The sequence below is a fragment of the Pseudomonas sp. UBA1879 genome (genome assembly GCF_002338065.1).
GTDB lineage: Bacteria > Pseudomonadota > Gammaproteobacteria > Pseudomonadales > Pseudomonadaceae > Aquipseudomonas.
This window is the reverse complement of sequence record NZ_DDHJ01000010.1, coordinates 72,615-129,878: the sequence shown is the minus strand read 5'-3', so window position 1 is coordinate 129,878 and position 57,264 is coordinate 72,615. Positions and strand designations below refer to the sequence as shown.

At 61.1% G+C, this 57,264-nt stretch carries 55 protein-coding genes and 1 pseudogene (1 of these 56 cut by a window edge); 15 read left to right on the top strand and 41 right to left on the bottom strand.

The window, feature by feature from the left end; all coding sequences use genetic code 11:
* Together B3N48_RS09870 and uraH are read right to left on the bottom strand one after the other, a co-directional pair.
* A protein-coding gene (locus tag B3N48_RS09870; protein WP_296182724.1) for a dermonecrotic toxin domain-containing protein crosses the window boundary here: on the bottom strand, positions 1-157 show its 5' end (the start). The gene continues 2,972 nt to the left of window position 1, outside the view; 157 of the gene's 3,129 nt are visible here — the first part of the coding sequence; it begins with the start codon at positions 155-157; its stop codon lies beyond the left edge, outside the window.
* A 149-nt stretch (positions 158-306) separates the two neighbouring features.
* Positions 307-660: a hydroxyisourate hydrolase gene (gene uraH, locus B3N48_RS09865; protein ID WP_296182720.1), complete on the bottom strand. Its 354-nt coding sequence runs from the start codon at positions 658-660 to the stop codon at positions 307-309.
* Between the two features lie 409 nt (positions 661-1,069).
* Between uraH and puuE the strand changes: the two genes are divergently transcribed.
* The 7 genes from puuE (at position 1,070) to B3N48_RS09830 (ending at position 8,341) form a co-directional block, all read left to right on the top strand.
* On the top strand, positions 1,070-2,011 hold the full coding sequence (gene puuE / locus B3N48_RS09860; protein ID WP_296182717.1) for an allantoinase PuuE: 942 nt from the start codon (positions 1,070-1,072) through the stop codon (positions 2,009-2,011).
* The gene (uraD, locus tag B3N48_RS09855; RefSeq protein WP_296182715.1) at positions 2,008-2,523 is read left to right on the top strand and encodes a 2-oxo-4-hydroxy-4-carboxy-5-ureidoimidazoline decarboxylase; all 516 of its coding nucleotides are present in this window, start codon (positions 2,008-2,010) and stop codon (positions 2,521-2,523) included. Before puuE ends, uraD begins: the two co-directional genes overlap by 4 nt.
* A 43-nt stretch (positions 2,524-2,566) precedes the next feature.
* Positions 2,567-3,562, top strand: a complete 996-nt coding sequence (alc, locus tag B3N48_RS09850; protein ID WP_296182713.1) for an allantoicase — start codon at positions 2,567-2,569, stop codon at positions 3,560-3,562.
* Positions 3,563-3,732: 170 nt separating this feature from the next.
* A complete protein-coding gene (locus B3N48_RS09845) occupies positions 3,733-4,236 on the top strand; it encodes an ureidoglycolate lyase (RefSeq protein ID WP_296182712.1) in 504 nt (167 codons plus the stop codon).
* A 48-nt stretch (positions 4,237-4,284) separates the two neighbouring features.
* Positions 4,285-5,586 carry a urate hydroxylase PuuD gene (locus B3N48_RS09840; RefSeq protein WP_296182710.1) on the top strand — a complete coding sequence of 434 codons (1,302 nt, stop codon included), beginning with the start codon at positions 4,285-4,287 and terminating at the stop codon, positions 5,584-5,586.
* Positions 5,587-5,839: 253 nt separating this feature from the next.
* On the top strand, positions 5,840-7,195 hold the full coding sequence (locus B3N48_RS09835) for a nucleobase:cation symporter-2 family protein (RefSeq protein WP_296182707.1): 1,356 nt from the start codon (positions 5,840-5,842) through the stop codon (positions 7,193-7,195).
* A 357-nt stretch (positions 7,196-7,552) separates the two neighbouring features.
* Complete coding sequence (locus B3N48_RS09830; protein WP_166597893.1) at positions 7,553-8,341, top strand: outer membrane protein OmpK; 789 nt, start codon at positions 7,553-7,555, stop codon at positions 8,339-8,341.
* Between the two features lie 51 nt (positions 8,342-8,392).
* Here B3N48_RS09830 and B3N48_RS09825 read toward each other — a convergent pair whose 3' ends face one another.
* Complete coding sequence (locus B3N48_RS09825; RefSeq protein ID WP_296182702.1) at positions 8,393-11,143, bottom strand: RHS repeat domain-containing protein; 2,751 nt, start codon at positions 11,141-11,143, stop codon at positions 8,393-8,395.
* Between the two features lie 232 nt (positions 11,144-11,375).
* The gene (locus B3N48_RS09820) at positions 11,376-11,597 is read right to left on the bottom strand and encodes a hypothetical protein (RefSeq protein ID WP_108240037.1); all 222 of its coding nucleotides are present in this window, start codon (positions 11,595-11,597) and stop codon (positions 11,376-11,378) included.
* 210 nt (positions 11,598-11,807) lie between these two features.
* Here B3N48_RS09820 and B3N48_RS09815 point away from each other — a divergent pair, with 210 nt between their 5' ends.
* Positions 11,808-12,416 (top strand): TetR/AcrR family transcriptional regulator, encoded by a 609-nt coding sequence (locus B3N48_RS09815; RefSeq protein WP_296182693.1) that lies wholly within the window; start codon positions 11,808-11,810, stop codon positions 12,414-12,416.
* A gap of 6 nt (positions 12,417-12,422) precedes the next feature.
* Here the strand turns inward: B3N48_RS09815 and B3N48_RS09810 are convergent, their stop codons facing one another.
* Positions 12,423-12,815 (bottom strand): response regulator, encoded by a 393-nt coding sequence (locus tag B3N48_RS09810; RefSeq protein ID WP_296182691.1) that lies wholly within the window; start codon positions 12,813-12,815, stop codon positions 12,423-12,425.
* 640 nt (positions 12,816-13,455) lie between these two features.
* Between B3N48_RS09810 and B3N48_RS09805 the strand changes: the two genes are divergently transcribed.
* The 4 genes from B3N48_RS09805 (at position 13,456) to B3N48_RS09790 (ending at position 18,427) form a co-directional block, all read left to right on the top strand.
* Entirely contained in the window at positions 13,456-15,087 is a 1,632-nt protein-coding gene (locus tag B3N48_RS09805) for a methyl-accepting chemotaxis protein (protein ID WP_296182687.1), read from the top strand.
* Positions 15,088-15,529: 442 nt separating this feature from the next.
* Positions 15,530-16,414: an urea transporter gene (locus tag B3N48_RS09800; protein ID WP_296182684.1), complete on the top strand. Its 885-nt coding sequence runs from the start codon at positions 15,530-15,532 to the stop codon at positions 16,412-16,414.
* A 45-nt stretch (positions 16,415-16,459) separates the two neighbouring features.
* Positions 16,460-17,317, top strand: coding sequence for an ion transporter (locus B3N48_RS09795; RefSeq protein WP_296182681.1), 858 nt, complete (start codon positions 16,460-16,462; stop codon positions 17,315-17,317).
* A gap of 111 nt (positions 17,318-17,428) precedes the next feature.
* Positions 17,429-18,427 carry a sulfate ABC transporter substrate-binding protein gene (locus tag B3N48_RS09790; protein WP_296182678.1) on the top strand — a complete coding sequence of 333 codons (999 nt, stop codon included), beginning with the start codon at positions 17,429-17,431 and terminating at the stop codon, positions 18,425-18,427.
* A gap of 231 nt (positions 18,428-18,658) precedes the next feature.
* On the opposite strand, the gene B3N48_RS09785 is transcribed toward B3N48_RS09790, so the two are convergent.
* From B3N48_RS09785 to ccmA, 10 genes are all read right to left on the bottom strand, one after another.
* On the bottom strand, positions 18,659-19,084 hold the full coding sequence (locus B3N48_RS09785; protein ID WP_296182676.1) for a hypothetical protein: 426 nt from the start codon (positions 19,082-19,084) through the stop codon (positions 18,659-18,661).
* Positions 19,085-19,131: 47 nt separating this feature from the next.
* Positions 19,132-20,337 (bottom strand): c-type cytochrome biogenesis protein CcmI, encoded by a 1,206-nt coding sequence (ccmI, locus tag B3N48_RS09780; RefSeq protein WP_296182675.1) that lies wholly within the window; start codon positions 20,335-20,337, stop codon positions 19,132-19,134.
* Entirely contained in the window at positions 20,334-20,777 is a 444-nt protein-coding gene (locus B3N48_RS09775; RefSeq protein WP_296182673.1) for a cytochrome c-type biogenesis protein, read from the bottom strand. The genes ccmI and B3N48_RS09775 overlap by 4 nt, the downstream gene beginning before the upstream one ends.
* Before the next feature lie 149 nt (positions 20,778-20,926).
* Positions 20,927-21,463: a DsbE family thiol:disulfide interchange protein gene (locus B3N48_RS09770; protein WP_296182669.1), complete on the bottom strand. Its 537-nt coding sequence runs from the start codon at positions 21,461-21,463 to the stop codon at positions 20,927-20,929.
* Positions 21,460-23,433 carry a heme lyase CcmF/NrfE family subunit gene (locus B3N48_RS09765; protein ID WP_296182665.1) on the bottom strand — a complete coding sequence of 658 codons (1,974 nt, stop codon included), beginning with the start codon at positions 23,431-23,433 and terminating at the stop codon, positions 21,460-21,462. Before B3N48_RS09765 ends, B3N48_RS09770 begins: the two co-directional genes overlap by 4 nt.
* A 3-nt stretch (positions 23,434-23,436) precedes the next feature.
* Positions 23,437-23,916, bottom strand: coding sequence for a cytochrome c maturation protein CcmE (gene ccmE / locus B3N48_RS09760; protein WP_296182662.1), 480 nt, complete (start codon positions 23,914-23,916; stop codon positions 23,437-23,439).
* Positions 23,913-24,089: a heme exporter protein CcmD gene (ccmD, locus tag B3N48_RS09755; RefSeq protein ID WP_296182659.1), complete on the bottom strand. Its 177-nt coding sequence runs from the start codon at positions 24,087-24,089 to the stop codon at positions 23,913-23,915. The genes ccmE and ccmD overlap by 4 nt, the downstream gene beginning before the upstream one ends.
* Positions 24,086-24,889, bottom strand: coding sequence for a heme ABC transporter permease (locus B3N48_RS09750; RefSeq protein ID WP_296182657.1), 804 nt, complete (start codon positions 24,887-24,889; stop codon positions 24,086-24,088). The genes ccmD and B3N48_RS09750 overlap by 4 nt, the downstream gene beginning before the upstream one ends.
* 168 nt (positions 24,890-25,057) lie before the next feature.
* Positions 25,058-25,729: a heme exporter protein CcmB gene (gene ccmB / locus B3N48_RS09745; RefSeq protein ID WP_296182655.1), complete on the bottom strand. Its 672-nt coding sequence runs from the start codon at positions 25,727-25,729 to the stop codon at positions 25,058-25,060.
* Positions 25,726-26,361 carry a cytochrome c biogenesis heme-transporting ATPase CcmA gene (gene ccmA, locus B3N48_RS09740; RefSeq protein WP_296182651.1) on the bottom strand — a complete coding sequence of 212 codons (636 nt, stop codon included), beginning with the start codon at positions 26,359-26,361 and terminating at the stop codon, positions 25,726-25,728. Before ccmA ends, ccmB begins: the two co-directional genes overlap by 4 nt.
* A gap of 150 nt (positions 26,362-26,511) precedes the next feature.
* Here ccmA and B3N48_RS09735 point away from each other — a divergent pair, with 150 nt between their 5' ends.
* Both B3N48_RS09735 and B3N48_RS09730 read left to right on the top strand, forming a co-directional pair.
* Entirely contained in the window at positions 26,512-28,140 is a 1,629-nt protein-coding gene (locus B3N48_RS09735; protein ID WP_296182649.1) for a flagellar hook-length control protein FliK, read from the top strand.
* Positions 28,140-28,460, top strand: a complete 321-nt coding sequence (locus B3N48_RS09730) for an EscU/YscU/HrcU family type III secretion system export apparatus switch protein (RefSeq protein ID WP_296182646.1) — start codon at positions 28,140-28,142, stop codon at positions 28,458-28,460. Before B3N48_RS09735 ends, B3N48_RS09730 begins: the two co-directional genes overlap by 1 nt.
* 724 nt (positions 28,461-29,184) lie before the next feature.
* On the opposite strand, the gene B3N48_RS09725 is transcribed toward B3N48_RS09730, so the two are convergent.
* The 14 genes from B3N48_RS09725 to flhA form a co-directional block, all read right to left on the bottom strand.
* On the bottom strand, positions 29,185-29,580 hold the full coding sequence (locus B3N48_RS09725; protein ID WP_296182643.1) for a DUF2802 domain-containing protein: 396 nt from the start codon (positions 29,578-29,580) through the stop codon (positions 29,185-29,187).
* On the bottom strand, positions 29,581-30,060 hold the full coding sequence (locus tag B3N48_RS09720; protein ID WP_062385949.1) for a chemotaxis protein CheW: 480 nt from the start codon (positions 30,058-30,060) through the stop codon (positions 29,581-29,583).
* An 82-nt stretch (positions 30,061-30,142) separates the two neighbouring features.
* On the bottom strand, positions 30,143-31,099 hold the full coding sequence (locus B3N48_RS09715) for a CheW domain-containing protein (RefSeq protein ID WP_296182637.1): 957 nt from the start codon (positions 31,097-31,099) through the stop codon (positions 30,143-30,145).
* Between the two features lie 114 nt (positions 31,100-31,213).
* Positions 31,214-32,002 carry a ParA family protein gene (locus tag B3N48_RS09710; RefSeq protein ID WP_296182635.1) on the bottom strand — a complete coding sequence of 263 codons (789 nt, stop codon included), beginning with the start codon at positions 32,000-32,002 and terminating at the stop codon, positions 31,214-31,216.
* A gap of 45 nt (positions 32,003-32,047) precedes the next feature.
* A complete protein-coding gene (gene motD, locus B3N48_RS09705) occupies positions 32,048-32,932 on the bottom strand; it encodes a flagellar motor protein MotD (protein ID WP_296182633.1) in 885 nt (294 codons plus the stop codon).
* A 7-nt stretch (positions 32,933-32,939) separates the two neighbouring features.
* The gene (locus tag B3N48_RS09700) at positions 32,940-33,680 is read right to left on the bottom strand and encodes a flagellar motor protein (RefSeq protein WP_296182630.1); all 741 of its coding nucleotides are present in this window, start codon (positions 33,678-33,680) and stop codon (positions 32,940-32,942) included.
* Positions 33,680-34,825, bottom strand: a complete 1,146-nt coding sequence (locus tag B3N48_RS09695; protein ID WP_296182628.1) for a protein-glutamate methylesterase/protein-glutamine glutaminase — start codon at positions 34,823-34,825, stop codon at positions 33,680-33,682. The genes B3N48_RS09700 and B3N48_RS09695 overlap by 1 nt, the downstream gene beginning before the upstream one ends.
* A 253-nt stretch (positions 34,826-35,078) precedes the next feature.
* A complete protein-coding gene (locus tag B3N48_RS09690; RefSeq protein ID WP_296182626.1) occupies positions 35,079-37,400 on the bottom strand; it encodes a chemotaxis protein CheA in 2,322 nt (773 codons plus the stop codon).
* A 129-nt stretch (positions 37,401-37,529) separates the two neighbouring features.
* Positions 37,530-38,318, bottom strand: a complete 789-nt coding sequence (locus B3N48_RS09685; protein WP_296182625.1) for a protein phosphatase CheZ — start codon at positions 38,316-38,318, stop codon at positions 37,530-37,532.
* 19 nt (positions 38,319-38,337) lie between these two features.
* The gene (locus B3N48_RS09680) at positions 38,338-38,712 is read right to left on the bottom strand and encodes a chemotaxis response regulator CheY (RefSeq protein ID WP_175500148.1); all 375 of its coding nucleotides are present in this window, start codon (positions 38,710-38,712) and stop codon (positions 38,338-38,340) included.
* A gap of 267 nt (positions 38,713-38,979) precedes the next feature.
* Positions 38,980-39,720, bottom strand: a complete 741-nt coding sequence (gene fliA, locus B3N48_RS09675; protein ID WP_081568863.1) for an RNA polymerase sigma factor FliA — start codon at positions 39,718-39,720, stop codon at positions 38,980-38,982.
* Entirely contained in the window at positions 39,717-40,550 is an 834-nt protein-coding gene (gene fleN, locus B3N48_RS09670) for a flagellar synthesis regulator FleN (protein ID WP_166598675.1), read from the bottom strand. Before fleN ends, fliA begins: the two co-directional genes overlap by 4 nt.
* 118 nt (positions 40,551-40,668) lie before the next feature.
* Positions 40,669-42,024 (bottom strand): flagellar biosynthesis protein FlhF, encoded by a 1,356-nt coding sequence (gene flhF / locus B3N48_RS09665; RefSeq protein ID WP_296182603.1) that lies wholly within the window; start codon positions 42,022-42,024, stop codon positions 40,669-40,671.
* 11 nt (positions 42,025-42,035) lie between these two features.
* Entirely contained in the window at positions 42,036-44,165 is a 2,130-nt protein-coding gene (gene flhA / locus B3N48_RS09660) for a flagellar biosynthesis protein FlhA (RefSeq protein ID WP_296182601.1), read from the bottom strand.
* A 472-nt stretch (positions 44,166-44,637) separates the two neighbouring features.
* Here flhA and B3N48_RS09655 point away from each other — a divergent pair, with 472 nt between their 5' ends.
* The gene (locus B3N48_RS09655; protein ID WP_296182599.1) at positions 44,638-46,245 is read left to right on the top strand and encodes a hypothetical protein; all 1,608 of its coding nucleotides are present in this window, start codon (positions 44,638-44,640) and stop codon (positions 46,243-46,245) included.
* A gap of 44 nt (positions 46,246-46,289) precedes the next feature.
* On the opposite strand, the gene flhB is transcribed toward B3N48_RS09655, so the two are convergent.
* The 12 genes and pseudogenes from flhB to B3N48_RS09595 all read right to left on the bottom strand — a co-directional run bounded on the left by flhB (position 46,290) and on the right by B3N48_RS09595 (position 56,138).
* Positions 46,290-47,429, bottom strand: a complete 1,140-nt coding sequence (flhB, locus tag B3N48_RS09650; protein ID WP_296182598.1) for a flagellar biosynthesis protein FlhB — start codon at positions 47,427-47,429, stop codon at positions 46,290-46,292.
* A 1-nt stretch (position 47,430) separates the two neighbouring features.
* Positions 47,431-48,216 (bottom strand): flagellar biosynthetic protein FliR, encoded by a 786-nt coding sequence (gene fliR / locus B3N48_RS09645; RefSeq protein WP_296182596.1) that lies wholly within the window; start codon positions 48,214-48,216, stop codon positions 47,431-47,433.
* 7 nt (positions 48,217-48,223) lie between these two features.
* Positions 48,224-48,493, bottom strand: coding sequence for a flagellar biosynthesis protein FliQ (gene fliQ, locus B3N48_RS09640; protein WP_296182592.1), 270 nt, complete (start codon positions 48,491-48,493; stop codon positions 48,224-48,226).
* Between the two features lie 25 nt (positions 48,494-48,518).
* Entirely contained in the window at positions 48,519-49,262 is a 744-nt protein-coding gene (gene fliP / locus B3N48_RS09635) for a flagellar type III secretion system pore protein FliP (protein ID WP_296182589.1), read from the bottom strand.
* 86 nt (positions 49,263-49,348) lie between these two features.
* Positions 49,349-49,780 (bottom strand): annotated as a pseudogene (fliO, locus tag B3N48_RS09630) (flagellar biosynthetic protein FliO); the annotation flags it as partial.
* Positions 49,781-49,853: 73 nt separating this feature from the next.
* Entirely contained in the window at positions 49,854-50,315 is a 462-nt protein-coding gene (fliN, locus tag B3N48_RS09625) for a flagellar motor switch protein FliN (protein WP_296182586.1), read from the bottom strand.
* 82 nt (positions 50,316-50,397) lie between these two features.
* Positions 50,398-51,366, bottom strand: coding sequence for a flagellar motor switch protein FliM (fliM, locus tag B3N48_RS09620; RefSeq protein WP_296182585.1), 969 nt, complete (start codon positions 51,364-51,366; stop codon positions 50,398-50,400).
* A gap of 9 nt (positions 51,367-51,375) precedes the next feature.
* A complete protein-coding gene (gene fliL, locus B3N48_RS09615; protein WP_296182583.1) occupies positions 51,376-51,879 on the bottom strand; it encodes a flagellar basal body-associated protein FliL in 504 nt (167 codons plus the stop codon).
* Between the two features lie 269 nt (positions 51,880-52,148).
* On the bottom strand, positions 52,149-53,576 hold the full coding sequence (locus B3N48_RS09610; protein ID WP_296182581.1) for a flagellar hook-length control protein FliK: 1,428 nt from the start codon (positions 53,574-53,576) through the stop codon (positions 52,149-52,151).
* Positions 53,577-53,700: 124 nt separating this feature from the next.
* Entirely contained in the window at positions 53,701-54,090 is a 390-nt protein-coding gene (locus B3N48_RS09605; protein WP_296182579.1) for an Hpt domain-containing protein, read from the bottom strand.
* A 33-nt stretch (positions 54,091-54,123) separates the two neighbouring features.
* The gene (locus B3N48_RS09600) at positions 54,124-55,836 is read right to left on the bottom strand and encodes an ATP-binding SpoIIE family protein phosphatase (protein ID WP_296182577.1); all 1,713 of its coding nucleotides are present in this window, start codon (positions 55,834-55,836) and stop codon (positions 54,124-54,126) included.
* Positions 55,836-56,138 (bottom strand): STAS domain-containing protein, encoded by a 303-nt coding sequence (locus tag B3N48_RS09595; protein ID WP_296182575.1) that lies wholly within the window; start codon positions 56,136-56,138, stop codon positions 55,836-55,838. The genes B3N48_RS09600 and B3N48_RS09595 overlap by 1 nt, the downstream gene beginning before the upstream one ends.
* Positions 56,139-57,264: the final 1,126 nt, after the last annotated feature.

Here is a 57,264-nt window from a genome sequence, read left to right as displayed (position 1 = left end):
CGTGGTATTCGGTGAGCCGCTGGACGTATTCATCACGAACCGTCTGCTCGGCGGCGCTCAGCCAGGCGGGCATCACGATGCGCAGTGACTGCAAGGATTGATCGTGGGGTTCGTCTGCGGTCAGCAGATCAGAGGGTTGTAAAGCGGTGCCGGTCATGGCGGACTCCAAGTGCGTGAGATGCACGGAAGTGTTCACAGACCGAAACCGGACGCGCGGTACATAGGTATCGCGCAAAAAAAAAGCCCGCAGTGTGGGCGGGCAAGAGGTACAGGGGCAAAGCGATGTCACAGGTGGCTCGGGTTGGCCTAGCTGCCGCGATACGTGGAGTAGCTGTAAGGCGAGATCAGCAGCGGCACGTGGTAATGATCCTGCGCGGCGTCGATGCCAAACCGCAGCACCACGACGTCGAGAAAGGGCTGATCGCCCAACTTCAGGCCTTTGGCACGGTAGTAAGCGCCGGCGCTGAATTGCAGCTGGTAGACACCCGAACGGTAATCCTCGCCCTGTAACAGAGGCGCGTCGCAGCGGCCGTCGCTGTTGGTCACGGCTTCAGCAAGCTTTTCCAGCTGCTCGCCTTCGACGCGGTACAGAGCAATGCGGATGTCGCTGCCGGGGCAGCCGTGTGTGGCGTCCAGCACGTGTGTGGTCAATCGTCCCATGGCCTGTCGGTGCCTCGCTTGAGAGTGGGTGGTCCGCACCTTTTCAGTGCTGCTATCAACGCTGTGATGCATTCGAAAAGTGCGAGCGATGACGAATTAAGACATTTTCAACAGAAATTGTACACAATAAAAATTACTTTTTTGGACGTGACTTTAGCAGCGTGGCCCAAACGCCCGGAGCGCCGGTAACGACGGACTGCACTGGCTTTATTTTGGGGTTTCTGACCACTCAGGCAAGTTTCTTGCTACAACCTTCGGACCAAGAAAAGCAAAAAAACAGGCTTACAAACTGCGAATAAACTTGTATACAATCTCTCCATCGCCGCGACGGCATCCGGGTCACGATTGCGCTCAGAGGCAAATTGATGCCCATGCCGTCACAGACAACACGTAGATAAGGAAGATTGCAGTGAGCGCCGACTATCCACGCGACCTGATCGGTTACGGCCGTAACCCGCCCCATCCCCGCTGGCCGGGCAATGCCCGTATCGCGTTGTCGTTCGTACTGAATTACGAAGAAGGCGGCGAGCGCAATGTGTTGCATGGCGACAAGGAATCCGAAGCGTTCCTGTCGGAAATGGTCGCCGCCCAGCCGTTGCAAGGTCAGCGCAACATGAGCATGGAGTCGCTGTACGAATACGGCAGCCGTGCCGGGGTGTGGCGCATCCTCAAGCTGTTCAAGCAATTCGATATTCCGCTGACCATCTTCGCGGTGGCCATGGCCGCCCAGCGCCATCCGGACGTGATTCGGGCAATGGTCGAAGCCGGCCACGAGATCTGCAGCCACGGCTACCGCTGGATCGACTACCAAAACATGGATGAGGCCGAGGAACGCGAGCACATGCTCGAAGCGATCCGCATCCTCACCGAACTCACCGGCCAACGCCCGCTGGGCTGGTACACCGGTCGCACCGGCCCCAACACCCGGCGTCTGGTGATGGAAGAAGGCGGCTTTCTCTACGACTGCGACACCTACGACGACGACCTGCCCTACTGGGAGCCAAACACGCCGACCGGCAAGCCACACCTCGTTATTCCGTACACCCTGGACACCAACGACATGCGCTTTACCCAAGTGCAGGGTTTCAACAAGGGCGACGACTTTTTCGAGTACCTCAAAGACGCGTTCGACGTGTTGTACGCCGAAGGGGACGAGGCGCCGAAAATGCTCTCCATCGGCCTGCATTGTCGGCTGATCGGCCGCCCTGCTCGATTGGCCGCGCTGCAACGTTTCCTTGAGTACGTCAAAGGTCACGATCAGGTGTGGTTTGCCCGCCGCGTCGAGATCGCCCGCCACTGGCACGAGGTTCATCCCTGCCCTTCCCATTCGAAGCAAGGAGCCGCCCAGTGAGCCGCTTTCAAACCCTGACGCCCTCTTCCCTGAGCCGCGAAGCGTTCGTCGAAGCCTTCGCCGACATCTACGAGCACTCGCCCTGGGTCGCTGAAAAAGCCTATGACCTCGGCGATCTGCACAGCCTCGACGAGATCGAGACCCTGCACGCCCGTATGAGCGACATCCTGTTGAGCGCCGACCACGCCACGCAACTGGCGCTGATCAACGCTCACCCGGATCTTGCCGGCAAAGCCGCCGTGCAAGGCCAACTGACCGAAGCCAGCACGAATGAACAGGCCGGCGCCGGTATCCACCAATGCACGGCTGAAGAGTTTGCACGCTTCACCGCGCTGAACGACGCCTACAAAGCCAAGTTCGCTTTTCCCTTCATCATGGCGGTGAAAGGCAGCAACCGGCATCAGATCCTCGCGGCCTTCGAGACGCGCATTCACAACCCGGCCCAAACCGAGTTCGCCTGCGCCCTGGCCGAGATTAACAAGATCGCGATGTTCCGCTTGCAGACGCTTTAACCCTGACCATCCCCACGCCCCTTATCAAAGGCAGACAAAAAGAATGAAAGCTTACGCCGTACCCTTCGAAAAATTCGTCAACCTGGCCGACGCGCGTCTGGGCACGAAAATCCTTTCCGTGACCGACGACTGGTTCGCCGATGCCAACCGCCTGTTCCAGCCCACCCCGGCGGTGTGGAAGGAAGGCGTGTTCGACGACAACGGCAAGTGGATGGACGGCTGGGAATCGCGCCGCAAGCGTTTCGAAGGTTATGACAGCGCCGTGATTCGCCTCGGCGTGGCCGGTTCGATCAAGGGCGTGGACATCGACACCTCGTATTTCACCGGCAACTACCCGCCGTCGGCCTCGCTGGAAGCCTGCTTCCTGGCCTCGGGCGAGCCGGATGAGAACACCGTGTGGACCGAAGTGTTGCCCGCCGTCGAGCTGAAAGGCGACAGCCATCACTACCACGAGATCAGCGACGCTCAGGCGTACAGCCACCTGCGTTTCAACATTTACCCGGACGGCGGCGTGGCCCGTCTGCGCGTGTACGGCGTGCCGCACCGCGACTGGTCGGCGGTGGGCGACAACGAGCAAGTGGACCTGGCCGCCGCCCTGAACGGCGGTCGCGCCCTGGCCTGCTCCGACGAGCACTTCGGCCGCATGAGCAACATCCTCAACCCGGGCCGTGGCGTGAACATGGGCGACGGCTGGGAAACCGCGCGTCGTCGCACGCCGGGCAACGATTGGGTCATCGTTGCGCTGGGGCATGCGGGCGAGGTTGAGCAAATCGTCGTCGACACCCTGCACTTCAAGGGCAATTACCCGGACAGTTGCTCGATCCAGGGCGCGTTCGTCAAAGGCGGCACCGACAGCCAGATCGAAACCCAGAGCCTGTTCTGGCGCGAACTGCTGCCGAGCCAGAAGCTGGAAATGCACGCCGAACACACCTTCGTCGAACAGATCAAGGCGCTGGGCCCGATCACCCACATCCGCTTGAACGTGTTCCCGGATGGCGGCGTGAGCCGGCTGCGGGTGTTGGGTAAGGTGGCGAGATAACACCGCGCTGTTTCCTCCCTTCTATTTGGGGGACAACGCACAGACCTGTAGGAGTGAGCTTGCTCGCGATAGCGTGGCATCAGCTAACACGTGTTGCGCAGACACTCTGCAATCGCGAGCAAGCTCACTCCTACAAATCACACGTCAATCAATAGAACAGAAGACCCCGCATGCGCACACTGATTATCGAGCCGTTGACCAAAGAAGCCTTCGCCCCTTTCGGTGATGTCATCGAAACCGATGGCAGCGATCATTTCATGATCAATAACGGCTCGACCATGCGCTTCCATCGGCTGGCGACCGTTGAAACGGCAACGCCGGACGATCACGCGATCATCAGCATTTTCCACGCCGAGGCGCTGCAGATGCCGTTGACCGTGAGCATGCTGGAGCGGCATCCGCTGGGCAGTCAGGCCTTCATACCGCTGCTCGGCAACCCTTTTCTGGTCGTGGTCGCGCCACTTGGCGATGCACCTGAACCGGAGCTGACCCGCGCCTTCCTCACCAACGGCAGGCAGGGTGTCAATTACCATCGCGGCGTCTGGCACCACCCGGTGCTGACGATCGAAAAGCGGGATGACTTCCTGGTGGTTGATCGCAGTGGCCCTGGCAGCAACTGCGATGAGCATTTCTTCGAAGAGAATCAGAAGATGATTCTCGATCCCCACTTATAAGAAAGGGCCTGAGCGTCCGTAAGTGACGACAGGCAAACGGTAAAGACTGTGGCTGCACATCTGATGGAATGGCTGAATCTGGGCGTGCGCTGGATTCACATGATCGTCGGGATCGCCTGGATCGGCGCATCCTTTTACTTCGTCTGGCTGGAAAACAACCTCAACCGCGCCAACCCCCGCGACGGTCTGTCCGGTGACCTGTGGGCGATCCACGGCGGCGGGATCTACCACCTGGAAAAATACAAGCTGGCCCCACCGACCATGCCGGACAACCTGCACTGGTTCAAATGGGAAGCCTACTGGACCTGGATGTCGGGCATCGTGCTGCTGTGCATCGTGTTCTATTCCAACCCGACCCTTTACCTGCTGGCTCCCGGCAGCACGTTGAGCGGCGGAGAAGGCATCGCCATCGGCGTCGGCGCGCTGATCGCCAGCTGGTTCATCTACGACCTGCTCTGCGACTCGGCCCTGGGCAAGCGCCCTGGCCTGTTGGGTCTGGTGCTGTTCGTGCTGATCATCGGCGCCTGCTACGGGTTCACCCAAGTGTTCAGCGGCCGCGGCGCCTACCTGCACACCGGCGCGATCATGGGCACCATCATGGTCGGCAACGTGTTCCGCATCATCATGCCCGCCCAGCGCGCGCTGGTGGCGGCCATCGCCGAGAACCGCACGCCGGACCCGACTCTGCCCGCCAAAGGCCTGCTGCGTTCGCGCCACAACAACTACTTCACCCTGCCGGTGCTGTTCATCATGATCAGCAACCATTTTCCGAGCACTTACGGCAGTCAGTACAACTGGTTGATCCTGGCAGCGATCGCGGTGTGTGCGGTGCTGGTGCGTCATTACTTCAATACCCGCCACGACAGCAACCGGTTCGCCTGGGCCTTGCCCGTGGGTGCGCTGGGCATGATTTGCCTCGCCTACGTCACAGGGCCTGCGCAACTGCCGCGCGGTCCGGAAGTGGCCAAGATCCAATACCAGCCGCTGCCGGGTACGGCGGTGGGCGGGCACCGTGCGGACGAGCCGAAACCTGAAGTCGCGCCAGCGCCTGCCCCGGCTGCACCCGCTCAAGCGAGCAACACGGGCGGCGTGGATTTCGACAAAGTCCATAGCGTCATTCAGGAGCGTTGCGCGGTCTGCCATTCGGCCAGACCGACCAGCCCGCTGTTCAGCAGCGCCCCGGCCGGGATCATGTTCGACACCCCGGAGCAGATCCGGCAACTGGCCCCGCGCATCCAGGCCCAGGCCGTGACCGCACAGATCATGCCGCTGGGCAACATCACCCAGATGACCCAGCAAGAGCGTGATTTGCTGGGGCAGTGGATTGATAAGGGGGCGCAGACGAATTGACGCAGCCACGCTATTCCAACGGGCCAACGCTAATACTGTAGGAGCGTGGCTTGTCCCGCGACCGACGACGCAGTCGTCGTAACGTCAGCATCCCGGCTCTGTCTGGCACACCGCATTTGCCGAATTTGCGACTGCTGCGCAGCCGATCGCGGGACAAGCCACGCTCCTACAGGAATGTGCTCAACAAACTAAGTTCCGCCGCCCAGCCACACCGGGCGTACTCAAAAAACAAGAACAAAATCCGAGGTGTTGCATGTCCGAGTCAACTCACGCGCGCATCCCTGCTGCGCCACCACGACAGCCCCTGCCACTGATGCAGCTGATTCTGGTGGGCCTGCAACACGTCTTATTGATGTACGGAGGTGCCGTCGCGGTGCCGCTGATCATTGGTCAGGCGGCTGGCCTATCCCGTGAAGAGATCGCCTTTTTGATCAACGCCGACCTGCTCGTCGCAGGGATCGCTACGGTTGTGCAGTCCTTCGGCATCGGTCCGCTGGGCATTCGCATGCCGATCATGATGGGCGCCAGCTTCGCGGCGGTCGGCAGCATGGTGGCGATGGCGGGTATGCCCGGCGTAGGGCTGCCGGGGATCTTCGGGGCAACCATCGCCGCGGGTTTCTTCGGCATGCTGATCGCACCGTTCATGTCGAAAATCGTGCGCTTCTTCCCGCCTTTGGTGACCGGCACGGTGATCACCTCCATCGGCCTGTCGCTGTTCCCCGTCGCCGTGAACTGGGCGGGGGGTGGCAGCAAAGCCGTGAGCTTCGGCGACCCGCTGTACCTCGGCGTCGCCGCCTTGGTGCTGCTGACGATTCTGCTGATCAACCGCTTCATGCGTGGTTTCTGGGTCAACATTTCGGTGCTGATCGGCATGGGCCTGGGCTACATCCTCTCGGGCTTCATCGGCATGGTCGACCTCAGCGGTCTGGCCCAGGCGCAGTGGGTCAAGGTGGTCACGCCCCTGCACTTCGGCATGCCGACATTCAGCCTCGCGCCCATCCTGTCGATGTGCCTGGTGGTGGTGATCATCTTCGTCGAGTCCACCGGGATGTTCCTGGCGCTGGGCAAGATCACCGATCGCGAAGTCACCCCCGGCATGCTCCGTCGCGGCTTGCTGTGTGACGCAGCGGCCTCGTTCCTCGCCGGTTTCCTCAACACCTTCACCCATTCCTCGTTCGCCCAGAACATCGGCCTGGTGCAGATGACCGGGGTGCGTTGCCGTTCGGTGACGATGGTCGCCGGAGGCTTTCTGGTGCTCTTGAGCCTGCTGCCGAAAGCTGCGTATCTGGTGGCGTCGATTCCTCCTGCAGTATTGGGCGGCGCGGCGATTGCGATGTTCGGCATGGTCGCAGCGACGGGCATCAAGATCCTCCAGGAGGCCGACATCTCGGACCGCCGCAATCAACTGCTGGTGGCGGTGAGCATCGGCATGGGCCTGATCCCGGTCGTGCGGCCGGAGTTCTTCAGCCAATTGCCGAACTGGATGGGGCCGATCACCCACAGCGGCATTGCCATGGCGACCCTGAGTGCTGTGCTGCTGAACCTGCTGTTCAACGTGCTCGGCGGTGCCGAACGCGCCGCGATGGCCGGGCCGTTGCACGCGCACTGAGTGCCGGTGCCCTGTTTTAGACACACCGCTCACTTGCAGCGCACTTGAGCGGCGGGACACGCGTCAGTATTCTCCGCCGCCGCTCGGCTGCGCCTCGAAAAACAGGGCCTGACGACTCCACTCAATAATCTGACTGAACGGCCAAGTTGCCGCTCAGCCGCGCCTCGCCCGAAAAATCACCGAATCGACTGTTTCCATCCACAGCCGACGAGACTTTTTTGCGTTTTTTCAGAGGGTTGGCGCAGGTATTGCTACCTGTAAAAAGTTGATCAATCAGACAACTAAAGCAGCAAAAAAGGCGCCACGACAGAGCGCCCTATCACCGCAACGACGACTTGAACCCAAGGGAGTTACCGCATGAACCGTTCGCTTTCCAGCCTGTTGGCCGCCAGTAGTCTGCTGGCCGCCACCCCTGCAATGTCTGGCGATTTGTTGCAATGGCAGAGCAACAGCCTGACGTATCTGTACGGCCAGAATTTCGAGGTCAACCCGGATACCCAGCAGACATTCACCTTCGAACACGCAGACGGCTGGAAATACGGCGACAACTTCCTGTTCGTCGACAACATCTTCTATAACGGCAAGAAAGATCCGGGCGTGGGCAATAACACGCTGTACGGCGAGTTCTCCCCTCGCCTGTCGCTGGGCAAAATCTTTGATCAGAAATTCGAGCTGGGCCCGATCAAGGACGTGCTGTTGGCCGGGACCTATGAGTTTGGTGAAGGCGACGTCGAGTCTTACCTGATCGGTCCCGGCTTCGACCTGAACATCCCCGGTTTCGACTACTTCCAACTCAACTTCTACAAGCGCTACAACGACGGCCACCGTGCGGGCTATGGCGCCTGGCAGATCACGCCGGTCTGGTCGTACACCATTCCCGTGGGCAAGTCGGACATTTTGATCGATGGTTTCATGGACTGGGTTGTGGACAACAAACAGTCCAACACCAAAGGCGATTACCACTCCAACCTGCACTTCAACCCGCAGATCAAGTATGACTTGGGCAAAGCGATGAACTTGCCGGAAAGGCAGTTGTACGTGGGGATCGAATATGACTACTGGACCAACAAGTACGGGATTAATGACACCCGGTATTTTGATACCGATCAGAATACGGCGAGTTTGTTGGTGAAGGTGTTTTTCTAAGTCGAAAAGGCGCTGTCCCTGACGAGCAGCGCCTCATTACAAACCACAGGATTAGTGAATCGTCACTGCGCTGTGGACTGAAGGTCGCCGCAATTGCTGATACCGCCGCTGCAGGCTGTAAGCCGACCAAGCCAAACTGTCAGCGTTATCGGCAGCCATCTGCGCCCTGATGTCAGGCCGAGCATTGAATGCACTTATCACAATGCCCATGTTGCCCCCTCGAGTCGAAGGGTCTCGAGAGCGAACCATAGGCATAAAATTCTGATAGAAAATGGCCTGCTGTTTATAAAGAAAGCCGATGCTGGCGCGACCGTTCATGAGCACTTCCGAGACACTCTCCATTGCCACCTCATGACGGCTTTCAGTCCGGCCTGTCATCGTTTTCAGCCCGCTTTCCCACAAATAGAAATAGTCCATGGTTGAGGGCCCAACCGTTTTTATTCGATTGACCCGTTTAAGATGCGAAAGCTCATGCGCCAACGTCATGTTGAATTCAGGATTGTTTATATCGTCTCTGTTGATGATGATTCGACCGTGAAAATCGTCTCTATATGACTTTGCGATTTGACCAGCATCCCCGCCTATCACGCCTACGAATTTATCCTGCCCCCAACCTTGGCTGTATTCCGCAGCAAGCTCACGCGTTTTGACCCAAGCAGACTTCACACCCTCCATGACGGTAGGGTGCGCTGACCCGAAATAGCTTTGTAAGATGGGCGCGGCTTCTGCTGGATGAGCCTCAACCATACGGACCGCATCCGTGTACATCTGGTTAACCTCGCACAAAGCACGCCTTACTCTGGCGGCTGATGAGGGCTCGAACTGTGACAACCCTCTCCAGAGAATCTGATCGCCCATAGCAACCATTCTTCTTTCGATAGCATCATTGATGCCTTCATATACTTGACCGTCGACCTCCTTCTTCGAGACAGGCGAATTACCAACAAACCGATACCGATTCACCCCCTGCACATCCCCCGCCGGATCCGGATTCACCCACCGCTGCAACCAGGGCGCGTAATACCTGTACCCATAGTAATAAAGTCCCGTCGCGTCACGCTCTTTGCCGGAATACCGCACGGTCTTGTACTTGGCCTCAACCGTACTTCGCCCTGCCCACCACGCCGTGCCGCCAAACGGGTAATAACCCTCGTGGCTGATCAACTTCGCGTTTTGATCAAGCTCAAGTGTGCTTGAGCCCAGGTGATCACTGAGGCTGTAGCGCAGCTGATCATTCTCGATGCCGTCGGGTTTGCCGGATTCCCAGTGCAATAGCCTCACGCTGCTGCGCCCTGCCTGGACGGTCAGCACATGCCGCACTTCACCGGTGACCTCGTTGCGATGAATGTCCAGCCCCGGCAGGTAACGCACCTCGGCAGTCAGTGTGCGACTGCGCGCCTGATTCACCCGCACCTTGCGCACCCGCTGCCCCTCGCCGTCATAGCGATAAAGCTCGCAGTCATCTGGCTCCTGATCGCGCTTCACCGAAGTGACTTCGCTCAACTGGTTACGCGCATCCCATGTCATTGCCTGACCCGGTTGCAGCGCTTTGAGGTTGCCGTTGCCGTCGAACGCTTCGGCGATCTGATCGTCATCGGGCAATGAGCCATCCGCCCTTTGCGGCAAACTCCGGTTGCTTGTCGACGACACCGCCATGCGCCGGGTGTCGGCCCCGGAATGGTGCCGAGCAAGCAGGTTGCCCCCGGCGTCATATTCAAAGCGCTGGGTGTAATGGCTGAGTTTGCCGGGATCGAGCGGCAGGGGTTGAAGGTCAGGCATTCCGGGCAGATGGAAGGCCGACGCGACTTCACGCCCTGTGGCCTCGATCAGTTGGTAAAGGCTGTCGTAGACATAACGGTTGACCGGCTCGACCCGTTGATTGCTGAAGAACGAAACGGGCAGGGTCACGTCTTCGAGACTGACCACGTTGCCTACCGGATCGTAGGTGTAGTTCAGATCTTGCAGCCCGTGCCCGTCAGGCGACAACGCCAGCATGCGGGTCAGCCGCCCATCTTGTGGGTCGTAGAAAAACCGGCTGACAACGCCATTGCCGCAGGTTTCGCTTTCGACCGCCGCCGATGCGTTGTAGCGGATATCGCTGACCAGCGTCTGGACCTGCTTGCGCTCTCCAGACTGAAGGGTCACCCGTTCGAGTTGACCGGCGCTGGTGTGTCCCCTCGCCTGTCGATTGCCCTGCGCGTCTCGTTGCCCGATTGTCTCCGCCAGCGCATTGAATGCCGTCGTGGTCAGGTATGCCTCGCCTCCGAGCAATCGATCCCGCTGCACAGGCTCTTCAGGCCAATCGGGGATGTCGAGCGCCGCCAGGAAACGCCGCTGCTGACGCAGCACCGTGTCGGACACACCATAATCGGCAATGTCCAGCGATCCACTGCCGTCGTCCCGTCGCACCAGTCGACCACACTGATTGTGATCAGCAGCTTCCTGAGTGGCGTCGCCATAGGTGAAACGTTCGCTCACTGTTTGCGCTTGCCCGGGCAGTTGCTCAGCGAGCTGCGTGGGGCGCAGCGACCCGTCATAGCGCCGCGAGAACCGGCTGCCGCGCTCATCCCAGCTGATGAGGGGCTGACCTGCTTCGCCAGGCAAATCGATACGCCAACCCGCATCAGCGCTTTGCATCAGAAGGCGCAGGCCGGTCAGGCTGTAAACGGTCGACGTGTGGGACTCGGCATGTCGAGGGTCGGTTATCGAGGCCATCCGTCTCGCCTGATCGAACCGTTGCCGTGTGATTCGTGGTTCGATGGCGGCCTGCACGTCCGCGTGAAAGAGGGCGATCTGACGCACCGGCAATGCACGTGCGTCGAGAGCGATCAATGAAGGGGTGTGGGAATGGAGATGCATGTGCCGACGTCCGTGTCTTGCCTGTCCTTCAAGCCTAGACGCATACGCGGCAACGGGTGCTCAGGAAAGACGTGCGGTCATCACGCAGCCCTGGTTTGCAGCAATCGCGCACCCGCCACCGGAACGGGTATCAGCGCACGGTTTAACGGCGGCAGCCGATCGCCAGGTCGGCGAATCAATTCGACTCCCACGGCAACGGCTTGCCCGCTCGCACCTTGGCATTGAGCGCACGCAATAGATCCAGGGGATCACGGTCTTTCATTGCATGACTCTGCTCGTCCACCCAGGTCATGACCTGCTGCCGATCGAGGGTGGGTCGGCGGTGCAGGATTTCCACCAGCTGCCGCTCGCAGTGCTGGGCATAGGCGACCACGCTGGAAAACAAAGGGCTGTTCATTAGCCGACACCTCGTTACCGAATACCCGTTCAGGCCCTTTGAAGGCGCCCCTTTTTTCGCTCCCCGCATCACCCGCACACCATACCACCGGCATTGCCCATGCCACAGGGGTAAGCAGCGCGAAAAAGGTGGGATTGCAGCAATCTTGAGCCCGTCGCGAGGCCGGTGCTAACATTCGCCACCGCCGAACAGGCAAGGACATTCCGCTTTATGAGCAGCATCCGAGAGCGCAACAAAGAACTGATCCTGCGCGCAGCCAGTGAAGAATTCGCCGACAAAGGATTCGCCGCCAGCAAGACCAGCGACATCGCCGCCAAGGCCGGTGTGCCCAAGCCCAACGTCTACTACTACTTCAAATCCAAGGACAATCTGTACCGCGAGGTACTGGAAAGCATCATCGAGCCGATCATGCAGGCCTCGACCCCGTTCAATCGCGAAGGGGTGCCGTCTGAAGTCCTGAGCGGCTACATCCGCTCCAAGATCCGCATCTCACGGGATCTGCCGTTCGCCTCCAAGGTGTTCGCCAGCGAGATCATGCACGGCGCGCCGCACCTGACGCCCGAGCAAGTCGAACAGCTCAACGGTCAGGCCCGGCACAACATCGAGTGTATTCAAGGCTGGATCGACGACGGGTTGATTGCGCCCGTTGATCCTCATCATCTGATGTTCAGCATCTGGGCCGCGACCCAGACCTACGCTGATTTTGACTGGCAGATTTCCACGGTCACTGGCAAAAGCAAGCTGGACGACGCCGACTACGAGGCTGCCGCCCAAACCATCATCCGTCTGGTACTCAAAGGCTGTGAGCCAGACCGCTAGCCCGCGTTACGCCGGGTTGCGGCTCTGCAACGCCTTATCGACACCATCGAGCAACTGACCAAAACTCCACGGCTTGCGGATGAACGTCACGGCATGCTGCACACCGGAGCTTTCCGGCGTCTCATGGCCGGACATGATCAGGATCGGAATCTCGGGCCATTTGTTGCCGGACAGGTTCGCAAGGTCTGCGCCATTCAACGTGCCGGGCATGAGAATGTCGGTCAGCAGCAACGACACCCTGCCCGCGTGGTCGTCCAGAAATTTCACGGCGTCATCGGCGCTCTCCAGCGCGTGGGTCGTAAATCCCTCGTCGCCCAGGATCTCGCAGACGAAATCGCGAATGATCGACTCATCCTCAACCACCAGGATCAGTCCTTTTTGTTGCCCGTTTGCTGCCATTTGCGCTGCATCCACAATAATTTTTCCCATTGCATGCCCGGCCGGCCCTGTCCTGGACTCGGGTGTTGTCGGTACTGTGAACGGCGCCAGCGCTGGAAATTCCATCCGGCGATAAGATTTGATGCAAACGGGTGTTTTAGGTGCAACGGCGGGCGGAGGTTGCGTAGCCGTCGGCGGCGCCAGTGAGGATGCATACGCATGCTGGCGGGACTTTTAAAGAGACATAAAAAAACCCGCCGAAGCGGGTTTGTGCAATACCGTCCAACGTCCTGTTGGCCGCCAGTACCTTGGCAACGGTCGATCGTCCCTGATCCTGCAGCCTTCCATTGCTGCAGTTGATGGATCCAATGTACCGCCTGGACGGGATCCAACCTAGAGCGAAACACTCCATTTCGTGTAAGCCTTTCGCTATACATGCGGGTATTCTGGCGTCAGTTTTTGGGCACATCGCTAACCACGACCGGAGACGCAGTCCAAGACCCTAAAAAAATGCATATTCATCTCAGGTTTGGCCTCGCAGCGCCGAGATGCTTTATGACGGGAGTGATTGGCCGAGCCTTCGGTGCGCGCGCTCATCGTCTCGTGGGCGGGTAACGCAACCGTCCGCGTCAAAACAAGAACAATGAACGGAGTGACGGTCATGAATATGCGCAACTTCTCGATCAGCCGCCGACTGTGGCTGATCCTCATCGTCGCTGTGTTGATGCTGTTCACGCTGGCCGTGGCCATGCTCAAGCAAATTCACGATGACTTGTACGAGGCCAAGGCGCAGAAAACCATGCACGTGGTACAGACCGCCGCTGGCCTGCTCGACTATTACCAGGGACTGGAAACCACCGGCAAGCTGACCCGCGAACAGGCGCAGCAGCAGGCGATGGATGCCATTCGCGGCCTGCGCTACAACCAGACCGACTATTTCTGGATCAACGACCTGCGCCCGGTGATGATCATGCACCCGGCCAACCCCAAGCTGGTGGGGCAGGATTTGTCGGGCATCAAAGACCCGGACGGCTTCCAGGTCTTCAACGAAATCGTCGCCGTGGCCAAAGCCAAAGGCGCCGGAACGGTCAATTATCGCTGGCCGAAACCGGGCGCCAGCGATGCCGTGCAAAAAACCTCCTACGTCTCGCTGTTCACGCCCTGGGGCTGGGTGATTGGCTCCGGCGTGTACGTCGACGACGTGCAGGCCGAGTTCCGGCAACAGGTGATCAAGGCCGTGTCCATCAGCGTGGGCATCATCCTGGTGATGGCCATTGTGCTGATCATTATTGGCCGCAGCATCGCCGGGCCGCTGAAGACCACGGTTGAGGCCATGGCCAACATCGCCAGCGGCGAAAGCGACCTGACCCGCACCCTGGAAACCCACGGGCGCGATGAAATCACGCAGTTGGCCACGCATTTCAACGCGTTCACCGCCAAGCTGCGTCGGGTCGTCGGTGAGTTGCAGGCGTCGGCCGTCGGTCTGGGGCAGGCGTCCAGCGATCTGGGCAACAACGCCGTGCAGGCACAGGAGCGCAGCCAGCAGCAGTCGTTGCAGATGGAACAGGTGGCGACGGCGGTCAACGAGGTGACCTATGGCGTGCAGGACGTGGCAAAGAACGCTGAGCACGCTGCCAGCGAAATGCGCAACGCCGAATCCCAGGCCCAGCAAGGTCAGGCCAACATCGACAGCAGCCTGAAACAGATCGGTCACTTGTCCGGCACCATCGATCAAGCGGTCGAGGTGATCCGCACCTTGTCCAGCGAAAGCACGCAGATCGGCGGGGTGTTGGAGGTGATCAGCTCCATCGCCGAGCAGACCAACCTGCTGGCGTTGAACGCGGCGATCGAAGCAGCCCGCGCCGGGGATCAGGGGCGCGGCTTTGCCGTGGTGGCAGACGAAGTGCGTTTGTTGGCCCAACGCACGCAAAAGTCCACGGCGGAAATTCAGGCGATGATCGAACGCCTGCAAAGTCACTCCGACGCGGCCGTGAAAGTCATCGCTGACAGCAGCCGCTCGTCGCAGCTGACCATCGAACAGGCCCACCTCGCGGGCCAGAGCCTGACGTCTATCAGCCAGGCCCTGCGTAACCTGAACGGCCTCAACGCTTCCATCGCCAGCGCCACCTTGCAGCAATCCCATGTGGTGGAAGACATCAACCAGAACGTCACGCAGGCGGCACAGCTGTCGCAAAGCACAGCCGTAGCGGCGGAGCAATCCAGCGCAGCGAGTGCGCAATTGAAAGGGTTGAGCGAGCAGTTGAACGGGTTGTTGCGGCAGTTCAGGGTTTGACCTGACACACCGCATTCGCCAGCGAGCCGGCTCCCACGAGGGTCATGCAGAGGTCGTAAAAATCTGCGACCGATGTCGGATCCGTAGGAGCCGCCTTGGTGCTGGCCGCGATCGGACCAGAGTGTGTAAAAACGTCACGAGCGATGATGGGGCAAGGCAAAAACAGACGAAAAACGGCCGGGGTCGCGACCGACTCTAAGTGTTCTAAATGAGCATTTTTTGCCTGTCTTTAACGCAGCATCATGTGCGTAACGCCGAAGGCGCACAGCCTGCAGTAGTTTTTACACAGTCTGGGACGAATGCGTCAGGTCAGTCGCCTCCCGACTGAATGACACACCACTTTCGCCAGCAACCCGGCTCCTACACCAGACAGCGTACGGCTTGATGGCCGCGACGATCGAGAGCAATATGTATACAATAAATACAATTATTGAATACATACATGAACGTCCTTACCCCTGCCCCATCCTCCCATTGCCCGGACTGGGCGGAAGCGCTGCTCAACGGTTTCAGTCAGGTCCTGCTTCAACGCAGCCCGGTGTGTGGCCTCTTTTGTCTGTTAGCGATCCTCATCAGCGCACCCTCCTCCCTCGGTGGCGCCTTGTTGGGCGCGGTCTCTGGGCTGCTCACCGCGCAACGTCGCGGCTACCCCAAGGCCGAACGGCAGGCCGGGGTGTACAGCTACAACGGCGTTTTGCTGGGGCTGCTGATCAGTTATCGCTTCGATGATTCGCCCCTGTCGCCGCTGCTGATCATCGCCTGCGGCGGCCTCAGTGCCATGCTGGTCCACGGCTGGATGCGACGGGCGTCCCGCGCCACATGCCTGAAGGTGTACACCGCGCCGTTCGTGCTGTTCAGCTGGGTGCTGCTGATATTCGCCGAGCCTGTGCCGAATGTGGGCACGGCCCATTCGGACATGATCCAGGCGCTACCGTTGGGCTTGGGGCAAGTGTTTCTGCTGGACCATCCGTTGGCAGGTGTGCTGATCGGCATTGGCCTGTTGATCGCCAATCGCAGCGCCGCGTTATGGGCGGCGCTGGGATGCGCGTGCGGCATTGCTTTCGCATTGTGGCAGCAGGAAGCCAGCCTGGCCCTGCTCGGCCTGTCCGGCTACAACCCGGCACTGGCGGCGCTGGCATTCAGTCACGTGCGGCATAAGCCGTGGCTGCCGGGCGTGGCGATTCTGCTTGCGATCCTGCTGCAACCGGGGTTTTCCGGACTGGGCCTTGCAACCCTGACCGCGCCATTCATCCTCGCCTGCTGGCTGGTGCAGGCCAGCAGTCGTCTGCTGCGGCAGACAATCGGCGATCAGCGGTTGCGCTCTTGAGCGGTTTGTCACAGGCTCTGCCGACCTTGCACTCGGAACCCCCTCATGGACAGCAACACCGGTTGGCGCGAACAGTTGCGCATTATCGTTTTTCAGACAGACACCAAGGCCGGTCGGCGCTTCGACAAGGCCCTGCTGCTGATCATCCTCGCCAGCCTGGCCATTGTGATGCTCGACAGCATCCAAGCCATTCATCGCGACTACGCCGACCTGCTGGCCTACATCGAGTGGGGCTTTACCTTTGTCTTCCTCGTCGAGTACATCCTGCGCCTGTATTGCTCGCCGCAGCCCCTGAAATACGCCTTCAGCTTCTACGGCCTGATCGACCTGCTGGCGATCGTCCCCGGCATCCTCGCGCTCTACAACAGTGATGCGCAGTACCTGCTGATCGTGCGCGTAGTGCGGATGTTGCGGATCTTCCGCGTGCTCAAGCTCAGCCCTTATCTGAAGCAAGCCAATTACCTGCTGGCGGCGTTGCGCGGCAGCAAGCAGAAAATCATCGTGTTTCTGGTGACCGTGTCGACGCTGGTGACGGTCTTCGGCACGTTGATGTACGTCGTGGAAGGCCCGGATCACGGCTTTACCAGCATTCCCAAAGGCATCTACTGGGCCATCGTCACGCTGACCACCGTGGGCTTTGGCGACATCGTGCCGAAAACGCCCATTGGCCAGATTTTGTCGTCGCTGGTGATGATCACCGGTTACTCGATCATCGCCGTGCCCACCGGGATTTTCACCGCGGAGCTCGCCACCGCCATGCGCGGCGACCAGCTGGAGCACGACTGCCCGGTGTGCGCCAAACCGAGCCACGAACCCAACGCCGCGTTTTGCGCCCGCTGCGGCAATGCGTTGTTCCCCAAAGTCGATTCGATCGCCGCCTCGCCGCCCTCGGGGGAAACATAAGCACAGACGTATTCGGTCTATAAGGCCCAGTGGCTTTTTCGCTATAGTCGCGGCCATTCGCCATCGCTTTATCCATAAGAACAGCTTCTACACACGACAAAGGAATTCGCAGTGAACAAACTTTTCGCCGCTTCTCTTCTGGCCGCTGGAATGGCCTTCGGCAGCGCTGCCCAGGCCGCGCCGGAATTGCTCAACGTTTCGTACGACGTGATGCGCGACTTCTACAAGGATTACAACGCCGCTTTCCAGAAACATTGGCAGGCCGAACACAAGGAAGACGTGACCCTGAAAATGTCTTTCGGCGGGTCGAGCAAACAGGCACGCTCGGTCATCGACGGCCTGCCCGCTGACGTGATCACCATGAACATGGCCACCGACATCAACTCCCTGGCGGACAACGGCGGGCTGGTGCCGAAAGACTGGGTCACGCGCCTGCCGAACAACAGCGCGCCGTTCACCTCGGCCACGGTGTTCATCGTGCGCAAGGGCAACCCGAAAGCGCTGAAAGACTGGAATGATCTGGTGAAAGACGGCGTGGAAGTGGTGGTGCCAAACCCGAAAACCTCCGGCAACGGTCGCTACACCTACCTGTCGGCGTGGGGCTATACGCTGAAGAACGGCGGCGATGAAGCCGCCGCGAAAAAATTCGTCGGCCAGGTGTTCAGCCATGTGCCGGTCCTCGACACCGGCGGCCGTGGCGCGACCACCACGTTCATGACCAACCATATCGGCGACGTGCTGGTGACCTTCGAAAACGAAGCCGAGATGATTGCCCGCGAGTTTGGCCGGGACCAGTTCGAAGTGGTCTACCCAAGCGTTTCCGCCGAAGCCGAACCGCCCGTGAGCGTGGTCGACAAGGTCGTCGACAAGAAAGGCACCCGCGCCCTGGCCGAGGATTACCTCAAATACCTGTGGTCGCCGGAAGGCCAGGAAATCGCCGCCGCCAACTACCTGCGTCCGCGTGACCCGAACGTGCTGGCGAAGTACACCGACCGCTTCCCGAAAGTCGACTTCCTCAACATCGAAAAAACCTTCGGCGCCTGGCCGGACATCCAGAAGACCCATTTCATCGATGGTGGCGTGTTCGACCAGATTTACCCGGGCAAATAACCGGACCGGTTAACGCAAAACGGCGACCTCACAGGTCGCCGTTTTTTTATCGGTGCCAGATACATGCCCCTGTAGGACCTTGGCTTGTCCCGCGATCGTCTGCGCAGCAGTCGTCACCAGATAAGCGCGTCGCGATAAGTAGACAGCGCCGCAGAGTTTACGCCGACTTCGGTCAAACGCGCCCCAGCGCGCTCACCGGATAAGCCCCGCTCATGTAAGGGTTACGTGGATTCAATTTCCGAACTGCCGGCTCAACCCCGGTGGCACGCCGCTGGCGTCGGTGTCCTGCCAAGGGCCGCTCGGCGAGGTGGACCAGCTCCAGCCGTTGTTCCAGCGGTAGTAGGTGCGTTGGCGGTAGAAAGTGTTGGGGACGTTGTTCAGCACGTGCACGCCCAGTTTGGCGTCCCAATGGCTGTTACCACCGGGTGGCGGAGCGAAGTTGGCAGAGGTTTTCGGACCCGACGGGATCGGCGTCGACGGCGGGGTCTGGGGCGTGGTCCGAGGGGTCCCCGGCTGCGGGGTGGGCTGCGGTTGGGACGCGCCACCGGGAATCGTCGGGATCGGTTCCGAACTCTGCGGGCCAGGGCGCTGGACCGCACAGGCGGCGCTCAACGCCACCACCACACTCAACAAGGCAAATCGTGCGACGCGATACATAGGATTCTCAACTGTGTCAGGGCCGCGCGATCAGGCGTGTCGGAGCGCTACTGATCGGGGCTGTCGATGGTCAGGGCCTGTCGCGCCGTGACGTTGCTGGGCAACGGTTGGCTGCGACCGATCCACTCGCCGGAAGTGGGCTGGCCTGCGCGGGATACCCGAGCAACGAGTTGGACTTCCGGAAAGTTCGACAGTTTCAGTTGCGGCATCATGGCGTCGGCGTCGGTCAATTCCACCTCCACCGGCAGATCGGCGACGGTCATGCGCTTCACCGCCAACGGTGCAGGCGGGCCGGAAACGGCGCGGGCAAAAACGAACACCGTGTCACCCGGCTCAACCTTGGCTTTGAGGTCATCGGACAGGGTCACGCGGACTTTCAGGTGCGCAGCAGGGGCCGCCACCAACGTCGTGTCCTGCACCTGACCGCCGCTTTGCACAACCTTCTCGCTGGCGCGTGCGATGCCGCCTTCCAGCGCGGCGCGTGAGGGGTCATTGGGTGGCAAGACCGCGAGCAGGCGTCTCCAGTAATCCACCGCCGCTTGGAAATGCTGACTCTCGAACGCATGGATGCCCTGCAAACCGAGGCTGGTGACTTCCTTGGGGTCAGTCTTCAGGGCTTCATCGGCCAGCCCCTGGATCTGCGGCGTCCAGGCTTTGTTGCCTGCGAAATACAGGGCTTGTGCCCACTGCCCCAGCAGTTCCGGCTGACGCCCGGCCAGCGCGACAGCCCGTTCGAACATCTTCGCCGCATCGGCAGGCCGGTCTTGCGACATGTAGGTGCGGGCCAGGAAATACAGGCTCTCCGCCGAATCCGGCTGTGCCTTCACGGCACGTTCCAATCGATCGGTCATCTGCGCCAGTGAAGTCGGCGGCACGGCAAATTCCCGGGTCAGCTCGACCTTGTCGCTGGCGCCGAAATGCAGATAGAGCCCCAGCGCCACCACCGGCACCAGCACCGCCGCGAGTAACGGCAATGGCGTGCCCAGCCGTGAGACGTGCTCGGCGGACACGCCTTCGGTGTCGGCCAGCAATTCACGAGCGGCCTCGGCACGGCCACTGTCCATTTGCGCAGCGGACAGTACGCCCTCGGCTTGCTGAACCTGCAATTCCGCCACGCGTTCCTCATACAGCGCAACGTTGAGGGCCGTGCGATCTTCTTCACGTTGGGCGCGACGACCGCGCAGCAACGGGATTAGCAGAAAACTCAAGGCCACCAGCAACAAGAGGCCAGCGGCGAGCCAGAAATCGATCATTCGTGGTTTTTATCCAGCAGGTGGGCGAGGCGCTGACGCTCCTCGTCGGAAAGCTCATCGGCCTCTTCGCCGCGTTGGCTGCGACGACGCGTAACGATCACGCCGATCAGCACCGCGCCGCCCAGCAGCAGTCCGGCAGGACCGAACCAGAGCAGCCAGGTGTGGGCGTTCAATTCAGGTTTATAGCGCACGAACTCGCCATAGCGATCGACCATGAAATCGATGATCTGCTGATTGCTCTGCCCTTCGCCGAGCATGCGGTAAATCTCTTTGCGCAGGTCGGCGGCGATGGGTGCGTTGGAATCGGCGATGTCCTGGTTCTGACATTTCGGGCAGCGCAGCTCGCGGGTCAGCTCGGTGTAACGGGCGCGCTCGGCGTCATCCTTGAAGGTGTAAGCGTCGATGGCGGCGTGGGCGACGTTCATGCCACCCAGCAACATTGCCACCGCTATCGCGCAAGCACGCAGCCCCTGTAGGAGTGAGCTTGCTCGCGAGACGACGGTACAGGCGACACCTTTGCATCGGCGTTGAAAAAGCATCGCGAGCACGCTCACTCCTCCAATGGATTCCATGCGATCCAGAAGGCCGCTCATGGCTTACCCTCATCCACCAGCCCCTGATACAGCCCAGCCAGTTTCTCCCGCCAGACGGTTTCGTCGATCACGCCGACGTGCTTGTAGCGAATGATGCCTTTGCTGTCGATCAGAAAGGTTTCCGGTGCGCCGTACACGCCCAGGTTCAAGCCCAGACTGCCGGCTTCGTCATTGATGTTCAGTTGATACGGATCGTGAAATTCGCTGAGCCATTTCAAGGCGTCGGCGTTGACGTCCTTGTAGTTGACGCCGTAGATCACCACACCCTGCTGCGCCAGTTTGGTCAGCACCGGGTGTTCGACCCGGCAGGCAACGCACCAGGTGCCCCAGACGTTGACCAGCGCCGGTTTGCCCAGCAGGTTGGCGCGGGTCAGCGGCGCGCCGTCCTGCACGGCGGGCAGCGCGAAATCGGGGAACGGTTTGTCGATCAGCGCCGAAGGCAGTTCCGAGGGGTCCAGGTACAACCCGCGATACAGAACCCCTGCCAGGCCGAGAAACAGCACCAGCGGAATCAACAACACCCAACGCTTCATACCGCAGCTCCTGACAGCCCCAACGCGTCCCGCACCTTTGTTCGCACTCTGACCCGATAACGCTTGTCCAGCGCCGCCAGCAAACCACCCAATGCGGTGATCAACCCGCCGAACCAGATCCAGCGCACGAAGGGTTTGACATGGACCCGCACCGCCCAGGCGCCGTTGTCCAGCGGCTCGCCCAGCGCCACATACAGATCGCGGCTGAAACCGCCGTCGATCCCGGCCTCGGTCATCATCGAACGCTGCACGGTGTACAGGCGTTTTTCCGGGTACAGCACGGTCACCTCTTCTCCCTTCGACAGCACGCGGACAGTGCCTTCATCGGACGTGAAGTTCGGACCCTGAACGTGTTTGGCGCCCTCGAACACAAAGGTGTAGCCGCCCAGTTCGACTGAATCGCCCGGGGCCATGCGCAGGTCACGTTCGGCACTGTTCTGACTCGACAACACCACGCCCAGCGCTACCACCGCGATGCCGATGTGCGCCAGTTGCATGCCCCAATAGCTGCGGCTCAACGCCGTCGCGCCTTTGATCAACCCTTTATGGCGAGTCTTGTCGAGCAGGTCGCGCACGCCCGCCAGCAGTACCCACGCTGCCAGGAGCACGGTCGCCAGCACGGCCCAGTGGAAATCAGCCATGGCGAACCCGGCGATCACCGCCAGCGCTGCACTGCCCACCAGCACGGGCGCAAGCATGCTCATCAGCCATTTCACCGGGGTGTCTTTCCAGCGCACCAGCACGCCGACCGCCATCACCGCCATCAACAGCGCCATCAACGGCAGGAACAGCGCATTGAAGTACGGCGGCCCCACCGACATCTTCGCCCCGCTCATGGCGTCCAGCACCAAGGGGTACAGCGTGCCGAGCAGGATCATCGACGCCGCCACCACCAGCACCAGGTTATTGCCCAACAGCAGCGTCTCCCGCGACCATAATCCGAAGCCGACGTGGCTTTTCACCACCGGCGCGCGGATGGCGAACAGGGTCAGCGAACCGCCCACCACCATCAACAGAAACACCAGAATGAACACGCCACGGGCCGGGTCGGAGGCAAACGCGTGGACCGACGTCAGCACGCCGGAGCGCACGAGGAAGGTGCCCAGCAGGCTCAGGGAAAACGCCGCAATGGCCAGCAACACGGTCCAGCTTTTGAACACGCCGCGCTTTTCAGTCACGGCCAGCGAGTGAATCAGCGCGGTGCCCACCAGCCACGGCATGAACGAGGCGTTCTCGACCGGGTCCCAGAACCACCAGCCGCCCCAGCCCAGTTCGTAGTACGCCCACCACGAGCCAAGGGTGATGCCGATGCCGAGGAAGGCCCAGGCGACGATGGTCCACGGCCGCGACCAGCGTGCCCAGGCCGCGTCGAGACGACCGCCGAGCAACGCGGCGATGGCGAAGGCGAAGGCCACCGAGAAACCGACGTAGCCCATGTAGAGCATCGGCGGGTGAATGATCAGGCCGGGGTCTTGCAGCAGCGGGTTGAGGTCGCGGCCGTCTTGAGGAATCTGCGGCAGGATGCGGCTGAACGGGTTGGAGGTGAGGATCAGAAACAGCAGAAAACCGATGCTGATCAGGCCCATCACCGCCAGCACCCGCGCCAGCATGACCTGCGGCAATTGCCGGGAACACACCGACACGGCGAAGGTCCAGCCTCCGAGAATCAAGGCCCACAGCAGCAACGAGCCTTCGTGTGCGCCCCACACGGCGCTGAATTTGTAGTACCACGGCAAGGCGCTGTTGGAGTTTTCGGCGATGTAAGTCACCGAGAAGTCGTCGACCATGAACGAATAGCTGAGGCAACCGAAGGCAAACAGCAGAAACGCAAATTGCCCCCACGCCGCCGGTTGCGCCAGGCCCATCCACACACGGTCGCCACGCCAGGCACCGAACAGCGGCACGACGGCCTGCACGACAGCGAAGCACAGGGCCAGGATCATGGCCAGATGGCCGAGTTCGGGAATCATGGTTTACCCCTGTTTACCGGGTGTGTAGGACGCGCCCGCCGGTGCGTTCGGCGCAGATTGGCCGCTGTCCTTCAACGCTTTGGTGACTTCGGGCGGCATATATTTCTCGTCGTGCTTGGCCAGCACTTCATCGGCCTGCACCACACCGTCGGCGTTGAGTTTGCCGAGCGCAACGATGCCCTGCCCTTCGCGGAACAGGTCCGGCAGAATCCCGCGATAGGTAATGGTCACCGACTTGTTGAAATCGGTGACCACGAACGTCACGTCCAGCGAATCGGCAGACCGTTGCATCGAACCCTTCTCCACCATACCCCCGGCGCGGATGCGGGTGTTATGGGGCGCTTCGCCGCTGGCGATCTGGGTCGGGGTGTAAAACAGATTGATGTTCTGTTGCAGAGCGCTAAGCGCCAGGGTGACCGCGATGCCGACCCCAGCGAGAATCGCCACGATGATCAAAAGACGCTTTTTTCGCAGCGGATTCACGTACGGCTCTCCCGGCGCAAACGGCGCGCCTCTTGTTGCAAGTAACGCCGCCGCGCCAACAGCGGTGACACGACGTTGATCACCAGTACGGCCAGACAAATGCCATAGGCGGTCCAGACATACAGACCATGCTTGCCCATGGTCAGGAAATCGCTGAAGGAATCGAAACTCATTGCCCGCCTCCCGTGCGTGGATTCTGACCGAGGGCTTTCATCACTTCGTCTTTCACCCAGGTCGCGCGGGATTCGCGCTTGAGCACTTCCAGGCGCATGCGCAGCAGCAACACAGCGCCAAAGAAGCAATAGAAACCCAACGCCGTGAACAGCAGCGGCAGCCACATCTCAGCAGGCATCGCCGGTTTTTCGGTGAGGCTGAAGGTCGCGCCCTGGTGCAGCGTGCTCCACCACTCCACCGAATATTTGATGATCGGAATGTTCACCACGCCGACGATGGCCAGCACCGCGCAGGCCTTCGCCGCGCTTTCGCGGTTGGTGATGGCGTTGCCCAGCGCGATGAGGCCGAAATACAGAAACAGCAGGATCAGCATCGAGGTCAGCCGCGCATCCCAGACCCACCAAGCGCCCCAGGTGGGCTTGCCCCAGATGGCGCCGGTCAGCAGTGCCACGGCGGTCATCCAGGCACCGATGGGCGCGGCGCATTGCAGCGCGACATCGGCCATCTTCATCTTCCACACCAGCCCGACCACGCCACAGACCGCCAACATCACGTAGCAGGATTGCGCCAGCATCGCCGACGGCACGTGAATATAGAGGATGCGGAAACTGTTGCCCTGCTGGTAATCCGGCGGCGCGAACGCCAGGCCCCAGACCACGCCGATACCGATCAACACGGCAGCGGCGAGACTCAGCCACGGCAGCAAACGGCCGCTGATGCCGTAGAACCACTTGGGCGATCCGAGCTTGTGGAACCAGGCCCAACTCAGGCCGCGTTTAGCCTTGGCGCTGGTGTTCATCGCGCTGCCCTTTCATCGGTGCTTTTCATCAATGCCATCATCAAAATGCGTTTCATCACGGTGGGCTTGTGCACTCAGGCGCTCCTTTTACCCGAAGCGCTCTTTCTCGAACATTAACAATTCAGACACCGGCCTCGAGAAAAGCTGTCCGGTCGATCAGGTTTCTGATTATTCGCCAACACTGATTTTCAAGCCAGCGGCAATTGCGAAAGGTGTCAGCGTTATCGCGAGCGCCGTCAGGCTGCCAAGCCAAAGCAGGTAACCGGTCGCGGCCATGCCTTGAAGAGACGCCTGAAGCGCACCGCTGCCCAGAATCAACACCGGGATGTACAGCGGCAAAATCAGCAACGCCAGCAGCAGACCGCCGCGCTTGAGGCCCACAGTCAGCGCGGCACCGACAGCGCCCAACAGACTCAATACCGGCGTACCCAGTAACAAGGACGACAGCAACACCGGCAGGCAAGCACTCGGCAATCCGAGCATCAGCGCCAGCACCGGCGCCAGCAACACCAGCGCCAACCCGGAAAAAGCCCAGTGTGCCAGCACTTTCGCCAACACCAGAAGCGGCAAGGGATGCGGCGAAAGGACCCACTGCTCCAGCGAGCCGTCCTCGAAATCGCTGCGAAACAGGCCGTCGAGTGACAGCAGCACCGACAACAGCGCGGCGACCCAGACCAGGCCGGGGGAAATTGTCCTCAATAGCTGCGATTCGGGCCCAACGGCCAGCGGAAACAGCGCGATGACGATGGCGAAAAACACCAGCGGGTTGAGCAACTCGGCCGGGCGGCGAAACAGCAAGCGGGCTTCGCGGGCGATCAGCAGGGTAAATACGCGGCTCATGGCGCCCATTCCCCCACGTTCAGCTCGCGATAACCGGATGGCGTCCGGCTCAAAGTGTGGTGAGTGGTCAGCACCACGATGCCGCCCCGCTGGCAATGCTCGGCAAGGTGCGCTTCCAGTTGCGCCACGCCCTGCTTGTCCAGTGCGGTGAACGGTTCGTCGAGCATCCACAGGCTCGGGCCGGGCAGGTAGAGACGGGCCAGCGCGACGCGACGTTTTTGTCCGGCGGACAGGGTATGGCACGGCACATCTTCGAAACCGCGCAGTCCAACCGCATCGAGGGCCTGCCAGAGGGCGTCGGTGTCGGCACGCTGGTGCAGGGCGCAGAGCCAGGCGAGGTTTTCCACGGGCGTGAGCAAATCCTTGATCCCGGCGGCGTGGCCGATCCACAACAGCTGCTGTGCCAGCGCGTGGCGCTGATGCGTCAGCGGTTTGCCGCCCAGCAACACCTCGCCGGCGGTGGGCTGCATGAGGCCGCTGAGCAGGCGCAACAGGCTGGTCTTGCCGCTGCCGTTGGGGCCGCTGATCTGCACCATGTCGCCGGTTGCCAGCCGCAGATCGAGATGCTCGAACAGCAGCCGCCAGTCACGCTCGCAGGCCAGCGCCACGGCTTCAAGAACAGGGATCGACATGGGGTCCTTCTTTTCGGATAGCAGGTGTGCACCGCGGTTCAAGTCGGGGGCGTGACAGCCGTTATAGTGATGCAGCTCAACGGTCGTCCGCCGAAAACGTCGGTGCCGGATTATGCCAGCTTGAGCGCAACTTTACCGAGTCGGGATCTGATGACAGGCGATATACCCAATCTTTCTCCCGTTGCCGCCGCCACCGCGCTGCTGCGTGCGGGCGTGCCGCCGGGCGAAGTGCTCAAGCTCACGGAGCCCCGGGAGGGCCTGCTGAACGCCGGTCAGGTGGCCAATGCCGAGGTCGTGAGCCTCAAACAACTGGGCCAGAATTTTCAACTGCTGCTCAAGCTGACGATGGACAACGGCCGGCAGGCCACCCTCCCCGTCAGCAGCAGCTTGCCGCTGACTCCGGGGACTACGGTCAACGTCGCCCAAGGCTCGGCGGACACCTTGACCATCAGCGTGCAGGATCTGCAGAAAGCCATCACCAACAGCCTCACCCGTCTCGACATCCGTCAGCTGCCACCCGGCACCCTGCTGCAAGGCAAAGTCCTGACCACCCAGGCGATGGCCGATAACATCGCGCAACTGACCGGGCAAACCACAGGCAACGCGGCGACTCAGCCAGCCACGTACCGGTCGATCGTGATGTTGCTCAACACCGCGATGGCCGGCACCAGCCTGACCATCGACAGCCCGCAGCCGCTGCGCGTGGGCAGCCTGCTCAGCGCGCTAGTACAGAACGGCCAGGCGCTGAATTTCGTCGCCATGCCCAAGCGCCTCGACGAACTGGCCTTGGCTCAACAGCTGTCGACGCAGCAGAGTCGTCAAGGCTCGCTGCAAAGCCTGCTGACGGCGTTGCAAACCCTGCCGCCACCGACATCTCCTGACGATGACGTGATCTCGCAATCATTGCGCGCGAGCATCGATCAGTTGCTTGACGACCTGCCCGACCTGCCGCAGATGACCACCGCCAAAGGTGTGGCTCAGGCGCTGAACGCCAGCGGGCTGTTCATGGAGTCACGCTTGATGGCGGGGCAAAACCCGACGCTGGTGCCGGACATGAAGGCCAACCTGCTGAGGGTTATCGCGCAGATCCTGCCGGGGCTGCCGGGCTACATCAGTTACAACGACGCAGCCGCCGCCAACACGCTTGCCCGCGCCATGCCCAACGTGATCCGCAACGCCTTGGGCATGCTGGGCCAGGTCGCGGCGCCACGGGTACCGACCAACTTTCCATTACCGTCGCGCACGCTGGCGAGTTCAGAAGGCAGCGACGATCTCGAAACCCTGCTCAAACTCGCGGCCGGAGCGATCTCACGTCTGCAGAGCCATCAATTGGGCGGACTCGAACAAACCCGCATGAACGCTGACGGCACACAGGTGACCACCTGGCAGCTGGAAATCCCGATGCGCCATGCCCATGACATCGTGCCCTTGCAGGTCAAGGTTCAGCGCGAAGACCCGCCTGACCGGGAAGAGGCTCAGGACGCGGCGGCGTCGGAAGTCAAAGAGAAGGAAAAACTCTGGCGCGTGGAGCTGGCGTTCGATCTGGAACCCTTGGGGCCACTCCAGGTTCAGGCGCAACTGGTCGCGGGCAGCCTGTCCAGCCAGATGTGGGCCGAGCGCGAAGGGGCGGCAGAGCTGATCTCCCGCGAGCTGGAGAGCCTGCGCGCACGGCTGGTCGCTTGCGGCCTGAACGTGAAAGAACTGGCGTGCAACCGTGGCGTGCCCGTCCACGGCACCCGCACCGTGCTGGAACAACGCTGGATTGACGAGAACGCCTGATGAGCACACCCGAACACACGCCCCGTCAGGCCATCGCTTTAAACTACGACGGCCAACAAGCCCCGACCCTGACCGCCAAAGGCGACGACGCCCTCGCCGAAGCCATCCTCGCCATCGCCCGGGAATACAAAGTCCCGATCTACGAAAACGCGGAACTGGTGAAAATGCTCGCCAGATTGGAACTGGGCGACAGCATTCCTCAGGAGCTGTACCTGACCATCGCCGAAATCATCGCGTTTGCCTGGCGGCTGAAAGGGAAATTTCCCGAAGGGTTCGACCCGGATCCGCAGCCGGTGGAGCGGGATATTACGCCGCGTTAGGCGCTTGACGTTCATCTGCACGCGGGCCTGCTCGTGGACGTCAGTCACGCACTGCTCACAGATGCGCGTCCAAGGCGAGCGCCACACTGCCGAACCTGTAGGAGCCGCCGGAGGGACGACGGCAGCGATAGCGCTGGGTCAGTCTCAGATGGGTCGACTGACACACCGTCATCGCTGCCGTCGTGCCTCCGGCGGCTCCTACAGTATTTGCGCCGTGTCTAGGAGCCGTGACTCGCGCAAGGATGGTGGGAATCATCGGGGCGTCTGCTCCACCAGATTTTCCGTGGGAGGGAGTTCATTCGCATTGCGTCCAAGGCGGTCGGGACACCGCCGAACCTGTAGGAGCCGCCGGAGGGACGACGGCAGCGATAGCGCTGGGTCAGTGTCAGATGGGTCGACTGACACACCGTCATCGCTGCCGTCGTGCCTCCGGCGGCTCCCACAGGATTTGCGCCGTCTCTGGGAGCGGCGGATGGGGCAAAAATGGCAGGCATCATCGGGCCGTGCGCCGCGAGGTGAATCGGCGCCTGGCAGGAGACGCCATAGATCGCGACGTGGGTGTTGGAGAAACCCTGACAAAGTCAGGGCCACGCCAGGAGCAAATGGTTGTGGTGACTTTTCCCAGAAGAAAAGTGACCCGCTGTAAGAGCAGAACTGTAATCAGCCGTTACCGAAGAAATGGATATTCACCCGACAAGCAGCAACACCTCAAACCCGCAAGAAATCATCCATTCCCATGCAACTTGCTCATCAACTGCGCTTCAGCCTGGGTCAGCCCGCACGACTGTGTCAGCTCATCGACACTGGCGCCCATGCTCACCAGCCGCGCGGCCTGGGCGAACGACAGCGTCGAAGGATCCCGCTGCTCCAGCGCAGTCACCTTGTCCGGCAATGGCGCGACGATCGACTGCAACTCGTGCAAATCCTCGCCCATCTTCACCGTGCCGCCCTGATAGTGCTCAAGGCGTCGAGCCAGCTCGCGGATGCGCTGATCGCGCAGCGAATCCGCCTCGAGCTGCTGCGTGGCCAGCGCGCGCAAGCGTTTGGTGTGGGCCATGAACATCGCGACCGATGCGACCCACAACACCCCCAGAAAGATGACGGCAACCTCAAGTATCAATCAGATATTCTCCAGCTCGGACCACTCTTCCTCGGACATCATCTTGTCCAGTTCCACGAGGATCAGCAGCTCGCCGTTTTTGTTGCACACGCCCTGGATGAATTTCGCGGATTCGTCGTTGCCCACGTTCGGCGCGGTTTCGACTTCCGACTGACGCAGGTACACCACTTCCGCCACGCTATCGACCAGGATTCCGACCACTTGCTTGTCGGCTTCGATGATCACGATACGCGTGTTGTCGCTGACTTCAACCGGCGGCAGACCAAAGCGCTGACGGGTGTCGATGACCGTCACGACGTTGCCGCGCAGGTTGATGATGCCCAGCACATAGCTCGGCGCACCCGGCACCGGTGCGATCTCGGTGTAGCGCAGCACTTCCTGAACCTGCATCACATTGATGCCATACGTTTCGTTGTCCAGGCGGAAGGTGACCCATTGCAGGATCGGATCTTCGGAACCCTGTGCTGACGACTTCTTCATACCCCTAACCCCTTGCGTGTTGTGCTCTTCAGGCGACGGACTCGCGCCGCCCTGTGTTTTTGGATGATGCTTTTAGATACAGCTATTTGCGTGTGTGCATCTGCTTGACCGCGCCGCTGGCGATCAGCTCGGCCAGTTCGGACACGTCCAGCAGCGCGCACATGTGTTCGATCACTGTCCCGGCCAGCCACGGACGTTGACCCCGATGGGCGCGCCATTTGATTTCATCGGGCTCCAGGCGCAGCGAACGGCTGACCTGATGCACCGCCAAGCCCCATTCGTACCCCTGAACCGAAATCACGTACTGCAAGCCCTGACGGAAATCGTCGCGGTAGCGGTCGGGCATGATCCAGCGTGCGGTATCCAGGACTTTCAGGTTGCCGGCCTGGCTGGGCAGGATGCCGAGAAACCAGTCCGGCTGCCCGAACAGTGGCGTCAGGTCATGCCCGGCCAGCGGATAGATCGATCCCAGGCACACCAGCGGCACGGCCAGCGTCAGGCCTGCGACATCGAACAACAGGCATTCGAACGGTTCGGCGGCCCACTCCGGGCGATCGCTGGCGGTGGGCGGCGGCGTCGGTGTGCGTTGCGCAGGCAGGTGCACCTCGACCACCGGCTCGACCACGGCGACCGTCGGCTCGCTGATCGCAGGCTCGATGACCGGCACCACCAACGGCGGCGCGATGACGGGCGGCAGCATGACCGGCCGCTCCAGCACGCGGGCGGCCACGGGCTCGGCGACCGGGCGTGGCGTCGGCTGGGCCTGCGGTGCAGGCGCGAGCGGCACGGGCGCAGGCTGGCTCAGTGGCGCAGACCTGGGCGTTGCTTCGAACGGGCGCGCAGGCACGGCTGCGGCAACGGCTTCAGCCACCGCCGAGCGCATACGCGCGTCGTGGGCCTGCTCTTCGAGCACAGCCGCTTGAAACTCATCGATGCTGTTGGCGACGTCCAGTTCTTCGGTGGCGTCCTGCAACAGCGCGTCGAGGTAATTTTGCAACGCCAGCTGTGGCCGGGATGCGATGTCCAGAGGGCGGTTCATACAGGAGCCCGAAAATAAGTGATGCGATTACCGCCTGTCTTTTTTATCGGCTGCACCGCAGGCCGACTTGAGCGCGCAGGCGCAAGGCGTGTGAATAAACGATCAGCGGACATCTCAGGCCACCTGTCCGACGAGCTGTTCGGTGAGCAGGTGTTTGAGCAGCGTGCGGTACGCCAGCACGCCCCGGCTCTTGTTGTCGAACTGCGAGGGCGTCACGCCGGCCCGGCTGGCGTCGCGCAATCGGGTATCCACCGGAATGTAGGCTTTCCAGACGTGTTCGGGGTAGCTGTCGCGCAGCAGTTTGAGGGTGCCCATCGACGCCTGGGTGCGACGGTCGAACAGGGTCGGAACGATGGTGTACGGCAATGGCACCTTGCGCGAGCGGTTGATCATTGCCAGCGTGTTGACCATGCGTTCCAGGCCCTTGACCGCCAGAAACTCGGTCTGCACCGGGATCGCCAGTTGCTGACTCGCGGCCAACGCGTTGACCATCAGCACGCCCAGCAGCGGCGGACTGTCGATGATTGCGTAATCGAAGTCCTGCCACAGCTGCGCCAGGCTTTTGGCAATCACCAGCCCGAGACCGCTTTGCCCCGGCGACTGACGTTCGAGGGTGGCCAGCGCGGTGCTCGACGGCAGCAAAGAGATGCGCTGATCGCTGGTGGGCAACAGCAGCTGCCCGGGCAGACCGTCAGGCACCGCGCCCTTGTGCAGGAACAAGTCGAAGCAGCTGTGTTCCAGCGCATCAGGGTCGTGCCCGAAATAACTGGTCATCGAGCCATGGGGGTCCAGATCGACGACGACCACGCGCTTGCCCGCCTCGGCCAGCAAACCGGCTAAAGCGATGGAGGTGGTGGTCTTGCCGACCCCGCCTTTCTGATTGGCTACTGCCCAGACTCTCATGTGTTCGCATTCCCCCCAGCCATCACACGCATGACCGAGACCGATTTAAGGGGCAGGTGACGAAGATTTGACGCCTTGCGGCGGTTTGGCTGGAGCCGGTGCATTTTGTGTGCCAGCACGGCGCAACGCAGCATCGGGCTTTGCATTGGCGGCGGTGCCGGAACCGGTCAAACTGCGCCGCACGTCAAGATTGCGCGAGATCACCAGCACCACGCGGCGGTTGCGGGCGCGCCCGTCTGCGGTGGCATTGGAGGTGAGCGGCTGAAATTCACCGTATCCCACCGACGCCATGCGCACCGGGTTGATGCCGTCCATGGCCAGCATGCGCACGATGCTCGAGGCGCGGGCCGACGACAGCTCCCAGTTGCTCGGGTACTGCGACGAGTTGATGGGCTGGTTGTCGGTGAAGCCCTCGACGTGGATCGGGTTGTCGAACGGCTTGATGATCTTCGCCACTTTGTCGATCAGGTCGAAGGCCTGGTTGCTGGGCAAGGCATCACCGCTGCCGAACAGCAGGCTGGAATTGAGTTCGATCTCGATCCACAGCTCGTTGCCGCGCACGGTCATTTGATTGGAGGCGATCAGGTCGCCAAACGCCGCATTGACGTCATCGGCAATCGACTTGAGCGGGTCTTGAGCGCCCTGCCCCAGCGCCGCGTCCGTCTGCTCACTGTCTTGCACCAGCGGGTCGGCCGGGCGCACGGTCTGGGGCTTTTGCTCACCGATGGGGATCGGCTTGACACTCCGTTCCGCTTCGTTGAACACCCCCACCAGTGCTTCGGACAGTACTTTGTACTTGCCTTCGTTCAGCGACGAGATCGAATACATGACCACGAAGAACGCGAACAGCAAGGTGATGAAGTCCGCGTAGGACACCAGCCAGCGTTCGTGATTTTCATGTTCTTCGTGGTGGCGACGTCGACGGGCCATCAGTCCATCACTCCATGAAGCCTTGCAGCTTCAGTTCAATCGAGCGTGGATTCTCGCCTTCGGCGATCGACAGCAAGCCTTCGAGCAGCATTTCGCGATAGCGCGACTGGCGAATGGCAACCGCCTTGAGCTTGTTGGCAACGGGCAGAAGAATCAGGTTGGCCGACGCCACGCCGTAAATGGTCGCAACGAAGGCCACAGCGATGCCGCTGCCCAGCTGATTCGGATCAGCCAGGTTGCCCATCACATGGATCAGGCCCATGACCGCGCCGATGATGCCCACGGTCGGCGCGTAGCCGCCCATGCTTTCAAACACCTTCGCGGCCTGAATGTCACGGCTTTCCTGGGTCAGAAAATCCACTTCCAGAATGCTGCGAATGGCTTCGGGTTCAACCCCGTCCACCAATAGTTGCAGGCCCTTGCGCGAATAGGCGTCAGGCTCGGTGTCCGCCACGGTTTCCAGGCCCAGCAGGCCTTCCTTGCGTGCAGTGAGGCTCCACGAGACGACGCGGTCGATGCCGCCGGCAAGGTCGATGCGCGGCGGAAACAGAATCCAGATGAAGATCTGGATGGCCCGTTTGAACGCGGTCATCGGCGTCTGCAACAGGCAGGCTGCCAGCGTACCGCCGAGGACGATCAGCGCCGCCGGTCCGTTGATCAGCGCACTGAGATGGCCGCCTTCGAGAAAATTGCCGCCAATGATCGCGACGAACGCCAGAATGATCCCTATGAGCGTCAACACATCCATCAGAGGCACGCCTCGACCAAGTGACGCCCAATGTCATCCAGCCCATAAACCGCGTCCGCCAACCCGGCTTTGACGATGGCCATCGGCATGCCGTAGATCACGCAGCTGGCTTCGTCCTGGGCCCAGATGTGGCTGCCGCCCTGCTTCAGCAGGCGCGCGCCTTCGCGGCCATCGGCGCCCATGCCGGTCAACACCACCGCCAGCACTTTGTCGCCGTAGGACTTGGCTGCCGAACCGAAGGTGATATCGACGCAGGGCTTGTAATTCAAGCGCTCGTCGCCCGGCAGAATCTTCACCGCGCCACGACCGTCAACCATCATCTGCTTGCCACCAGGGGCCAGCAGCGCGAGTCCGGGGCGCAGCATATCGCCGTCCTCGGCTTCCTTGACGCTGATGCCGCACAGTTTGTCCAGGCGCTCGGCGAAGGCTTTGGTGAAGGCCGCAGGCATGTGCTGGATCAGCACGATGGGCGCCGGGAAATTGGCTGGCAGTTGGGTCAGCACCCGTTGCAGCGCCACCGGGCCGCCAGTGGACGTACCGATGGCCACCAGTTTGTAGGCCTTGCGCTTGGGCGCGGGGGACGTCGGCGCGTGAGCGGCAGGCGCTCGGGTGGGCGCCGCAGCGGGTGCTGGGCGGGTCGCGCCGGGGGTCGGTGCAGGGCTGCGCAAAGAACCCGTGCCTGGCGCCGGGGTTGCCGGTGCAGGCGACGAACTCACCGGGGCACTGCTGTAACCGCTGAAACGACGGTTGCTGCGGGAAATGGTATGCACCTTTTCACACAGCATCTGTTTGACCTTCTCGGGGTTGCGCGAGATGTCTTCGAAGTTCTTCGGCAGGTAGTCGACGGCACCGGCATCCAGCGCGTCCAGGGTCACCCGGGCGCCTTCGTGGGTCAGCGAGGAAAACATCAGTACCGGGGTCGGACAACGTTGCATGATGTGACGCACGGCGGTAATGCCATCCATCATCGGCATTTCGTAGTCCATGGTGATCACATCAGGCTTGAGCGCCAGGGCCTGCTCGATCGCTTCCTTGCCGTTGGTGGCGGTGCCGACCACTTGAATCGTTGTGTCAGAGGAAAGAATTTCCGAGACGCGCCGGCGGAAAAAGCCGGAATCGTCTACCACCAGAACCTTGACTGCCATAAACACTCCATTCGGAAAAACCGGCCAGAACCATGGTCGGCTTTCCAGCGAACACTCGACAAATCGATGATTCGACTTGCGACTAACTTCTGTGGGAGTGAGCTTGCTCTCGAAGGCGGTCTCACGGCCACTGCACATCAGTGACGGGTGAAGCTTTCGTGAGCAAGCTCACTCCCACAGATGCACTACCGGCGCTCTGCGACACCCGAGCCTGCTCGTAAGCAAGCTCATTGCCTCAGGGCGTAAACCGGCATCAAATACGCCGCGCGGCGTAACGCTTGAGCATGCTCGGCACGTCAAGAATCAACGCGATGCGGCCGTCACCGGTGATGGTGGCGCCCGACATGCCTGGCGTGCCTTGCAACATCTTGCCCAGCGGTTTGATGACCACTTCTTCCTGGCCCACCAACTGATCGACCACGAAGCCGATGCGCTGGGTGCCGACCGACAGGATCACCACATGGCCCTCGCGTTGCTCCTCGTGGGCTGCCGAACTGACCAGCCAGCGCTTGAGGTAGAACAGCGGCAACGCTTTGTCGCGCACGATCACCACTTCCTGACCGTCGACGACGTTGGTGGTCGAGAGGTCCAGGTGGAAGATCTCGTTGACGTTGACCAGCGGGAAGGCGAACGCCTGGTTGCCCAGCATCACCATCAGCGTCGGCATGATCGCCAGGGTCAACGGCACCTTGATGACGATCTTCGAGCCCTGGCCCTTGGTGGAGTAGATGTTGATGGTGCCGTTGAGCTGGGCGATTTTGGTTTTCACCACGTCCATGCCCACGCCACGGCCCGACACGTCGGAAATCTCGGTCTTCGTCGAGAAACCCGGGGCGAAGATCAGGTTGTAGCAATCGGTGTCGCTCAGGCGATCGGCGGCATCCTTGTCCATGACTCCACGCTTGACCGCGATGGCGCGCAGCACCGCCGGGTCCATGCCTTTGCCGTCGTCGGAGATCGACAGCAGAATGTGGTCGCCTTCCTGTTCAGCCGACAGCACCACGCGACCGCCGCGGGCCTTGCCCGACGCTTCACGCTCTTCCGGGGATTCGATGCCATGGTCGACCGCGTTACGCACCAAGTGGACCAACGGATCGGCCAGCGCCTCGACCAGGTTCTTGTCCAGGTCGGTTTCTTCACCCACCAGTTCAAGGTTGATCTCTTTCTTCAGCTGACGCGCCAGATCGCGTACCAGTCGCGGGAAGCGGCCGAAGACTTTCTTGATCGGCTGCATCCGCGTTTTCATCACGGCGGTCTGCAGGTCAGCGGTGACCACGTCCAGATTGGACACGGCCTTGGACATGGCTTCGTCGCCGCTGTTGAGGCCCAGGCGCACCAGGCGGTTACGCACCAGCACCAACTCGCCGACCATGTTCATGATTTCGTCCAGCCGCGCGGTATCGACACGCACGGTGGTTTCCGCTTCGGTCGGGGCCTTGTCACCCGCTCCCGGCGCAGGCGCACGCGCGGGTGCCGCAGCGGCGGGGGCTGGCGCAGGGGCTGCTTTGGCAGGTGCGGCAGCCGGAGCTGCAGCAGCCGGTTTGGCAGGCTCGGTTTTCGGCGCCTCGACCTTCGCCGGTTCGGCTTTCTTGACCGGCGTTGCAGCAGCGGCAACGTCCGGCGAGAAGGTGCCCTTGCCGTGCAGCTGGTCGAGCAACGCTTCGAATTCGTTGTCGGTGATTTCGTCCGAAGCCGGCGCCTTGGCGTCCGTCGCGACAGGCGGGGCCGAGGCGACCGCGGCGCTGGCATCTGGCGAGAACGAACCCTTGCCGTGCAGTTGATCGAGCAACGCTTCGAATTCGTCGTCGGTGATTTCGTCGCTGGCCGGCGCGGCGGGCGCACTCGCCGAGGCCGCAGGCGCACTGACAGAGGCGGCAGGCGCTGCGGACGGCGCAACGGCGTCGACAGCGAATTGGCCCTTGCCATGCAGTTGATCGAGCAGGGATTCGAATTCAGCGTCGGTGATTTCATCGCTGGCCGCGTCCGCCGCTGGGGCCGGTTGTGCGGGAGCAGAGGCTGACACGGACGCGGTCGGGGCCGGCGCAGGCAGGCCCGCCGCCTCGGCTTTCACCGCGTTGAGCGAGTCCAGCAGTTGCTCGAATTCCTGATCGGTGATGTCGTCGGACGGCGCTTCGGCCACCTCTTCCACTTCGGGCGCCGGCGCTGCGGCAATTTCGTCTGCAGACGCAGGCTCGGCCAGACGCGACAGCGCGGCCAGCAGCTCAGGCGTGGCGGGCGTGATGTCCGAGCGTTCGCGGACCTGACCGAACATGCTGTTGACGGTGTCCAGTGCTTCGAGCACGACATCCATGAGTTCTGCGTCGACCCGGCGCTCACCTTTGCGCAGGATGTCGAACACGTTTTCGGCGATGTGGCAGCATTCAACCAGCTCATTGAGCTGGAGGAAGCCGGCGCCCCCTTTTACAGTGTGAAAACCGCGAAAAATTGCATTGAGCAGGTCCGCATCGTCCGGCCGGCTTTCCAGCTCGACCAACTGCTCGGACAGTTGCTCCAGAATCTCGCCGGCCTCTACCAGAAAATCCTGAAGGATCTCTTCATCGGCGCCGAAGCTCATCGGGGGTGCTCCTAAAATTAACCGTCAACCGATCCAGGAGCTGCGTCATTGGCCTGCGCACATTGCCTTCGTCGAGACATTGGCGCGCAAGCCCACAGCTACTTTCACATAGAACCCTGGATCTGGAAGTCAGAACCCGAGGCTGGATAGCAGATCGTCTACATCATCCTGACCGGATACGACGTCTTCACGTTTATCGGCATGAATCTGCGGACCTTCACCCTTGGAATGAAGTTTTTCCTGTTCTTTTTGCTTACGGAACACTTCCTGGTCGTGTTCGATGCCGGCAAAGCGATCGACCTGGCTGGCCATCAGCACCAACTTGAGCAGATTGCTCTCGACTTCGGTCACCAGCGTGGTCACACGCTTGATCACCTGGCCGGTCAGGTCCTGGTAGTCCTGCGCCAGCAAAATGTCGTTCAGGTGGCTGGCGACCTCATGGGTTTCGGTCTCGCTGCGGGCCAGAAAGCCCTCGACGCGGCGGGCCAGATCACGGAATTCTTCGGCACCGATTTCCCGGCGCATGAAGCGACCCCAATCGGCGCTCAACGCCTTGGCGTCGGCGCTCAGGCCATTCATCAGCGGCGTGCTCTGCTCCACCAGGTCCATCGTGCGGTTAGCCGCGCCTTCTGTCAGGCGCACAACGTACGACAGGCGTTCGGTGGCGTCAGTGATCTGAGACACTTCTTCGGCTTGCGGCATGTGCGGGTCAATCTGGAAATTGACGATTGCACTGTGCAGCTCGCGCGTCAGCTTGCCCACTTCCTGATACAGGCCGCGGTCCCGGGTCTGGTTAAGCTCATGGATGAGTTGCACGGCGTCGCCGAATTTGCCTTTTTCGAGGCTGGCGACCAGTTCTTGTGCGTGTTTCTTCAGGGTCGACTCGAAGTCACCCATTGTCGAATCTTTGGAATCCATAGCGCCCTCGCAGCGGACATCAGCTATTGACGCGCTCGAATATCTTCTCGATCTTTTCTTTGAGCACCTGGGCCGTAAAAGGCTTGACCACATAGCCATTCACACCGGCCTGAGCGGCTTCGATGATCTGCTCGCGCTTGGCTTCGGCCGTGACCATCAACACCGGCAGGTGGCGCAGGCGTTCGTCGGCGCGGACCTGACGCAGCAGGTCGATGCCGGACATGCCAGGCATGTTCCAGTCGGTCACCAGAAAGTCAAAAGCACCGCTCTGCAGCATCGGTAACGCGGTGGTACCGTCATCTGCTTCGGCCGTGTTGGTGAACCCAAGGTCACGCAACAGGTTTTTTATGATCCGCCGCATCGTTGAAAAGTCATCAACGATGAGGATTTTCATGTTCTTGTCCAATTCGACCTCCAAGCAGTCTTTAACGCGCCCAGTGCCTGGACGCGCGTTCAATCAATACCGGTAACATCGCTCCACCGGTCATACGAAAACGAGGGGGCCTTTCGAAGAACCTGATGAGCGTCGCGGCAACGTCCTAAGACCTGGTCCGAGCGGCGCCTGCCTTGTCCCTTTTGCTTCCCACACAACGCTTGCACAGCCGGCCTTGCACTCAAAAACGCAGGCATCTTTGTGAAAAGAGAGGCCTGCGTCAATGCGTCAACGCGCGCGCCATTCGCCCAACCGACCCCGCAGACGTGCGGCGCACTGGCTGTGCAGCTGGCTGACACGGGATTCGCTGACCCCCAAGACCTCCCCGATCTCTTTGAGGTTCAGCTCTTCGTCGTAGTACAGCGCCAGCACCAGGCGTTCACGCTCGGGCAGGTTGGCAATGGCGTCCGCCAGTGCGCTCTGGAAGCGCTCGTCTTCCAGATCACGTGACGGTTCGAGCGACTGGCTCGCGCCGTCCTCGTGCAGCCCTTCGTGCTCGCCGTCCTGCAACAGGTCGTCGAAGCTGAACAGGCGGCTGCCCAAGGTATCGTTCAGAATCCCGTAGTAATCATCGAGACTCAATTGAAGTTCGGCAGCAACTTCATGATCTTTAGCGTCGCGACCGGTTTTTGCTTCGATTGCGCGGATTGCGTCACTGACCATGCGCGTGTTGCGGTGGACCGAGCGCGGTGCCCAGTCGCCCTTGCGCACTTCGTCAAGCATCGCGCCGCGAATACGAATGCCCGCGTACGTCTCGAAACTCGCACCTTTGGTGGAGTCGTATTTGGTGGAGACTTCGAGCAAGCCAATCATGCCGGCCTGGATCAGATCTTCGACCTGCACGCTGGCCGGCAAACGCGCCAGCAAGTGGTAGGCGATGCGCTTGACCAACGGGGCATAGCGCTCGATCAGCTCATACTGGGAATCTTTGGAGGATTTGCTGTACATGCGATAGCCACTTGCGGTCATGACACGGGCCCTGCACTGGTCTGGTGAACCAGGCGCTCAACGAAGAATTCAAGGTGGCCACGCGGATTTGCCGGCAGTGGCCAGGTATCGACCTTCTGCGCGATGGCCTTGAACGCCAGCGCGCATTTGGAACGCGGAAATGCTTCGTAAACCGCCCGCTGCTTCTGCACGGCCTTGCGCACGCATTCGTCGTACGGCACGGCGCCGACGTATTGCAGGGCTACGTCGAGGAAGCGGTCGGTGACCTTCGTGAGCTTGGCGAACAGGTTGCGCCCTTCTTGCGGGCTCTGCGCCATGTTGGCCAGCACGCGGAAGCGGTTCATGCCGTAGTCGCGGTTCAACAGTTTGATCAGCGCGTAAGCGTCGGTGATCGAGGTCGGCTCGTCGCACACCACCAGCAACACTTCCTGAGCGGCGCGCACGAAGCTGACCACCGATTCGCCGATCCCGGCGGCGGTGTCGATCACCAGCACATCCAGGTTGTCGCCGATGTCGCTGAACGCCTGAATCAGGCCCGCGTGCTGCGCAGGACTCAGATGAACCATCGTCTGGGTGCCGGACGCGGCGGGCACGATGCGCACCCCGCCAGGGCCCTGCAACAGTACATCGCGCAGCTCGCAACGCCCTTCGATGACGTCCGCCAGGGTGCGTTTGGGGGTGAGCCCCAACAATACGTCGACGTTGGCCAGACCCAGATCGGCGTCCAGCAACATGACACGACGTCCCAGCTCGGCCAGGGCCAGCGAGAGGTTCACTGACACGTTGGTCTTGCCGACGCCACCTTTGCCACCGGTCACCGCGATAACCTGTACGGGATGCATGCTGCCCATGTTAATTTTTTACCTTGTCTTGCTTAGACCAAAGCCACATTTCGGGCTGCACGTTCAGTGTGTGAACAATGCCTGGCAGACCATCGATGCAGGTATCTTCCACTGTCATTTTCCTTACCTACCCTGCACGCTTGCCGGGGTTGTGATAAAGATCCGCAAACATATCCGCCATCGCTTCCTCGCTAGGCTCCTCCTGCATCTGCACGCTGACCGCCCTGCTCACCAACTGGTGCCGACGTGGCAGATGCAGATCATCCGGAATGCGCGGGCCATCGGTGAGATAAGCCACGGGCAATTCGTGTGTCACGGCCAGGCTGAGCACTTCGCCGAGGCTGGCGGTTTCGTCCAGTTTGGTCAGGATGCACCCGGCCAGACCGCAACGTTTGTAACTGTGGTACGCCGCCGTCAGCACCTGTTTCTGGCTGGTGGTGGCGAGGACCAGGTAATTGCGCGCCTTGATGCCGCGACCGGCCAGGCTCTCCAGTTGCAGGCGCAACGCTGGGTCGCTGGCTTGCAGACCAGCGGTGTCCACCAGCACCACGCGCTTGCGCAGCAGCGGTTCCAGCGCCTGAGCCAGCGATTGGCCCGGATCGACGTGGGTCACTGGCACATTGAGAATGCGGCCCAGCGTCTTGAGCTGTTCCTGCGCGCCGATGCGAAAGCTGTCCATGCTCACCAGCGCGATGTTTTGCGCGCCGTATTTCAACACATAACGCGCGGCCAACTTGGCCAGCGTCGTGGTCTTGCCCATGCCTGCCGGGCCGACCATCGCAATCACACCGCCCTCTTCCAGAGGCTCGACGTCCGGGGTAACGATCATGCGCGCCAGGTGCGCCAGCACCATGCGCCAGGCATGGGGCTGATCGTCGGTGTCCGGCACCATCGCCAGCAGGTCGCGGGACAGCGGGCCGGACAGGCCGACACGTTGCAGACGACGCCACAGGTTGGCCTGTTGCGGTCGGCTGCCTTGCAGTTGATTCCAGGCCAGCGAACCCAGCTGGACTTCCAGCAGCTCACGCAGGCCGTTCAATTCGGATCGCATCGAGTCGTAAGCGCGCTGGCTGATGCCAGGCTCGGCCGGTTGGCGCTCGGCGCGCTCGGCACGATCCGCCGCCATGGCCGCGTGAATCGACGGGCGAAACGGTTCGTCCAGCGTCGGCTCGATTTGCTTGCTGTCGTCCATCGCCAGACCGGCGAACAGTTGGCGATTGGCGACCGTGTCCAGTTCGCTGCGGTGAGTCAGCTCGGCCTGTGCGGTCACGATGCGCGATTGCGTCTTGCGCAGTTCGTCTTCCAGCTCGACATTCGGCACGCGCGGGGCCAGCGCGGACAATTTGTAGTCCAGCGCGGCAGTCAGTTCCACGCCGCCTGCGATCCGCCGGTTACCGATGATGGCGGCTTCAGCGCCCAGCTCATCACGAACCAGTTTCATGGCTTGTCGCATATCGGCGGCGAAAAAACGCTTAACTTGCATGACTCACTACCTCAGCCGTTCGGCCCGACAGTCGCTACGATGGTGACTTGCTTGTTGTCAGGAATTTCCTGATACGCCAACACATGCATGTTCGGCACGGCCAGGCGTCCAAAGCGGGACAACATGGCGCGAACCGGACCTGCTACCAACAAAATAACCGGCTGACCTTGCATCTCCTGACGCTGCGCCGCTTCGATCAACGAGCGCTGAAGCTTCTCAGCCATGCTCGGTTCGAGCAGAACGCCTTCTTCCTGACCCTGACCTGCCTTCTGCAGACTATTGAGCAATATCTGTTCCAACCTTGGCTCAAGCGTGATAACAGGCAGCTCCGGCTCAATGCCGACAATGCTTTGGACGATGGCGCGGGACAACCCGACCCGTACGGCAGCCACCAATGCGGCGGTATCTTGACTCCGCGCAGCATTGTTGGCGATGGCTTCGGCGATGCTGCGAATGTCGCGAACCGGTACCTGTTCCGCCAGCAAGGCCTGCAGGACTTTGAGCAGTGCCGACAGTGACAGCACGCCGGGCACCAGTTCTTCAGCCAGTTTGGGCGAGCTCTTGGCCAGCAACGTCATCAGTTGCTGAACCTCCTCATGCCCGATCAACTCATGAGAGTGCTTGTAGAGGATCTGGTTCAAGTGAGTCGCCACTACGGTGCTGGCGTCGACCACGGTGTAGCCGAGGGACTGCGCCTGCGCGCGCTGACTGATTTCGATCCAGACCGCTTCGAGCCCGAACGCCGGGTCTTTGGCAGTGATGCCGTTGAGGCTGCCAAACACCTGCCCCGGGTTGATCGCCAGTTCGCGATCAGGGTAGATCTCGGCTTCGGCCAGGGTCACACCCATCAGCGTCAGGCGGTAGGCGCTCGGCGCCAGGTCCAGGTTGTCGCGGATGTGCACGGTCGGCATCAGGAAGCCCAGCTCCTGAGAAAGCTTCTTGCGCACCCCCTTGATCCGCGCCAGCAACTGACCACCCTGATTGCGGTCCACCAGCGGAATCAGGCGGTAGCCCACTTCCAGGCCGATCATGTCGATCGGGGTCACGTCGTCCCAACCCAGCTCCTTGGATTCCTGTGCGCGGTTCGGCGCCGGCAGCAGGTCCTGCTGACGCTTGACCTCTTGGATCGCCGCCAGTTTGGCCATGTTCTGTTTTTTCCACAGCAGGTAAGCGCCCCCCGCCGCCGCCAGCCCCAGGCTGATGAACGAGAAGTGCGGCATGCCGGGGACCAGGCCCATGACGATCATGATACCGGCCGACACCGCCAGCGCCTGGTGCGAGGCGAACATCTGGCGATGCACCAGCTTGCCCATTTCTTCCGAGCCGGACGCGCGGGTCACCATGATCGCGGCGGCAGTGGACAGCAGCAGCGAAGGCAACTGCGCCACCAAACCGTCACCGATGGTCAGCAGGGCGTAAACCTTGCCGGCATCGGCAAAGCTCATGTTGTGCTGCAGGATTCCCACCAGCATGCCGCCGATGAGGTTGATGAAGAGGATCAGCAGGCCAGCGATGGCGTCACCGCGGACGAATTTGCTGGCACCGTCCATGGAGCCGTAGAACTCGGCTTCCTGAGCGACTTCCAGGCGACGACGCTTGGCTTCGGCCTGATCGATCAGCCCGGCGTTGAGGTCGGCGTCGATGGCCATTTGTTTACCGGGCATCGCGTCGAGGGTGAAGCGCGCGCTCACCTCGGAGATGCGGCCGGCACCTTTGGTCACGACCACGAAGTTGATGATCATCAAAATCGCGAACACCACGATACCGACGACGTAGTTGCCACCGATCACCACTTCACCGAACGCCTGAATCACCTTACCGGCAGCGGCGTGGCCGTCCTGCCCGTGGAGCATGACCACGCGGGTCGACGCCACGTTGAGCGCCAGCCGAAGCAAGGTGGCGACGAGGAGGATGGTGGGGAATACCGAAAAATCCAGCGGCCGCAAGGCGTAGACGCAGACCAGCAGTACCACGATGGACAGCGCGATGTTGAACGTGAAAAACACGTCCAGCAGGAACGGCGGCATGGGCAACATCATCATTGCCAGCATGACCAACAGCAAGAACGGCACGCCCAACTGACCACGACCCAGACCGGCCAGGCCTACGCGAGCGTTAGAGATTAATTGTGAACGTTCCACCGATTCCGTACCTGCGCGTGATCAAACTTTTGACGCCAGAGGCGTTGTAACAGGGTTATTGCAAAAACCTGTCCAACTTGTGGGATGGGTGAAAAATATCAGAGTGCCACTAGCGGGCTGGGTGCCGAATCCGAGATGAGATCCTCATGGCTTCATTTCGCGGCAATCGGAAACTTCAATCGGGCACTGATGCTTAGCCCGATCTTGAGCCGGTAGCGCCTGCAGTGCATTCCGACACCGCAACCGTACTGTCCCTTCTCACCCGACAGCCGGTCGCCCATTCGCGCCATACCTGTCATTTGTGACAGTAGCCAACCGTAGCCGTTGGTTCTCTAATGAACCTCACCGGCGCCAGAGCGCGCCCGATACAGGGTGTTCATTGCGCCATCATGCAGGGGAAAAGCCAGGCGATCCGACTACGAGGAACGGCACCTTGTAGGCTCATAGTCACCCAGCGCGATCGATACACCTCATGGAAGAGGATGATGAAATGAAACGGATATTCGTAACGTTGTTAAGCGTCTGCCTGCTATTCGGCTGCAGTGAACGCACCCAGAACACCACTTCGCTTGACAACCCACCGCAAATTCGCAGCGCGGTGGCTGCACCCGTATCGGCGCCCTTAGCCGACCGTGGCGCACAGGTCGTTCAACAACTCATCGCCAATTACCGGAACACCGCGATTAACTGCGGCGCCGCATCAGCGCCAGCCTTCCTGTGCTCCGGCGTCATATTGAGAACGACCACCGTTTCCAGTGCATTCGATCCCTGGGACCACTCCCCATTTTCTAGATTGACCGACGCGGTGTCTTTCTCATATTTGAGGAAAGACAGCAAGTTTGGTAGAGCGCCCTGGGGCGTTGCCAACGGCTATATCCTCTACCCCATGTTGCAAACCCCGGAGGGGAAAATCAGGCCGCAGGTCATCTGCTTTTTCCCGCTAGATGGTGCTACGTTCTACCGAAACGCAGCCAAACAGTACGGCTGTCGCGACAGCATCGTCACGCACCCCTACCCCAACGTGAGCAGACCTTGCCGTGAATTGGGCATCACGACCGCCGAGCAGTGGCTCGCCCGCTTCAGGGACCCTGCAGGCAGGGCGCGGCCCAATGCCTACGCCTGTTCATTCATGGTCAGCGATGGTTTGAATGCAGAAGCCACGACGGCGTTCAATCAGGCGTTACGCGTACGATCGGCATTGATTCCGGACTATGCCTTTCAGGAGCATAACGAGCTGAGAATCAAAGCCTGGCCGGAGCGCCAACCTGCCCCACTGCCCATCATGGCGTTTTTCTATCTGGAGGGTGGGCTGGCGAATGCACGAATCGACCAACGCAAATACTTTGATCGAACCCAAGGACAGGTTGTTCCGATTATTAAACTCACCTTGCCCCCAACGCGTCAGCAAGACGCAACGTTTCAGTACCTCCAAAGCGATCAGGTCGTCACACCGGTCACCCCGGAAAAACCAAATCCGACGGTTCAGAAAGCGTACCTCTCCAACGGCGAATACCATCTTCGCCTGGCCGACATCTACACCGACACTCACGTCAAAGTCGACGTACCGCAATACCTCGGGATGGCGGCGACAGATACATTGATGGTGCGCTGGATAGGAAGAGCGAGATACAACAGCGAGATCTTGACGGTCGGTACACCGGGCAAGAAAACCCTCTCCATACCGCGGATAGAGGTCGTGGATAACATCGGCCGATCCGTGGCGGTGGGATACACCGTGAGAACAAGTCCGGCGGCCACGCCCGTGGAATCGAAACGACTGACGCTGCACATTGACCCGCAGGCACTCAATCTGCCACCCCCCGCTTACAGCGCAGGCAAGGTTACGCTGAACTTCCGAGGAACGACGGGTTACACCTCCCAGGTTCGCTGGACAGGCGTGGTAGAGCGCGATACCCCGACACAGCCCGTCACCACAGGCCAGCCACAGACATTCACCATCAGCCCTTCCTGGATCAGCGAAAACCGGTCCAAGACCGTTCTGATCAACTACTCCGTCTGGAGAACCGGCACAGTGGGTCAGAAAATGTTCTCTCAGGTGTTGCGAGTCCCCATACCGTGAATAAATGCCTACGAGGAAAGGCATCCGCGCAGCGATCTCAAGCCCTACGAATCCCGCCTTAAATCCGGCGGAATCGGCAAGACGTCATTCAACGGATCAGGCCGCTTGCCGCGTCCGGCCTGGAATTGGCGGATCTGGTACACGTAGGCCAGCACCTGCGCCACCGCCAGGTACAGCCCGGCTGGAATTTCCTCTTCCAGCTCGGTGCTGTAATAGATCGAACGCGCCAGTGCGGGCGACTCCAGCAGCAGGATCTGATGCTGCGCTGCGATCTCGCGAATCTTCAGTGCGATGAAGTCCGTGCCCTTGGCCAGCAGCACCGGCGCGCCGCCCTTATCAGCGTCGTACTTCAACGCGACGGCATAGTGGGTCGGGTTGGTGATGATCACGTCAGCCTCAGGAATTGCCGCCATCATCCGACGCTGCGACATCTCACGCTGCAACTGACGAATCCGCCCCTTGACCTCGGGGCGCCCCTCGTTGTCCTTGTGTTCATCGCGTACTTCCTGCTTGGTCATCAGCAACTTCTGCCGGGCCTGATACAACTGCACCGGCACATCGATGGCCGCGATGATCAGCAAGCCGAACGCCATGTACAACGTGCTCCATCCCACCAGTTGCAAGCTGTGCGCGACCGCCATCTCCATTGGCTCATGGGCGATAGCCACCAGGTCTTTCTTGTCCTTGGACAACACCACCACCGCCACCGTCAGGACGATGAAAAACTTGCCGAAGGACTTCAGCAGTTCCACCAACGCGTGGGGCGAGACCATGCGCTTGAGCCCGGCCAAGGGGTTCAGCCGACCGAACTTGGGCGCCATCGAGCCCGGTGCGAACAGCCAGCCCCCCAGAGAAATCGGGCCGATGAGCGAAGCAATCGCCAGGGAAATGAGCAATGGCATGATCGAGGCCAGCGCCGCCTTGCCGGACACCAGCAGCATCAGGCTCATGCTGCGCTCGTCCATCAGCGCCTCGCGGGTGATCGTGAAGTTGTCGCGCATCAGGTGCATCATCATTTCGGCCATGGAACCGCCGAACGCCAACAGACCGCCCGCGCCCACGATCATCACGATGACCGTGTTGAGGTCTTTGGAGCGGGCGATCTCGCCCTTCTCCCGCGCCTCGCGTTTACGTTTGTCCGTGGGGTCTTCTGACTTGTCCTGACCGCTTTCGCTTTCTGCCATGTCAGCGCGCCTTGACCATGTCCCTGAGCAACTGCATGGCGTCGACCGCCAGCGGTTGGTATTGATTGAGGAAGTCACCAAGGGTGACCCAGAGGACCCCCATGCCCAGCACCAGCGTCAGCGGGAAACCGATGGTGAAGATGTTCAACTGCGGCGCGGCCCGGGTCATCACGCCCATGGCGATGTTCAGCACCAGCAGCGCGGCGATCGCTGGCAACACCAGCACCAGCGCGGCACCGAACACCCAGCCCAGGCGCAACACCAGCTCCCAGAAATGGGCGGGGATCAGCCCCTGCCCGACCGGCAGCGTGGTAAAGCTTTCGACCAGCACTTCAAACACCACCAAATGCCCGTTGCTCGCCAGAAACACCAGCGTCAGCAGCATGGTGAAGAACTGTCCGATCACGGCGCTGGAGACGCCGTTGATCGGGTCGACCATGGACGCGAAGCCCATGCCCATCTGAATGGCGATGATTTGCCCGGCGATCACGAACGCCTGAAAGAACAGCTGCAAGGACAGCCCCATGGCCGCCCCGATGAGAATCTGCTGGCCGACCAGCATCAGCGCACTGAGGTCCAGCGCGTGGACTTCCGGCATGGGCGGCAAAACGGGCGCGATGACCACCGTGATCGCCAGTGCGAAGTAAAGACGAATACGCCGCGGCAGCAGGGTCGTGCCGATGATCGGCATGGTCATCAGTACCGCGACGATCCGAAACAGCGGCAGCACGAACGCCGCCACCCAACCGCTGATCTGCGTGTCGGTCAGCGCCAGCACAGGTTCCATTCGCCGATCAGCCGATGACTTGAGGGATGCTGGTGTACAGCGAAATGATGTATTCCATGAAGGTGCGCACCATCCACGGCCCGATCACGATCAGGGTGACCAGCATGACCAACAGTCGCGGCAGGAAGCTCAATGTCTGTTCGTTGATCTGCGTGGCGGCCTGGAACATCGACACAATCAGGCCGACGACCAGGCTGGGAACCACGAGAATCGCGACCATGGTGACGATCAGCCAAAGGGCTTCGCGGAAGATATCGAGGGCGACTTCAGGGGTCATGCCAGGCACTCCGTTTCAGACAGGGTCATACGCCACCGAAACTGCCGGCCAGCGTACCGATGATCAAGGCCCAGCCATCCACCAGCACGAACAGCATGATCTTGAACGGCAGCGAAATGATCAGGGGCGACAGCATCATCATGCCCATCGCCATCAGCACACTGGCGATGACCAGGTCGATGATCAGGAACGGGATGAAAATCATGAAGCCGATCTGGAACGCGGTCTTCAACTCCGACGTGACGAAGGCCGGGACGATGATGGTCAACGGCGCCGCCTCAGGCGTCGGGATGTCGGTGCGCTTGGACAGACGCATGAACAGTTCCATGTCACTGGAGCGGGTCTGCGCCAGCATGAAATCCTTGATCGGCACCTCGGCTTTGGCCACGGCATCCTGTGCGGTGATTTTCTCGGCGAGGTACGGCTGCAAGGCATCGTTGTTCACACGATCAAACACCGGCGCCATGATGAACAGCGTCAGGAACAGCGCCATGCCGGTAAGGATCTGGTTCGACGGCGTCTGCTGCAAGCCCAACGCCTGACGCACGATGGAGAACACGATGATGATCCGGGTAAAGCTGGTCATCAGCATGACGAACGCCGGGATGAAACTCAGCGCGGTCATGATCAGCAGGATTTGCAGGCTGACCGAGTACTCCTGTTGACCGTTGGCCCCGGTGCCCAGAGTGATCGCCGGAATCGACAACGGATCGGCGCCGAACGCCAGCGGGGCTGCCAGCAGCAACAGCAGCGTCAAGACGATACGCATCAGTTCTTGTCCTTCTGACCCGGATGGCCGAAACCGTCCTTGCCCGCCTGCCCTTGATCGGCGCGTGGCGCTGCAATGCCTTTGTTGCCCAGGACTTCCATCAGGCGTCGCGCGAATTCGGGCGTGGCGTGCTGCGTCTGCGGCACCTGTACCGGCTCCTTCATCACGTGCAGCGCGGTGATACTGCCGGGCGAGACGCCGAGCAATACCTGTTCGTTGCCGACTTGCACCAGCACCAGCCGATCACGCGGCCCAAGGGCACGGGAGCCGACCAGCTCGATCACCTGATTGCCACCGGGGCCCGCGCGCTGCACCCGACGCATCAGCCAGGCCAGGACAAAAATCAGACCGACCACCAGTAACAGCCCCAGCACCAGCTGCAACAGTTGCCCACTGACGCCGCTGCCCAGGGCACCCGACGCCTGCGGAGCAGCCGACACCGCCGGCGCTGCAGCCGATGCGGCGGGCGCAGCAGTGGTCGCCGCTGGCGCGGCAGGCGTTGCCGGATCCGCCGCCATGACCACCCACGATGTCGCCAGCAGCGCCAGCCCGGCCAGGCCTTTCAGCCCTTTCACCCAGAAGCCGCCCACCTTAACGCAGCTTCTTGATGCGTTCGCTCGGGCTGATCACGTCGGTCAGGCGGATGCCGAACTTCTCGTTCACCACCACCACTTCGCCGTGGGCGATCAGCGTGCCGTTGACCAGCACGTCCAGCGGCTCGCCAGCCAGGCGATCGAGCTCGATCACCGAACCCTGGTTGAGCTGTAGCAGGTTACGAATGTTGATGTCGGTGCTGCCGACTTCCATGGAAATCGACACCGGGATATCGAGGATCACGTCCAGGTTCGGACCTTCCAGCGAGACCGGGCCGTTGTTCTTCGGCATGCTGCCGAACTCTTCCATTGCCAGACGATTGGTCGAGTTGCCCGCGTCGGCCGCCAACAGGGCGTCGATGTCCGCCTGACCGCCCTCACCCGCTTCGCCCAGGGCCGCAGCCCACTCGTCGGCCAGTGCCTGGTCGTCTGTGGAATTCATTTCGTTTTCATCAGCCATGGTTGTCCTCGGCGAGCAATATTCGTTGACACAGCAATTCGTTTACGCAGCACATTCTGTCTTTGTCGGCAGCCGCCACTGGTCAACGGCGTTCGACCGGCTCGACCACTTGCAGGGCCAGATTGCCCTTGTGCGAGCCCAGCTTGACCTTGAACGACGGCACGCCATTGGCGCGCATGATCAGGTGATCGTTGAGCTCCACCGGAATCACGTCGCCCGGCTGCATGTGCAGAATGTCTCGCAGCTTGAGCTGACGCCGAGCCACGGTTGCGTTCAGCGGCACCGACACATCCAGCACGTCCTGCTTGAGCGCGTTGACCCAACGCTCGTCCTGGTCGTCCAGGTCGGACTGGAAACCGGCATCGAGCATTTCGCGGACCGGTTCGATCATCGAGTACGGCATGGTCACGTGCAGATCGCCGCCACCGCCGTCGAGTTCGATGTGGAAGGTCGAGACCACGATCGCTTCGCTCGGCCCGACGATGTTGGCCATGGCCGGATTCACTTCCGAGTTGATGTACTCGAAGTTGACTTCCATGATCGCCTGCCAGGCTTCTTTCAGGTCGATGAAAGCCTGATCCAATACGATCCGCACCACGCGCAATTCGGTCGGGGTAAATTCCCGGCCTTCGATCTTGGCGTGGCGACCGTCGCCGCCGAAGAAGTTGTCCACCAGCTTGAACACCAGCTTGGCGTCCAGAATGAACAGCGCCGTACCGCGCAGCGGCTTGATCTTCACCAGATTGAGGCTGGTGGGTACGTACAGCGAATGCACGTACTCGCCGAACTTCATCACCTGCACACCGCCCACCGCCACGTCCGCCGAACGGCGCAGCAGGTTGAACATGCTGATGCGGGTGTAGCGGGCGAAACGCTCATTGATCATTTCCAGGGTGGGCATGCGTCCACGGACGATGCGGTCCTGGCTGGTCAGGTCATAACTTTTGACGCTGCCGGGTTCGATAACGCTTTCGGTCTGCACCAGACCATCGTCCACGCCATGCAGCAGCGCGTCGATCTCATCCTGGGACAGCAGGTCTTGCACGGCCATGTCGTGGTCCTACTGCAGTACGTAGTTAGTGAAAAGAACCTGTTCGATGACGCTTTTGTTCAGCTCTTTCTGGCCGACCTCTTGCACCACGGCGGCGGCCTTCTGACGCAACATTTCCATGCCCACCGGGGTGGCAATGGTGTCGAACGGCTGGCCCGAGAACATCATCACCAGGTTGTTGCGAATGACCGGCATATGCACCTTCAAAGCCTCCAGGTCCGCGTGATCACGGGCCAGGAGGGTAATGCTGACCTGCATGTAGCGCTGACGGCCGTTGACGTTGTAGTTCACGACGAAGGGCGGCGTCAGCGGTTCGAAGATAGCGTCTTTCTTGGCGTTGGCAGCCTCGGCAGCCAGCGCCGGATCAGGCTTGCTTTCGGACTTGTGCATGATGAACCAGGTGGCGCCGACAGACAGCCCGATGGCCAGCAGCAAGCCCACCACGATCAGGATGATGATCTTCAGCTTGCCTTTCTTCGCCGGGTCTTTAACTGCGTCGTCGCTCTTCGCCATGCCAATAATCCGTCACTATCCGAGGGGTTCTGTGTTGCGTGACAGAGGAAGAGCAAGGTGTGTGCCAGAAAGGCAGCTTCGAGCTTCGGGCCGCAAGCGTGGAGGAAAAGCAGAGAAGCAGTTTTGGAGGGTGAGCTGCATGCTGCGAGAAAAAGCAAAGCGGTGAGGCGGGAGAAACCGGGGTTTCTCTCGCACTCACCGCTTTTGATGGTGCTGTTACTTGCTGCTTGCAGCTCACCACCCACAGCCGCCTGAAACGCCCTGGCGTTTTAAGCGTAGTAGTCGACGGCGCTGGAACCGACAACGGTCAATGGCGCGTTGGCCGCTGCAGCGGCGGCGTCGATCGGCGCGCCGTCGGCGATCAGGTCGCCGTCAGTGGCACCGCCCGCACCGCGCGTACCGTTACTGCGCTGGCTATCACCGGATTGCTGTTGCTGAGCCTGTTGCTGCCAACCCTGAGACTGGTCGGACACGTTGACGTTGACCTGGCCCATGCCCTGCTGAACGAAAGAATCGCGCAGGCGCGACATCTGGCTTTCCAGCGCTTCACGCACGCCAACGTGGGCGCTCATGAAGGTGACTTGGGTCTGCTGGTCTGCCGCCATATTGACGCGGATATCCAGACGACCGAGTTCAGCCGGTTGCAGTTGAATGTCGGCCTGTTTCAGGCTCTGGCTGGACAGGTACATCACGCGGTTGACGATGCCTTCGGTCCAACCGCTCTGGTTCATGGCCAATGGCTGGTTGATCAGCGGCGCAGGCGCCGGCGCGTTGGTCTTCACTTGCGCGGCCTGGGACAACGCCGCCAGACGCTCGGCGAAGTTGTCGACGCGGGTATCGCTGGCGGCACTCTTCACATCCTTCAGCCCATCGGCCAGCAAACCGCCGAACGCCTTATCACCACCGCCTTCAGTGGCGTCCTTGTCGGCAGACTTGTCGCCGAGCGCCGCCAAGGTGCCTGCCAGCATCTGCGCAGGGTCGGCGTTAGCGTCCTGCTTGACGTTGCCCGCATCGTTGGCATGACCGTTCAGCTGCGCGGTTTGCTGGGTCTTGTTCTCCAGCGCCACCTGCACAGCGGTCAGTCCTTCAAGAGGGTCGGCAGATGGATCGAACTGATCGTCGGGCGCATCGGTCGCCACGGGCGGTGTGACGGCCTGGGTGTTAGCGGCCGCCGCTTGCAGCACCGCAGGATCGATCACCGGCTGTGCGTCCACGGCGACCGGGACAGGCGTCTGAGGCGCAGTCACCATCAGCGTCGGATCGACCACCGGCGGCGCAACCGAGCCGCCGGCAACCACCGTCGCATTGGCGGCATTGGCCGCTTCGGTGGTGTCGTCCTCACTGTCGTCATCGTCGTCGCTGCCGCTGCTGCCGCTGTCCTTGCCGTCGTCGCTGTCCTTGTCGTGGACCGAATTGGCAGGCAAGGCATTGCCGTTACCGGCAACGGTCTTGTCGGAAGCGGCAGACGTTTGGTTGGCGTCGTGCTTGTCCGCCGCCGAAGTCTTGGCGCTGACGGGCTTTGACGGGCTGTCATCGACGGACGCAGGCTTGGGCGTGGCCTGCTTGGCGAACACGCTGGAAAAGCTGGAAGCCTTGTCCTTGACGGGGTCCGGGGCCTTCGCCGACGTCGCGGTGCTGGCTTTCTGAGCTTTGGCAGCCGTCAGAGCCGTGAGTAGGGGGTTGTTGGCGAGGGCCATGTTGATCTCCGCAAGGGCACGATTACACAGAGATCTAGCAAAGGCCGGGCCAGAATAGCGAATCACTGCAAAGTGAGCGCGTAGCAGCCGTCATGACCCGTCGCGCTGCGGCTGCTGTGAATGATCAATGCCGCGTCAGCGTGGTCTGCAATTCGACGTCGAAGAAATCGCGAACGACCTTGAACTCGGCATGAATGGCCTGGACCAACTCCAGAATCCGAGCGCGGCTGACGGCGCCCTGATCCCGCACCAGTTCTTCCAGCTGATGGCACAGCTCGGCCAAATGCGCCGCACCCATGTTGCCGCTGCTGCCTTTGAAGCTGTGAGCCATGGCACGCAGGGTCTGCAACTGCGCAGGAGACGTCGGGGAGAAATCAGGTCCCTGGATCAGCCCGTTCAAATCCGTAACGCGGGCTTCCGAGTCCTTGATGAAGATATGCAGCAATGCCGGGTATTCGGCTTCCATGACATCGCGCAACGTACTGAGTACGGTCAAATCCACATGCGTGTTCAATGCTTGCTCGCTCCTTGATCAAGATGCGCGGGATTATGCCAGACCCTCCCACGCAAACTCCACTGACGCGGTGCGGCCATCTTCCGACCAGCGACAGCGGTCACTGAGTTGCCGCACCAGGCTCAAGCCGCGGCCTGACAACTGATCGATCGCAGGCGGGCGCGACAGCACGTGTTCAGCGTCGAACCCGTTGCCGCTGTCATGCACCTCGACCGTCAGGCGCCCGCCCTGCCCCGCCGGAATGACCTGAAAATGAAAGCGGATGAAGCCGTCTTTCAATGCGTCCAGACGCTCACCCCGCTGCTGATAATAGAGGGCAAACCCCTCGGCGTTCTGCTTGAGCGCCGAATCCAGACCCAGTACGCCATGCTCCAGCGCGTTGCTGTACAGCTCGGCCAGCACGATATACAGCTCGCTGCTTTGCTGCCGCAGGCCGTGAACCTCCTGCAACAGCTGCAGCAGGTAGGGCAACGGGTTGAAGCGCTTGAGGGTCGAGGCGCGGAACTCGAAACTGGCCGACCAGTCCAGCGGGCTGGAATCGCCACTGTCGGTGTAGATCACCGATGGCGGGCCCAGGGATTCAGGCTCGGTAAAGCCCACTTCGAGCATGCTGACGTCGTCGCGCACCTGGCCGCGAAACCGCGTCAGCGCCCATTGCACTTCTTCGATCAGCATCGCCGGGTTGCGGTTGGTGACCAACACATTCTGCAGGCGTCGGGCGCCGAACATCTCGCCGCTTTCGTCGGTGCTGTCGACCACGCCGTCGGACAGCAGAAACACTCGGTCACCGGGGCCGAAGGGATAGACCTGGGTGTTGTCGTCAAAACTGCCAGCGCTCAACACCCCCAACGGCAAGTGCGACGACACCAGCGGCGTATGAGGACGGCCGTCGCCGTGCAGCAGGTACCCATCGGGCAGGCCGCCATTCCACACTTCGACCAGTTGCTGTTTGAAGTTGACGCTGATCAGCGCTGCGCAGCAGAACATGTCCACGGGCAGGATGCGCTTGAGCTTGGCGTTCATTTCGCGCAGGGTTTCCGGCAGGCCATAGCCCTTGGCCGTCATGCCGTAGAACACTTCCGCCAGCGGCATCGCGCCGACGGCAGCGGGCAAGCCATGGCCGGTAAAGTCGCCGAGCAGCACGTGCATGTTGCCCGACGGCGCCCAGGCCGCCAGCAGCAAGTCGCCGTTGAACAGCGCGTAAGGCGATTGCAGGTAGCGGATATTCGGCGCGCTGAGGCAGCCGGAGTGGGCAATCTGATCGAACACCGCCTTGGCCACGCGCTGTTCGTTGAGCAGGTATTTGTGGTGGCGGGCGATGAGGTCGCGCTGTTGCAGAACGGTTTCCTGCAGCAGCCGCAGCCGGTTCATCGCGTTGATTTTCGCAGCCAGCACGATCGGGTTGTAGGGTTTGGCGACGAAGTCATCGCCCCCCGCGTCCAGGCACCGCGCCAGGCCTTCGTTTTCGCTCATGGAGGTGAGGAAAATGATCGGCACCAGCGCCTCGCCCGCCAGCTCCTTGATCCGTCGCGCGGCTTCGAAGCCGTCCATGACGGGCATCAGAGCGTCCATCAAAATCAGTTGCGGTCGCCGCTGTTCGAACATCGCCACCGCTTCCGCCCCGTCGCACGCAGCCAACGCCTCATGGCCCTGACGGCTGATGATCGCCGAGAGCAGCATGCGGTCGCTGGCGTTGTCATCGGCGATGAGGATCGTCAGGCGCTCAGGCGGCGCGGAATGCACCATCAGCCGATGCGGAAGAGTTTGGAGAAGTTGGAGATGGCGAGGATTTTCTGGACATCATTGCTGCAGTTTTCCAGCCGCACATCGGCGCGATCGCCACCGGCATGATCACGCAACAACAGCAGCATGCCTAGGGCCGAGCTGTCGAGGTAGTTGGTGTCTTTGAGATCGACTACGAAACGTTTGGCCTTCACTTCTTTTTCGTACGCACCGCGGAAGTCTTGATGCGTGGAGAAATCAAAGCGTCCCTTGATCTTGATGGTCAGTTGCTGCTCGTCTTCAGAACGATCGAAAGTTACTGACATGGTAAATCCCTTATGTGAAACGGCGTCAGACGGGTGAAGTTTTAGCATTGGTTGTGCGGCGCGGCAAATGGAGTTTGCTGTGGGTTGTAAAGCGCGTGAATATCCATTTCTTCGGGTGTTGCTGATATCGGTTCCGCCCTTACGGCGGGTCACTTTTTCCAAGAGCCGAAAAAGTAACCAAAAAGGCCCTGCTCCTGGTTGGTTCCTCCTTCGTCGGAATACCCTCACTCCGGCGACGCTCCGTGGGCCCGCGCCGAACGGACATCCATGTCCTGACGGCGCTCTCGCGGCATCCATGCCGCTCGACCCACTCCGCATCGCCTGCGTTCGGCCTGCACCCAAGTCGCGTTCGGCGGCGTCTGAGCCATCGTGTGAAAAAGACCAACAGCAACAGCCGGAGCGGAACTGCGCTCCTTTTGCTCCGCACACGTTTGCTGGATACACGCGATCAGATGTAGGAGCCGCCGGAGGCACGACGGCAGCGAAGCGGTGTATCAGGCACATTATTTATCGCCGACCCACCGCTTTCGCTGCCGTCGTGCCTCCGGCGGCTCCTACAGGGATAGCGTCAAGAGTCGAAATTAACGTTCGCATTCGCGATCAGCAACACCATCAACTCGGCCTGTACCCAAGCCGCGTTCGGCGGCGTCTGGGCCATCGTGTGAGAAAGAGCAACAGCAACAGCCGGAGAGGAAGTGCGTTCGTTTTGCTCCGCACACGCTTACTGGATACACGCGATCAAATGTAGGAGCCGCCGGAGGCACGACGGCAGCGAAGCGGTGTATCAGGCACATTATTGATCACCGACCCACCGCTTTCGCTGCCGTCGTGCCTCCGGCGGCTCCTACAGGGATAGCGTCAAGAGTCAAAATCAACGTTCGTATTCGCGACCAGCAACATCATCAACTCGGCCTGCACCCAAGTCGCGTTCGGCGGCGTCTGGGCCATCGTGTGAAAAAGAGCAACAGCCGGAGCGCAACTGCGCTCCTTTTGCTCCGCACAGGCTTGCTGGATGCACGCGATCAAATGTACGAGACGCCGGAGGCACGACGGCAGCGAAGCGGTGTATCAGGCACATTATTGATCACCGACCCACCACTTTCGCTGCCGTCGTGCCTCCGGCGTC

Excerpts from the sequence above, each read along its gene's own strand:
- fliM (WP_296182585.1), bottom strand. The coding sequence starts at position 51,366 with ATGGCCGTGCAAGACCTGCTGTCCCAGGATGAGATCGACGCGCTGCTG.
- B3N48_RS09810 (WP_296182691.1), bottom strand. The coding sequence starts at position 12,815 with ATGGCAGCAAACGGGCAACAAAAAGGACTGATCCTGGTGGTTGAGGAT.
- B3N48_RS09785 (WP_296182676.1), bottom strand. The coding sequence starts at position 19,084 with ATGTATCGCGTCGCACGATTTGCCTTGTTGAGTGTGGTGGTGGCGTTG.
- fliP (WP_296182589.1), bottom strand. The coding sequence starts at position 49,262 with ATGCGTATCGTCTTGACGCTGCTGTTGCTGCTGGCAGCCCCGCTGGCG.
- B3N48_RS09655 (WP_296182599.1), top strand. The coding sequence starts at position 44,638 with ATGGAAGAGGATGATGAAATGAAACGGATATTCGTAACGTTGTTAAGC.
- fliQ (WP_296182592.1), bottom strand. The coding sequence starts at position 48,493 with ATGACCCCTGAAGTCGCCCTCGATATCTTCCGCGAAGCCCTTTGGCTG.
- B3N48_RS09710 (WP_296182635.1), bottom strand. The coding sequence starts at position 32,002 with ATGAGAGTCTGGGCAGTAGCCAATCAGAAAGGCGGGGTCGGCAAGACC.
- B3N48_RS09695 (WP_296182628.1), bottom strand. The coding sequence starts at position 34,825 with ATGGCAGTCAAGGTTCTGGTGGTAGACGATTCCGGCTTTTTCCGCCGG.
- alc (WP_296182713.1), top strand. The coding sequence starts at position 2,567 with ATGAAAGCTTACGCCGTACCCTTCGAAAAATTCGTCAACCTGGCCGAC.
- fleN (WP_166598675.1), bottom strand. The coding sequence starts at position 40,550 with ATGGGCAGCATGCATCCCGTACAGGTTATCGCGGTGACCGGTGGCAAA.
- B3N48_RS09805 (WP_296182687.1), top strand. The coding sequence starts at position 13,456 with ATGAATATGCGCAACTTCTCGATCAGCCGCCGACTGTGGCTGATCCTC.
- B3N48_RS09610 (WP_296182581.1), bottom strand. The coding sequence starts at position 53,576 with ATGGCCCTCGCCAACAACCCCCTACTCACGGCTCTGACGGCTGCCAAA.
- B3N48_RS09775 (WP_296182673.1), bottom strand. The coding sequence starts at position 20,777 with ATGTTGCTGGGTGGCATGAACGTCGCCCACGCCGCCATCGACGCTTAC.
- B3N48_RS09700 (WP_296182630.1), bottom strand. The coding sequence starts at position 33,680 with ATGGATGTGTTGACGCTCATAGGGATCATTCTGGCGTTCGTCGCGATC.
- ccmB (WP_296182655.1), bottom strand. The coding sequence starts at position 25,729 with ATGAGCCGCGTATTTACCCTGCTGATCGCCCGCGAAGCCCGCTTGCTG.
- fliL (WP_296182583.1), bottom strand. The coding sequence starts at position 51,879 with ATGGCGAAGAGCGACGACGCAGTTAAAGACCCGGCGAAGAAAGGCAAG.
- B3N48_RS09835 (WP_296182707.1), top strand. The coding sequence starts at position 5,840 with ATGTCCGAGTCAACTCACGCGCGCATCCCTGCTGCGCCACCACGACAG.
- B3N48_RS09685 (WP_296182625.1), bottom strand. The coding sequence starts at position 38,318 with ATGGATTCCAAAGATTCGACAATGGGTGACTTCGAGTCGACCCTGAAG.
- motD (WP_296182633.1), bottom strand. The coding sequence starts at position 32,932 with ATGGCCCGTCGACGTCGCCACCACGAAGAACATGAAAATCACGAACGC.
- flhB (WP_296182598.1), bottom strand. The coding sequence starts at position 47,429 with ATGGCAGAAAGCGAAAGCGGTCAGGACAAGTCAGAAGACCCCACGGAC.
- B3N48_RS09690 (WP_296182626.1), bottom strand. The coding sequence starts at position 37,400 with ATGAGCTTCGGCGCCGATGAAGAGATCCTTCAGGATTTTCTGGTAGAG.
- B3N48_RS09680 (WP_175500148.1), bottom strand. The coding sequence starts at position 38,712 with ATGAAAATCCTCATCGTTGATGACTTTTCAACGATGCGGCGGATCATA.
- B3N48_RS09800 (WP_296182684.1), top strand. The coding sequence starts at position 15,530 with ATGAACGTCCTTACCCCTGCCCCATCCTCCCATTGCCCGGACTGGGCG.
- ccmI (WP_296182675.1), bottom strand. The coding sequence starts at position 20,337 with ATGATCGATTTCTGGCTCGCCGCTGGCCTCTTGTTGCTGGTGGCCTTG.
- B3N48_RS09770 (WP_296182669.1), bottom strand. The coding sequence starts at position 21,463 with ATGAAGCGTTGGGTGTTGTTGATTCCGCTGGTGCTGTTTCTCGGCCTG.
- fliN (WP_296182586.1), bottom strand. The coding sequence starts at position 50,315 with ATGGCTGATGAAAACGAAATGAATTCCACAGACGACCAGGCACTGGCC.
- B3N48_RS09735 (WP_296182649.1), top strand. The coding sequence starts at position 26,512 with ATGACAGGCGATATACCCAATCTTTCTCCCGTTGCCGCCGCCACCGCG.
- B3N48_RS09765 (WP_296182665.1), bottom strand. The coding sequence starts at position 23,433 with ATGATTCCCGAACTCGGCCATCTGGCCATGATCCTGGCCCTGTGCTTC.
- fliR (WP_296182596.1), bottom strand. The coding sequence starts at position 48,216 with ATGGAACCTGTGCTGGCGCTGACCGACACGCAGATCAGCGGTTGGGTG.
- flhF (WP_296182603.1), bottom strand. The coding sequence starts at position 42,024 with ATGCAAGTTAAGCGTTTTTTCGCCGCCGATATGCGACAAGCCATGAAA.
- B3N48_RS09750 (WP_296182657.1), bottom strand. The coding sequence starts at position 24,889 with ATGAACACCAGCGCCAAGGCTAAACGCGGCCTGAGTTGGGCCTGGTTC.
- B3N48_RS09820 (WP_108240037.1), bottom strand. The coding sequence starts at position 11,597 with ATGAACAGCCCTTTGTTTTCCAGCGTGGTCGCCTATGCCCAGCACTGC.
- B3N48_RS09815 (WP_296182693.1), top strand. The coding sequence starts at position 11,808 with ATGAGCAGCATCCGAGAGCGCAACAAAGAACTGATCCTGCGCGCAGCC.
- B3N48_RS09795 (WP_296182681.1), top strand. The coding sequence starts at position 16,460 with ATGGACAGCAACACCGGTTGGCGCGAACAGTTGCGCATTATCGTTTTT.
- B3N48_RS09600 (WP_296182577.1), bottom strand. The coding sequence starts at position 55,836 with ATGGTGCATTCCGCGCCGCCTGAGCGCCTGACGATCCTCATCGCCGAT.
- fliA (WP_081568863.1), bottom strand. The coding sequence starts at position 39,720 with ATGACCGCAAGTGGCTATCGCATGTACAGCAAATCCTCCAAAGATTCC.
- B3N48_RS09845 (WP_296182712.1), top strand. The coding sequence starts at position 3,733 with ATGCGCACACTGATTATCGAGCCGTTGACCAAAGAAGCCTTCGCCCCT.
- ccmA (WP_296182651.1), bottom strand. The coding sequence starts at position 26,361 with ATGTCGATCCCTGTTCTTGAAGCCGTGGCGCTGGCCTGCGAGCGTGAC.
- B3N48_RS09595 (WP_296182575.1), bottom strand. The coding sequence starts at position 56,138 with ATGTCAGTAACTTTCGATCGTTCTGAAGACGAGCAGCAACTGACCATC.
- uraH (WP_296182720.1), bottom strand. The coding sequence starts at position 660 with ATGGGACGATTGACCACACACGTGCTGGACGCCACACACGGCTGCCCC.
- B3N48_RS09720 (WP_062385949.1), bottom strand. The coding sequence starts at position 30,060 with ATGAAGAAGTCGTCAGCACAGGGTTCCGAAGATCCGATCCTGCAATGG.
- ccmD (WP_296182659.1), bottom strand. The coding sequence starts at position 24,089 with ATGAGTTTCGATTCCTTCAGCGATTTCCTGACCATGGGCAAGCATGGT.
- B3N48_RS09730 (WP_296182646.1), top strand. The coding sequence starts at position 28,140 with ATGAGCACACCCGAACACACGCCCCGTCAGGCCATCGCTTTAAACTAC.
- B3N48_RS09830 (WP_166597893.1), top strand. The coding sequence starts at position 7,553 with ATGAACCGTTCGCTTTCCAGCCTGTTGGCCGCCAGTAGTCTGCTGGCC.
- B3N48_RS09715 (WP_296182637.1), bottom strand. The coding sequence starts at position 31,099 with ATGAACCGCCCTCTGGACATCGCATCCCGGCCACAGCTGGCGTTGCAA.